Below are 57,671 nucleotides of genomic sequence, written 5' to 3'. Positions count from 1 at the left end.
GCTACCAGCTTGCCCATGACCCCGATGTGCTGGGGCGTATCGAGGCGGCAGAGGCCCTGGCGAAGCACGGAGATGAGGCCAGTCGCCGCGCGCTAGAGGAGGCGCTCTTTACTGATCCCTTCTGGGGAGTGCGCTGCGCCGCAGCGAAGGCTCTGGGCGAGTTGGGCACCGAGGCCGCACAGCAGATACTGCTGCGCGCCTTGCGCGAACTGGAGGCGCGCCAGTGGTCGCGGGTGCGGGCCGCCGTCGCGCGTGCTTTGGGGCGCTATCAGGTGCCGCAACAAAGTGCCCTGGCCCAGCGCTCGGCGGAGGCTCTGCTCCCGCTGGTCAGCGATGGCGATGTGAGCTATGCTGTCGAGCAAGCAGCGGCGGAGGCGCTCGGCAGAACGCGCGTGGCCGGCGTGCTCGCAGTGCTGCAACAGGCCATTGCGCGCCCGTCGTGGCGGGCTTGCGTACAGCAGGGCATCTTTCGCGGCCTGGCCTGCTGCGGCGACGAACGGGCGATCCCGCTGATCCTGGACTATCTCGATGCCAGCCACCAGCCGCCGCTGTGGCGACTGGCCGCGACATACGGACTGCAGGAGCTGGCCCGTGAGCGCCATCTCTATCCCGAGTCAAGCTGGCAGCAGGCAGTAACCCGGCTCTGTGAGGCCGTTGAGCATGATCCGTGGGAGGCCGTGCGTCAGGGGGCGGCGCTGGCTCTCCAGCTCTTCGGCGAGCGGCGCGCCATTCCCGCCCTGGAGCGAGCCGCCGCCCGCGAACTGGAAACGCGCGCTCTGCGCAGCATGCGTGTGGCGCTGCATGTCCTGCGCGGCGCAGGGCAGGCCGATGAGCAGCTCGCTCAGTTGCGCCAGGACCTGGAGACGCTGCGCGAGGAGAATCGCCGCCTCAAAGAACAACTGGCTTCGCTGGAAACACGCCTCTCCCACGAGCAGGCAGCAAGGTGAAATGCTCTCCCCACCGGCAGCGCTGAGCCGCCCAGACGGGATAAGAGCGTCGGTGCTCCAGCCCTTGGACTGGGCGGCTCTTTTGTCCCTCTCTCCTTATCCAAAAATGCTACCCTTACCTCGTTATATGCACAGACTCCGATATAATAAGCGGCACCTGCAACGTCTGTGGGGGTTCAAGCGTCCTGTATAGTAGAGGGGGAGAGCAGCCAACTGTGACTGTAGTGCATGAATGTGAAAGTGCCGCTGGCTATTTCCAACGATTATCTCTATAGCTCTCGCTTACATGCTGAGAGTATGTTATCTGTGTCTCTCGCTTGGCTTTTCCTGAAAAAAGATGGTGCTCCAACCGGACCACTGCCTTATGTAATTCCTTCAGAAACACTGTTGTCGATCTATCTACAAAGACTGGTGGATTTGTAAACATATGGAGGTAAAAACCTTGCCTGGGGTACGCGCCGCATCCTCTCCGCCACGGCCTCGCCGTGATGATCTCACGACATGGGCCGAAGCTGATCTCTCCGCGCTTGGAGAGCGAGAAAAGCAACGTTATGAACAACGTAAACGGGCTGTAATCGACTATTATACTACTAATAAGCCTCTCGAAGAGATTACACTTGAGTATCGCCTTTCCTGGCAGACGCTCGTCCGGCTCCTTGAAAACTGTCTCAAGCGCCATCCCGATGGGCGGCTCTGGGGTTTCCGGGCCCTCATTCCTGGGGCGATGATCAGCGAGAGTACAGAGGCCGCAACAGCGACCGCGCCTGAGCCAGCGCCCAACGACCGCCAGAGAACGGAGGATAGCCCTGCCGGGACAGAGCCGCGCACCAACGGTCGCGATCACGAGGAGACCGGAGCACCTGCAGAGGAAGACGAACCAACAGTCAGACTGGCTGCCATTCAGAGACCCCACTCCCTGGCCGACCCCACTCACCTTCATGCAGCCCCGCCTGCTCCCGGCGAAGGGGTCCCCGAGACGGCCAACCCAAACGGCCACCGGCAAGGCTCTCCCTCCCTCAGCCAGGAAAAGCCTCCAACCACGGGGAAGGCTCATGGCCAGGAGGAAGCCGACAATTGGAAGCATTCCGCTGAAACTGAGAAAGAAAAATATCAATCAGAAAATGTAAAATGTGAAATTGATGATAGAGAAAAAGAAAATGAGCAAAGCACTGTACATACAGATAAGGAAGATGAATCCGAGACTGATGAAGAGCGGGAAGCGACAATACCTCTGGAGCGCGAACAGGCCTCTGAAACGACGCAAACTCTAGAGGACAGGCCCCCCGCGGAGCAGCGCGCGGCCAGCGGGCGGAGCCTGAGCACAGAAGAAAACCAGGAGGAGCCGGCAGCGCGCCAAGAGCAGGCTCAACTGCAAAGAGAGCAAGCGCCGCAGCCTAGCAGCGAAGAAGCAACGCATGAAGAGAAGATCTCGCCCGAGGCTGAGGAGCTACCCACAACCCTGCTCGATGAGCGCATGCTCCCAGCGCCATTGCACGAAGAGGCAGAGATCGACCTCTTCCCTGGCCGCGAACGAGAGCTAGTCGACCTGGCCACAGTACCGACCACAGTACTCCCGCTCGCCAAAGGCCAGATCCAGGGGAGAAGACAAGGGCGTCCAGCGCTGCTTGACCGGCGTCTTGCCCAGCAGCTCCGTCGTATGCGTGGGCGTCGCCGCGGACGCAGCCAGCAGCAGCGCCGGCGTTACCGTTTCCGTACCTATCTCTCTCTCGCCATTCTGCTCGCCCTCATCGTCGGCCTGCTACCGCCAGTAGGGGCCGCTCTGGCCGCTTACAGCGCCTACAGCAACGTCAAGGGGCTGGCCGAAGATGGGGTCAGGCACCTCATGAACGTCAAGGACCTGCTCACGCTGGACAAAAGCAATCCCCTGGCCGCCCTGGAGGCTGACAAGCTCCAGCGTGCCCGCCAGGAATTCCGCCAGGCCGGCGCCGATTTTCTCCAGCTTCAGCAGCTTGTCGAACGCAGCGACGTCCGTGATGCCATTCAGCGCTTTGCCCCTGAGTACGCACCCAGCCTCAACATGGCGCGGCACCTCGTACAGGTAGCGCTCGATGTCTCACGCATGGGAGACGAAATGAGCGGCGTCGGTCTGCTTGCCGCGAGCATCATCCACGGCTCGCCTCTCAGCAGCAACGACAAAAGCAAGCCGCTGCTCACCGCCCAAGACGTGGCCGCTGTTCAGGGATCGCTGGTGCATGCCCTCTACTATATCGGCGACATCGAAGAGCAGATGCGGACCGTTGATCTCAAGCAACTGCCCATGCTCAACGCGCATCAGCGTGAACAGATCGCCAGCATCGTCAAAGCTCTTCCCCAGGCGCAGCAGCAGATTAGCCAGGCGCAGCAGCTCATGCCGCTCATCTCCTGGTTGCTCGGAGTCGATGGACACCGTCGCTATCTCCTGCAGACAATGGATAATGCCGAGCTGCGTCCCGGCGGCGGCTTTACCGGTCAGTATGGCGTTGTTGACGTGCAAAATGGCGTCGTCGGGGCGCTGACCCTGCGCGACGTGGCCAAGCTTGACTACGCTGGCAATGGCTTCCAAATGGGGCGACAGGCTCCGCCGGGCTATAGCTGGATGCACATGGGTAACTTCGGCCTGCGCGACTCCAATGTCTCTGGCGACTATCCCACGACAGCGCGCATCAATATCCAGGTCTTCCAGGACGAAGGTGGTGGACCTGTCGACGGCGACATCGCTTTCACTCCGAATTTCATCGCTCACATCCTTGATGTGACCGGGCCGATTGTCGTCAAAGACTACGGAGAAACTATCACCTCGCAGAACCTGGCCGACCGCCTCCATTACTACCAACAGGACCCCGCCGGCATCGCGCGTCAGGAGCAAATCACCGGCCAGAGCCTGCATGACGCCCGCAAAGCTTTCACCTCGCTGGTAGCCAAGCTCCTGCTTGACAAGGTGCGTCATCTGCCCGTCAGCAAGCTGCTTGAGATTGTCAAAGGCGCGGTCAAGGACATCCAGGCACGCGATCTGGAGCTGTACTTTACCAATCCCGCCGTCGAAGCCTGGCTTGTGCAGCAAGGCCTTTCTGGGGCGATCAATAGCTTCAAGAACATCGATGGTTTCCATGTTGTTCAGGCCAACATCAGCGTTAACAAGGCCAGCCAGTATGTTCATAGTACCTTCCAGGACACGATTACCCTCGATGCCCAGGGAGGCGCCACCCACAACCTGACCATTATCCTGGACTATGATCAACGCGGCCCCGTCTACGGCTTCGACGCCTACACCGACTACATCCGCGTCTATGCCCCAGCAGGCTCCCAATTCATCGATGGCAGCGGCTTTGACTCCGGCCAGCCTGTCTGTAGCGCCGGTGGCAGCCCACAATCACCTCCTAGGACCTCGTCTACCCCTACTCCTTCAAAGCCAATTGCCGGCAGCAAGTGCGACAGCTATAACTACATCCCGCCCGACGGTTCGCGCTATTGCCCAAGTGGCAACTATGCCCTGGGGCCGCGTTACCAGAACCCTCCCGTTGATAGCGTAGGGCCACCCACAGCTCTGCAGAGCGACCTGCCCGGACGCGCTATGTGGGGAGGCCTGACCGTCACCCCCAAAAACTGCATCTCCTACATCCACCTTTCGTGGTATGTGCCACATGCCCATATCAACCTGAAAGATCCGTCCAACATCTATAGTGTCCTTGTGGGCAAGCAGGGCGGCATGGTGCCCACCGTTGACATTACCATTGACGCCACAGCCCTGCACCTGAAGGGCGTGAGCACCCTGCACTATCACAGCGACATCCATAAGGATCAGGTGATCACGCTCAAAGGGCCACAGCCACAGCCCACCCCCAAAGCTACCCCTCAAGCTCCAGCAGGCACTGACGCCCAGACCGGCCCTGCGCCGGCGGCTCGCCTTGCCAACCTTTCCCTGCTAGCGCAGACTGGGGCCGCCTCCACGCCGGTAGAGGCCATCTGGCGACGCCGCTAGACCTGCGCAGCGTGCTGCCGTCCTCCGTCGCCCTCGGCCAGGCCAACAGAGCGGCTGCCGGCGATACCACCATAAACAAGGGCCGGCCCTCCCCTTCTCGCGAAAGAAGGGGAAGGCCGGCAAAGCTTTCCTCACTTTCCTCCTGGCCTGGCATCGCTCGGGCCTACGCTCCCGCCGCCTGAGCGGGAACATCGCACCTCACTTCGTAAAAATGCTCGTTGGCAAGAAGGCCCCGACGACCCAGTGAGGCGCATCCACCACCTCACAGATCTTCAGATCGACAGCAACGCTGCAGAGCATATAAGCGTCGCTACGCGACAGCCCATAATTGCGCTGCAGATAATCGATCATATGGCGAATCGCGTTGCGCGTGGCCTCCATCAGATCGGGGCCGATGCCGTCGGTCACATAGTAGGGGGCCGTGTTGGTGCGCTGGATCAGCGGGCCGCCCGTCAAATACTGCGGCTCTGGTACCGGGCGATCCTTGTGCACCGTCAGGCGAACCACTGCATGCATTGGCGTCTCAATCGCGGTGCCGCAGACCTCGCCATCGCCCTGGGCGGCATGCCCATCGCCCATCGAGAAGAGTGCTCCAGGCACCTCTACCGGCAGATAGAGGCGCGTTCCCTTTGTCAGGTGGCGGGTATCCATATTACCGCCGTGGCGGTAAGGAGGGATCGTCGAAAGCGCCCCTGGCTGACCCGGCGCCACACCGATCTCTCCACAGAAAGGCGCCAGCGGAATACGGATACCAGGCGCGAACTCGGCCCAGCCATCGGCGCCGCCCTCCAGATGCCAGATCTTCAGAGCAGGCTCGGGGAACTCATCGGCCAGCAAACCGAAACCCGGAATCACGCCTGTCCAACCCCACTCGGCTGGCTGCAAATCCAGAAACTCCACTTCTAACGTATCCCCCGGCTCGGCCCCCTCCACATAGATCGGTCCGTGAACCTGATCCACGCGCGAGAAATCGAGCGAGCGGATGGCGTCGACCGTGCTATTGGCCTGAATCTGACCACAGGAGGCCTCTAGCATATCAAACTCTACCACCTCGCCCGAGCTAATACGCGCGATGGGAGGAATACTATGATCCCAGGCCAAATGCCACTGATCGCGCCGGATGTGAATCGTACGCCCTGTCTTTGGAACATCTGTCGTCATGGCTGGTAGAAAGCTCCTTTCTTTAGCCGTATACCTTCGGCCAGGCTTTTGCATGAAGACTCAAGCAAGGCTATGTGTGCACCCATCGACCGGCAGCGGCCCAAGCGAACCGAGGCGCCTACACCGGACAACCCAAACCCAACGGACCAAACTCTTGCCCTGGCCCTGGCTCCCGGATTCTCTGCCCTATTTTCCTCCCTCGCGACCTGTTCAGACACAGCCGATGGCGCGGCTCTGCTCAGAGAGTGGCTGCTCCGTACTCCTCGCCTCCAGTCTCTCTCCCTCTCACCTCAGTCAGACTCTCTGAGCGCTGTCTTTTGCACATCCGCACCCACCTCAGCGGTCTCGGCATACAGCCCCTCGCTCTCCTCCAGGTGCAGACCGATACGCTGCGCCAGGGAGGGGCTGGCGATGATGCAAACCAGCCCGAGCAAGAGCCAGGTCAAGGCAACATACGGAAAAATATTGTAAGGAGGCGCCGGAACCGGGTAAATATTGCTGTAGAGCGTGTAGCCCAAGAAGACGATGGCCAGCAGAGGGATCAGCCACTGCCAGCTCCACAGACGCCGGCGCAGGAAGAAGAACCAGATCGCCCCCACGTTCGTAAGGATATAAGCCACCAGAATCAGAAAGACGCCGATCGTCCCCAGATAGCCGAAAAGCGTTGCTCCACTTATGCCCGGAACCAGGCCCCAGATGCTCACCACCACGAAATCGAGAAGCATAATCACGGCCACCGCCAGAGCTGGCGAGCCAGTGCGTCGGCTAGTTGTACCCAGCCGCTCCGTAATGAACCCGTCGCGCCCCATCGCAAAAAGGATGCGCGCCCCAGCGTTGGCCGTGCCCAGAGCGCTGGCAAAAGCACTAATCGTCGCTCCAAAGTCGAGCAGCACCGCCATCAAACGACCGACGTAGTGACGCGCCAAATCGTCGAGAGGAGCCACTGAGTGCGCAAAACTGGCGATACCCGTCTGACTCAAACCGAAGCCTAATGTCTGAGCATAGGTCACCACAACATAAAAGAGGCCGGTCCCGAAGACCGCCGCCAGAATGGCCAAGGGGATATTGCGACGCGGATTGCGGGTCTCCTCACCGAGCGTAGCCGCCCCCTCGAAGCCGGCGAAGGAGAGGAAACCGAAGACCGCCGCCAGCGCCACAGCATTGAGAGGCTCGGAGGCAGGCATAAAAGGCCGCCAAGAGAGCTGCCCGAGGCTGCCCAGGCGAACCAGAATCACCGCCACCAGAACCACGATCAGCAGCACCGAAATCCCCTCCATTGCCAGCGTCAAACGCGTCGAAATCGTGATGCGGCTGTAGGCAAAAAACCAAATCAGTAAACCCGCCAGCAATGCGAGCGGGAGCCAGCCCACGTTCAGACCCAGACCCGCAAAGAACGCCTGGGCAAAATTGCCCACCTCAGCCGTCGAAGCGCAGGTAAAAGCAAGATAGGTACCCAGCAAGGCCCAGCCAGAAAAAAAGCCAACGCGTGGTCCGAGAGCGATCCCATTAAAGGCATAGACCGATCCGCTGTGAGCTAGATAACGGCTGAACTGGATAAACGCGAAGCTGGCCAGACCAACGGCTAGCGTAGCGAGCAAGAAGGCCAGTGGCACGGTGCTACCGGTGATCCCTGCGGCCAGTGAGCCATTGAGCGCCATCGCCGCAGTGGGCGCCATAATACCAATGGAGAGCGCAATGCTCTCCAAAAACGACAATTCACGGCGAAGACTGCTTGTCTCTGGCTCCAAGTGAGACCTCCTGATAGAAGGAGTAAAGAGGCACCCGACGCGACAGGCTCAGAACCCGGCTCCGGCTCTCGCGTCTCCTTACCAGCCAGCCGGCCTGCCTGCCCGCGTCAGCACTGAGGACAGCCGCGCTGCAACAACACTGCTGCCCGCTTGAAAGGATAATCTATTTCGCCTTAGAAGGCAACCTCCAAGCGGGCAGCAATGGAGCAAGCATCAAGCAAGCAAACAAGGCCAGGCTGGAAGAGGGAACAAGTGTGGCTCCTCTCAGAGCAGACAAAGGGGAGAAAATGAGCAGAGCAAGCGCACCCATCAATGTGATCTCTGGACTCAGCCAGACACCTGCTCAGCCGGCACCGAGGCTGTTGGCGAGTCTACCTCTTCGATCTTCGCTGTCAGCCAGAGCATCAGCACTAAGGAAGCCAGCAACGCCGGACTTCCCATTCTCAGCGTCGCGCACCAAGGCTGCAGCGTGACCACAAGCCGGAGCAGCGCGACAGGGCAGGAGCACTAGCGGCGCTGGGCAGCGATGAACGAGGCATACCAACGACCGCTATCCTTAATAATGCGCCGCTGGGTAGCGTAATCGACATAGACCAGACCGAAGCGCTTGCTGTAGCCGAAAGCCCATTCAAAATTGTCGAGCAGGGACCAGACCATGTAGCCCTTGAGCGGCACCTGCTGAGCGAGCACGCGGCGCAGCGCCTCGACATGCATTTGAAGATAATGGATACGCTGCCAATCGTGAACGCTCTCCCCGCCATGCCAGTGATCCTCGAAGGCCGCCCCATTCTCCGTCACCAGCAAAGCCTTGGGCCGATACTCACGGTGAAGACGCGTCAGAATAACCTCCAGCCCTTCTGGAAAGATCTCCCAGCCCATATCGGTATATGCTGCCCCAGGAATCCGCTCAATCACCTCATACCCAGGGTTTCCTGAAGAAGCGGCGGCAGAGCCGCCTGTGGCGCCCCGCACAAGCATGCGGCTGTAGTAATTGACGCCCAGAAAATCCAGTGGCGTAGCGATCACGGCCAGATCATCCGCATGAATTGGCGGAGGGGCCACCCCTAACACACTGAACAGCGCTTCCGGGTACTCGGCGCGAAATAACGGATCGAGAAACCAGCGATTGCGAAAAGTATCCGCCTGCTCCACCGCCTGCAGCGTTTCAGGCCGCTCATCCGCCGCATAGACTGGATAGAAATCCAGGGCGATGCCGATCTGGGCCTCAGACGGCAAGAGAGAGCGCAAGCGCTGCACGGCCAGACCGTGGGAGAGCAGAATATGATGACCAACGATGACCGCGAGCTGCTTATCATGCATACCGGGGGCGTGGACGCCCAGAGCATAACCTAAATAAGAACTGCACCACGGCTCATTCTGCGTAATCCACCAGCGGACACGATCACCTAAGCGGCGGGCCACCACCTCGGCATACTCGGCAAAAGCCTGAGCAGTATCGCGAACCAGCCAGCCGCCGCGGTCCTCAAGCGCGGCTGGCAAATCCCAGTGATAGAGCGTAACCAACGGCTCAATACCACGAGCGAGCAAGGTATCCACCAGACGCTCGTAGAAAGCAAGGCCCCGCTCGTTCACGGGGCCGGTTCCCTGGGGCAGGACCCGGGGCCAGGCGATCGAGAAGCGGTAAGCGCGCAAATTGAGGCGAGCCATCAGCGCCACATCTTCCTCCATATGGTGATAGTGGTCAGCGGCCACATCACCAGTCTGGCCCTGAAAGATCGCCCCGGGCCGGATCACGAAGCGATCCCAGATAGAAGGTGCCCGACCATCCTCGCGCACCGCGCCCTCAATCTGATAAGCCGATGTGGCGGCTCCCCAAAGAAAGCCAGGCGGGAAGCCGCCAGCCAGGTCACTGCCCCCTGCCAGCGAGGCGGGGAAACTACGATGGTCCTGTGGACGACCGGTAATGCTCATTGATCCTCCTTCAATAGCGGCAGCAGTCGGCGGGAGCTGTGCCTATCTCCCGCGTGGCCTGCCACCTGAATCTATCTGCTTCCGTCCCTGGATGAATGGCTGCATCCATTCAGCAGGCCTGAATGAACAGTCAGTGAATGAGTAGCGGGCGAACCAGAATCGTTTTCCCAATCAGACAAGAGCGCACTAACAGTACAAAGAGGCAGCTTTTGGCTGTGAGCGGCGAGACGATCAAGCAATCACAGCTCTGGCCTTAAGCAGCTTGCGTAGCTTACGTGGCATAGCCTGACGCAGGCTGGGATTAGCCAGCTCATCAATACCAAAGTTCACCAGCGTCAGCGCTCCACAAACCAGAGCAACACAAAGGCCAGCGGGCACGAACAGCCACCATTGACCGGTAATCAACGCCCCGTTCAGCTGAGCCCAGAAGAGAATCGAGCCCCAGCTTGCACGCGAAACATCGCCCAGGCCAAGAAACTCCAAAGCCACCTCCGCGCCGAGGGCATAGACAAAAGTACCGACATAAGTGGAGGCGACCAAAGCGATTTCATTGGGCAGAATCTCCAAGAAAATCATGCGCCAGGTCACCTCTCCCATCGAGCGCGCCGCCGTCACAAACTCACGCTCCTTTAGCGAAAGCGTCTGCGAGCGTAGCACCCGCGCCCCATAGGCCCAGGACGTGAAGAGCAGCACCATTGCGATCACAAACTCATTCTTCCCGGCTCCACTGGCACTGGCCAGGGACGCCAGCACAATGGCCAGCGGCAAACCAGGCAGCACCAAGAAAATATTGATCAGCAGTGAAAGCACCTCATCAATCAGGCCGCCGAAGTAGGCGGAGCTAAGCCCGAAAATCACCTGCAGCGCCGTTGAGCCGGTAGCGGCCACAAAGCCAATCAGCAGCGAGACCCGGGCCCCATAGACGATCTGCGAAAACATATCCTGCCCCAGGCTGCTCGTCCCCAGGATATGTTCGCGACTGGGCGGCTGAGCGCCGTGGGCCACCTGACTGCTAGGACCATCCGGCGGGTAGGGCGTCAACAGAGGAGCGGCCAAGGCTATCAGCACAAAGAACAGCAAGATAGCCAGACCAGCCGCGATCTTCGGATTGCGATACAGCAGACGCAGAGCGCTCAACAACGGCCCGCGCTGGCGTCGATCAGCCTGCTCTACCAAAGCCGCCGTCTCAATAGGGGTCTCCCCAAGGTTGCTTACTTGCATCGTTAAGCCCTCCCGTGTCGAATGCGCGGATCAAGCACACTATAGACCAGCTCAGCCAGGAAATTGGCCGCCAGCACCGTCAAAGCCAACACCAGAAAACCGCCTTCGATCAGCGCATAATCGCTTTCCGAGGCGCCGCGGAACAGATGATAACCGATGCCGGGGTAGTTAAAGACAATCTCCGTCAGCAAAGAGCCGCTGACCACCAGGCCCAGCGAAATCGAGAAACTCGTGATACTGGGTAGCACCGCGTTGCGTGCTGCATAGGCAAAGACCACCCGCAGAGGAGGGAGACCCTTCGCCTGGGCCATCAGCAGATAATCCTCCGAGAGCGTGGTCACCATCGCATTACGCATCGTCAGCACCCACTGGGCCAGCGAACCGATAATCAGCGTCACCACCGGCAGGGCCGCATGCTGCACCAGACTGCCAATGAAATCAAAGCTCCACTCCGGTCCATTAGGGAAATTGCTCAGATCATAAGCATCGCTGGTTGGGAACCAGCCCAGCATCATGCCGAAGACGTAAAGCAACGCCAGGGCCATCCAGAAGTAGGGGACAGCGGAGAGAAAGGTCAGAGCTGGCGGCAGCGTCGTATCGTACCACGAGCCACGGCGCCAGGCGAACAGAACGCCGAGCAGGGTGCCGATAATAAAGCTCAGGACCACAGCCGACCCCACCAGGCCAATCGTCCAGGGCAAACTTTGCCCGAGAATCTGAGCTACAGGCGTGGGGAACTCCGAAGTTGAGGTACCAAGCTGACCATGTAACAGGGCATTCAAGTAATCCAGGTATTGATGCCACAGCGGCACCGAAGGATCAGCGCCAAACTCTTTGCGCAGGGCCATGATCGTCGACTGACTCATCCCCTGGTTCCGCAACTTAGCGATATAGTTTTGCAGCGGATCGCCAGGCATCAGGCGCGGAATAATAAAGTTAAAGGTCACAGCGGCCCAGAGGGCGATCAGATAGAAACCTGCGCGCCTCAGCAGGTAGCGCATACATCACTCCTTTGACCGAAAGTCAGGATAGGATAGAAACGCTGCATCCCTCCAGAGTGAGGAGACGGTGGGCTGACCAACTGAGCAGGGAAGGAGAGTACCCGAGCAGTGGCCAGAAGAGCAGAGAGCGCAGAGAGCACCGTCCTTCCACTCCCCATAAGGAGAGTGGAAGGACGTCCTGGAAGAACGCACTACGAAAGGACAGGCCAGAAGCAACGCTACGATCAGGAGGCTGGCTTCAGATGCAGGATGACGTTTGCTGCATCAGGCAACTGGTACGGCGGACCAACATCATACGGATTGCTATCATCAGGCCAGCCGACCCAGTGCTTGGTTGTGTACTCGTCCCAGTCCACATTGACCGTCAGCGGGATCGCCGGCAACTGCTCCACCATGATCTTTTCAATGCCCTGAATGGCCTGCTTCTGAGTATTGATATCGGTTGAGGACCTGTACTGATTGAGCAGCTGATCAACCTGGGTCGCCAGCGAACCGGCAGTGTGCGTATCCCAGCGCTCGAAGTTCGAGCCGGAGACCGACTTGCCGATCGGGCCAGAGTTGCTGCTGCTGAGCATATCGCGATACGGATAGTAGGGCGTGGGACCCTTGTCCGTCCAGCTGATGGCCGCCTCGTAGTTGCCACCATAGATGGCGCTGAAGTAGGTATTCGCGTCGGCCACGCCGTTCATCGTGGCTTTGATCCCCGCCTTGTTGAGATCGTTGACGATGAACTGCACATCCTGCGCCCAGTCAGACCAGCTGCTAGGCACGATGATGGAGAAGCCGAGGACCTTGCCGCTGGAGTCGTAGAAGTAGCCATCGCTGTGCTGGGTGTAGCCGGCCTGCTTGAGGTAGGCCTGGGCCTGCGAGACGCTGTATTGGAAAGTGGCGTTCTGATACTCCGGCGCTATCCAATCCTTGCGGGCCGGGATGATCCCAGTCGGATGAGCCGGCTTGGCATAGACCGCCACCCCCTGGGGGAGGTTGTCGCGATTGATAGCGGCGCTGATGGCCTTGCGCACGAGGACGTTGTTGAAGGGGGCCTTGTAGAGGTTGAGATAGAGCATCACGGTATTGCTGGGGAAGAACCAGGTTTTGTTATGCTGGCGGTCCTTGGACTTGAATTGATCGTCAAACTGTGGCGTCCAGCCCGTACCCATCCAGTCATACTTACCCTGGATCATGTTGGTGACGGCCGTGGTATTGTCCTTGGCGGAGTAGACGTAGACGTGCTTGACGGCGGGTTGGCCGCCCCAGTAGGAGGGGTTGACGTCGTAGATGATCAGATCGGCGGAGAAGCTGCGCAGCTTGTAGGGACCGGTGCCGACGGGGTTCTTGTCGTTGGTGAACTTGGCGGGGTCGCCGCTGATGGTGGACCAGACGTGCTGAGGCACGATGTAGGTCTGGCCGAGGTAGAAGAGGGCCGTACTGTTGGGGCCAGTCAGCGTAAAGGTCACCGTCTGGTCATCGGGTGTCGAAACATCCTTGACCAGCGGCAGCACACCGCCCTGATCGAGCGCGGGATGAGCCTTCAACAGGTCGAAGGTGAACTTGACATCGGCGCTGGTGAAGGACTGGCCATCGTTCCACTTGACGTTCGGGCGCAGGTGGAACGTCAACTGAGTGCCGTCGCTGGAGAAATCATAGCTCGTTGCCAGCCACGGTTCATAGTTGCCTGTATACAGATTGGTGCGATACAGGCCCTCGTAGAGCAAGCCTTGAGAACCCCAGGCGGCAGGGGTGTTGTAGTTAAAGAACGGGTTAAAGTTGTCAACGTTAGGACCATTGGGCGCCGGAAGCACATTGAGCGTGTCGGTCTTAGGCTGCGAGGTGGTGCCTGCTCCGCCACCGCCGCAGGCGGTCAACACGAGACCGAGCAGGAGCAGCAGCGACACCAGCCCGAAGGCGAAGCGATGCCGACGTGGTGACGATGCCAGATACGAACGCATAGAACCTCCTGAAACCAAGAGTAGAAATCAGGCGATCGTTTGGACCATTTTCCCTACAGGCTTACAGCATTCGGGTGCTAGAAAGGGACAAAATGCCAACCAGACAACAGATCGACCGGTTTACAGGACAGCAAGCCGGCAATCGCTGTTGCTCCCAGACATATTCGAGTCGGATAAATACTGTCCAGGCAAACACTGTTGCTGGAACCAATTGTGCAGGTACGCTTCCCTGCTGATCTGCTTGCAGGCTCTGCTCTGGCTGAGATGCGGCAGGAAAGCAGCGCAGGGACACGCCCTTTCCGCCGAAACCGGAGCCGAAAAGACGCGGCTCAGCTCAGCGAGAGCGATCACCACCTCCTTGCTCAGATGGGGGATGAAGATGACGTGAGGCCCCACAGGAGGCGCGGATGATCAGGCTGGCGGGCATCTTGACCCGCAGCGGCAGATCAAAGACCGTGGCCGCCGAGGAAGAGCCAGCGAACTGACCATTCTGGCTCGGGTGCACCATACGGGGAGCCTCAACAAAGGCCAGGAGCATTTCCGCAGCGCGGCGTCCCATCTCGTAGAAGGGCTGACGCACCGTCGTCAGCGGCGGCTCCATGTGAGCGGAAGACGGGTTATCATCGAAACCAACGATGGCCACATCGTCCGGCACACGCAGGCCGCGCTGCTCTGCGGCAGCAATGGCTCCGTAGGCCATATAATCGCTACCGGCGAAAATAGCCGTTGGCCGCCTCTCAGGAGGGAGATCGAAGAAGGCGTTGGCGCAGGCCCGCCCCGTCTGCGGCATAAAGTCGCCTTCGAGCACCAGCGCCGGATCAAGGGGAATGCCCGCCTCCTCCAGTGCGTCGCAGTAGCCCCGATAACGATCATGCGACACCTGGTACTTGAGCGGTCCCTGAATGTGCGCAATGCGTCGGTGCCCAAGTCGGATGAGGTGACGGGTGGCCTCGTAGGCCCCTACGCGGTTGTCTACGCCGATCCAGGGTGTGTTCTCTGGCGGAATGCCCTGATCGTCGATGAGCAGCACAGGGAAAGAACGTGAGTGGAGCGCCGCCAGATACTTGGCCGAAGGACCGGGAAAGACTGCCAGCAATCCACTCACCAGCCGCGTGCGCACAATGCGGCTGATGATCTCGCTGCGATCCTTCTCGTGATTGACATCGTTGATGCTGTAGAGGATCAGCTCGTAGGGGGTCGCCCCGACCACCTCTCCAACGCCTCTCATCAGCTCTGGGATGAGCGGCCAGGTGAGAGAAGGAATGAGGGCGCCCAGTAGCCGATTGCGCCCACCTGCCAGGCCGGAAGCGGCGATGTTGGGCACAAAGCCTTGCTCCTCCATGACGCGCAGAATGCGCTCACGGGTCGCAGGGTCCACATCCGGCTTCTGATTGAGTACTCGCGAGACTGTCGCCTTGGAAACTCCCGCCAGGCGGGCAATATCCCGAATCGTCAGCTTCTCGGCCATAGCAATCCTTCTCACGCTCACGCGCAGGCCCTCCATCCTCTGAGGGCCTCCCCGAAATAGGTTGTAACCGTTCACGAGAGCGATCCCGTAAACGATTACGAAAATTGTAACCGAAGAACCCCACCTTGTCAATAGGTGATGCGCGCGATATGGAACGCCAATAAAGCTTGGATTTCTCTCTGCCGCGGTGGGCCTAAATCGCCAGAGATCCTTCTCTGTGCTTTTCTTTTCCGGGGAGTCTTACCAGGCCCTCCATGCCGGGCTTGCTCTGGAGACATTACCTGACCCTCTCCTGCCTCCTCAACCACACCCAACCGAATAGTATGATAAGTCTTACCTGCCTCATAAATCTATCCCCTTTTTTTCCTAGCCCCACCCACCTTCACCGAAGGAGGAGCGCGCTACTGGCGCCGGCCATGCCTCAAGGCCGCGCGGCACCCAGCGGCAGACATCGAGATAGAGCAAAAACGGGCCAGGCTCGTTGGTCTGGCGAACTGGCAAAGCAGCCAGCCAGCACCAGAGCGAGCCTGACCCGCGTAAAACCGGCCTGGTCTGGGGGCGGCGTGGCCAGTCAGAGCGGGACCCCAACCGGGTAGCCGGCGATCAGGTGGCCGGCTTCAGGTGCAGAATCACACTGACCGCATCAGGCACCTGATAGGTCGGAACGACAATATTAGGGTTACTGTCATCGGGCCAGCCGCTCCAATACTTAGTGGTATGCTCGTCCCAGTCCACATTGACCGTCAGCGGGATTGCCGGCAACTGCTCCACCATGATCTTTTCAATGCCCCAGATGGCTTGCTTCTGGACATTGATATCGGTGGTGGTTCTGTACTGATTGAGTAGCTGATCAACCTGGGTTGCCAGCGAACCGGCAGTGTGCGTATCCCAACGACCGAAGTTGGTCCCAGAGACCGACTTGCCAGGAGGAGCTGAGTTCTTGCTGCTGAGCATATCGCGATACGGATAGTAGGGAGTGGGACCCTTGTCCGTCCAGCCGATGGCCGCCTCGTAGTTGCCGCCATAGATGGCGCTGAAGTAGGTATTCGCATCGGCCATGCCGTTCATCGTGGCTTTGATCCCTGCCTTGTTGAGATCGTTGACGATGAACTGCACATCCTGCGCCCAGTCAGACCAGCTGCTAGGCACGATGATGGAGAAGCCGAGGACCTTGCCGCTGGAGTCGTAGAAGTAGCCATCGCTGTGCTGGGTGTAGCCGGCCTGCTTGAGGTAGGCCTGGGCCTGCGAAACGCTGTACTGGAAGGTGGCGTTCTGATACTCCGGCGCTATCCATTCCTTACGTGGGGGAATAATACCGGTCGGGTGGGCTGGCTTCGCATAGTAGGCCACCCCCTGGGGGAGGTTGTCGCGATTGATAGCGGCGCTGATGGCCTTGCGCACGAGGACGTTGTTGAAGGGGGCCTTGTAGAGGTTGAGATAGAGCATCACGGTATTGCTGGGGAAGAACCAGGTTTTGTTATGCTGGGGGTCTTTGGACTTGAATTGCTGGTCAAACTGTGGCGTCCAGGCGCTTCCAAGCCAGTCATACTTACCCTGGATCATGTTGGTGATGGCCGTGGTATTGTCCTTGGCGGAGTAGACATAGATATGCTTGACGGCGGGTTGGCCGCCCCAGTAGGAGGGGTTGACGTCGTAGATGATCAGGTCGGCGGAGAAGCTGCGCAGCTTGTAGGGACCGGTGCCGACGGGGTTCTTGTCGTTGGTGAACTTGGCGGGGTCGCCGCTGATGGTGGACCAGACGTGCTGAGGCACGATGTAGGTCTGGCCGAGGTAGAAGAGGGCCGTACTGTTGGGGCCAGTCAGCGTAAAGGTCACCGTCTGGTCATCGGGTGTCGTAATGTCGCGAATAAGGGCCGTCACCCCGCCCTGATCGAGCGCGGGATGGGCTTTCATCAAGTCGAAGGTGAACTTGACGTCGGCGCTGGTGAAGGGCTGGCCGTCGTTCCACTTGACATTTGGACGGAGGTGAAAGGTGAGCTGGGTGTTGTCGCTAGAGAAATTGTAGCTGGTTGCCAGCCAGGGATGATACTCTCCTGTGGAGAGGTCGGTAGAATAGAGCACCTCATAGAGCAGACCCTGCGCGCCCCAGGCGGCAGGGGTGTTGTAGTTAAAGAATGGATTAAAAAGGTCGGCGTTAGGACCGTTTGGGGCCGGCAGTACCCTGAGCGTCTCCGTCTTGGATGCCGTAGAGGGAGTCGACTTTCCGCAGGCGGTCAGGAGCAGGGCCCCTACGAGGAGCAAGCCAAGCATTGGGCTAAATATGCCCCAGCGAGGGCCTGCTGAACGCGGCGTCAGGCGCGTAATGTCGTCGTACATAGAGCCTCCCGATCTGCTGATGTAGTAGTGTATCCGCTGGAATAGGGCAAAACTGGCATGGCCTGCGACCAGGAGCACGGTCTGCCGCGAGCCGTGGATTGGTAGGCGCGCAGCTTCCTGCCTGTCTTCCTGGTTGGGCGCGCTCGCTCTGGTAGCGGCAGCGCCGGCCAGCGCCGCCAGCCTGGATCGACAAATACCCGGCATCTGCGGTCGCCCTCATGCTGTAGTGGCTTACCTGGTCCGCTTCCTTGCCAGTGTGCTCGCATTCTCGTGGGCTAACTCGCCGCATCAGATCCCCCTCGGCTCTCCACCTGCGCGAAGGCCTTGTCATCGTTTCCGTAATCGATACCGTAATCGATTACATAAATTGTAATCGTCAGCGTTTTCTCTGTCAATTAGCTGCTCAAGCCGCAAGCTCTGCAATAGAGGGAGACACTCAGCAATAACCGGAGGCGGGTCAGAGTGGGGAACAGACGCGCCCATCTTTTCATTCAAGAATTTTTAGAACATATCATGTCAAGTCGCTTTTGCAGTTATCCATTGACGTAGCCCCGTTGCTGATCACCTCTTTTTCCTATCGTGGTGGGAGGCACTGCAGACTGTCGGGGACTCGGCGGCGCCTGGCAACGGCTTTGATCCGCTGGAAGGCCAGGATGGAAGAGGCGACCGGCGCCTTGACAAAGGGCGCTCTGGCGGGTATAGTTACTTTCGTAAACGTTTACGGTATCGTTTACGATACCGTTTACGAAGCTGTGGTAGAACCGGAACCACGGGCAATCGACCACGGTGCGCGCCGGGCGCAGTGCTATCTCTGTCGCAGGGAAGCGCGACCCCGGTGAGCAAGGAAGCTACTTCTTTTGTACTAGAAGGGGGGGAATTATGGCCTCACCATCCGCGTGTCGCTGGCCTCGACTGAGGTACGCGGTGCTCTCTCTCCTACTTGTTCTGGCCTCCTTCTCCCTGGCCACCTATCTGGGGGTCAGATCGCATGCCTTACGTGCCCACGCAGCGCCTTCTGTCACGGGCCTGCATGTTTCTGGAAACCAGCTACTCAACGGGCAGAACCAGGTCATCCGACCGCTTGGGGTTGACCGTTCCGGCTCCGAGTACATGTGTCGTAGCAGCACGGCCACCACTGTTTTCGACGGGCCGGTCGACACCAACGCCATCAACGCCATGCTAAGCTGGGACATCAACGCCGTGCGCATTCCTCTCAACGAGGACTGTTGGCTTGGCATCAATGGCTACCCGGCTGCCCAATACTCCGCCGCCACCTATCAGCAGCAGATCATCAACTTCGTCAATACATTGACATCTGACAATCTCATTGTCATTCTCGACCTGCACTGGAACGCGCCGGGCACCCAGCAAGCCAACGGGCAGCAGCCGATGCCTGACCTCGATCACGCACCGGCCTTCTGGACCTCAGTCGCCAATGCCTTCAAAAACAACAGCGCGGTCATCTTCGACCTCTACAACGAGCCGTATACCAGCAGCTGGGCCTGCTGGCGCGATGGCAGCACAGCGGCCAACGCCAGCCCCTGCAGCGATGTAGGGTTCGCCGTCGCTGGCATGCAGACGCTGGTCAACACGGTGCGGGCTACTGGGGCCACAAATGTGATCATGCTGGGAGGTCTGGCCTACTCTAACAACCTCTCACAATGGCTGCAGTACAAACCCACTGATCCGCTCAACAATCTGGTAGCCTCCTTCCACCTGTACAACTTCAACGCTTGCAGCAGCACAAGCTGCTGGGACTCCCAGGTCGCTCCCGTTGCGGCTCAAGTGCCGGTCATTGCTGGCGAAATCGGCGAGAACGACTGTGCGCATGGGTTCATCGACACGGCGATGGCCTGGTTTGACCAGCATGGCATCGGCTATCTTGGCTGGGCCTGGGACACCTATGACTGCAGCTCGTTCCCATCACTGATTAGCAATTACAACGGCACGCCTACGCCTTACGGGCAGGGCCTGCACGATCACCTGATTGCTCTGGCCAGCAGCGGTGGTGGTAGCACCCCGACGCCGACGGCTACACCGACGCCATCTCCCACGCCGACCACTGCGCCGACCGTAACGCCGACGCCGACGCCGCGACCGACCGTAACGCCGACGGCTACGCCGACGCCGTCCCCCACGCCGAGCGCGGGCGCCACATGTCAAGTACACTATAGCGTTGTCAGCCAATGGCCGGGTGGCTTCCAGGCCAGCATCAGCATCACCAACACGGGCAGCAGTCCTATCAACGGCTGGACTCTACGTTTCAGCTTTACGGCTGGTCAGCAGATCACCCAGTTGTGGAACGGCAGCTACACCCAGCAGGGGGCCCAGGTGACCATTACCAATGCCTCCTACAACGCCCAGATCCCTGCGGGCGGCTCGCTCAGCTCGCCACCGGGTTTCCTGGCCACCTGGAACGGTAGCAATCCAGCTCCGACGAGTTTCACTCTCAATGGAGTCAGCTGCAGCGTCGTCTGACCTGGCAGCCTTGATACCAGCAGCAGGTCAGGGATGGCCAACATCGCACGGACGCGCCTGCTGGTATGTCCATAGATTTTAGCTCTCCTGGGGTGAGGCTGGACGAGCACCGAAGCGCTGCGCTGGAGTGAGGCGACAGGAGGACAGACGGGGGAAAGAGGCAGCTCGTCTGAGTAGGCCTCTTTCTCCCACTGGACTGGAGGCCTCACGCCGCTGGTCCGGTCCGCCCGCGCGCATAGCCAGCCAGCCTCACCTCACCTCGCCTCTCCTTTGCATTGCCAGAGGAGTGTACAGGCTCTCGATGCAACAAGGAGGCAGTGGGCATGAAGCCATCCTTCTTCTCGCGTGCGCGTATGCGACCCCTGCAAGGACGCTGGTGGGTCGGGGCGCTTCTGCTTGTGGTGCTGCTCCTCAGCTCGCTAGGGGTGGTCGTTGGCACGACGCGCATTAGTCATGCGCAGTCTGCCCCTTCCGGGCTGGTGCTGGAGTATGCCGATGCCAATACCAGTGCCACAACAAATACGCCTCGTCCTCACTTTGAAATCGTCAATAATACCAGCTCCAGCGTGGCCCTCAGTAGCCTGACGATCCGCTATTGGTATACTGAGGACGGCAGCCAATCCCAGCAATTTTGGTGCGACTATGCCGCTGTCGGCTGTAACAATCTGAGCGGCACCTTTGTGGCGCTGAGCACGCCGACAGCAACCGCTGACACCTATCTCCAGATCAGCTTTAGCAGTGCGGCGGGCACCATTCTGCCTGGTGGCAATAGCGGCGAGATCCAGGTACGCTTCAATAAGAGCGACTGGAGCAACTATAACCAGGCAAATGACTATTCATGGAGCGCGACGCAGACGAGCTATGCGCCGTGGACGCAGGTAACGCTCTACCTTAACGGCCAACTGGTGTGGGGTACGGAGCCTGGCGGAGCCAGTCCAACGCCGACACCTTCGCCCACGCCGACCAGCGCGCCGACACTAACCCCCACGGCGGGCGCCGGTGGAGGAAGTAGCACAGGCGGCGGGTGGACAACCAGCGGGACGAAGATCCTGGCGCCCAATGGCAGCCAGTTCGTGATCAGTGGCATCAACTGGTATGGTTTTGAGACCCCCGACTATGTGGCGCACGGCCTCTGGTCGTACGATATCTCGACGATTCTCAATCTGGTCAAAAGCTATGGGTATAATACCCTGCGTATTCCCTTCTCAAACCAGATGTGGGAGTCCGACCCGGTGCCGCAGAACGACGTTGGCTGTCCCTCGTGCGTTGGGCTACATGCGCGCGATATCCTGGCCAAGATCATCAACTATGCCGGCTCCATTGGCCTGCATGTGATCCTTGACAATCACCGGTCGGAGGCGGGTGAGTCTGCGGAGCAAAGCGGGCTCTGGTACACCTCGGCCTATCCCGAGAGTAGCTGGATCAACGACTGGGTGAGTGTGCAGCGCTGGGTACACGGCATTCCTCAGACGATGGGAGCGACGGATACCGTCACAGTGAATTATCTGGCCTCCGATGGCTGGCCGATCGTCTTGGGCTATGACCTGCGCAATGAGCCGCATGTGGAGGGAACCTATCCCAATCAGTATGCCAGCGGCGCTCAGTGGGGTTCTGGCGATGGCATCGATCCAGCAAGCAACCCAAATCCGAATCCGTTCGCGCCGGCCTGCGTGGCGACCTCGACCTGCCACGATTGGCGCCTGGCCGCAGAGCGCGCCGCCGATACCTTGCTTGGTGATGCGCGCGCACACGGCTGGAGCTATCCTTTGATCTTTGTGGAGGGGGTCTCGGCCTATCCGACGCCTTCAGGCACGCATGCTAACGGCCCCTACTCCAGCACCTGGTGGGGTGGTAGCCTGCAGGGAGTCAATGGCAATAGCAATAATCCCGGCGCGCCAATCGTGCTCAACGCTGGCGGCAATGCCAGCAGCCTGGGGCCGGCGGTCAGCAATCAGGTGGTCTACTCGGCCCACGACTATGGTCCGACGCTCTATCCTCAGAGCTGGTTCAATAGCAGTACCTGCTACAAGAGCGGCTGCTCCAGTTCGAGCCTGGTCGATGTCTGGACGAGCAATTGGGCCTATATTGCAACGCCGAACGGGGTCAATCCGACCTGGCCGGGTCATAGCAGCTATCCCTGGGGCAATACCGGGGCTCAGCCCTACAGCTCGGCGCCTGTCTGGATTGGTGAGTTTGGCACTGGCAATAGTGCCAGCGATCTGGTCTCCAGCGGCGCCGGTTCGCAGGGTCAGTGGTTCACAGACCTGGTGAACTTTATTAAGAGCAGCTATGGATCAGGAGGCTCTGGGGTGGCCGTGAGTAATCTGAACTGGACCTACTGGGCCCTCAATGGCGAGGATAGCTATGGCTTGCTGAATGGGCAATACAATGGCCTGGCCAATGCCAGCAAAGAGTATAGCTTCCTCTGCTTTATCGAGACCGGCCCGCTGGCGGTCCCTTCAGGCACTGGTAGCGGTCAGTGTGGCTCGACAGGCCCTCTGCCAGCTCCACAATGAGAAGGAGCCTGCCCAGCCGGCAACGTTCAGCAGCTCTTGGAGAGCGAGCAGACACTATCTAAGCGCCCCTGCTGGATACGAACGAGCACGAGCACCCACCCTGGAAGAAGGGCGAGGCTGCGGAGAGAGCACCTGCTCCGTCGGCCTCGCCCTTGCTCTCTTGAGCGCTATTCCGCTCCCGACGGTCGCTCTCACTGGTCCTGTTCGCGCCCGGAGCGGAGCGCGGCCGGGAGATCCTGAAAGACGGCTGGCGCGTCGCTGGTGCCCTTGACAGGCAGCCTGCCGCTTCCCTATACTTACCAGTAGTTATTGAGAAAGATTTGCAATTGCACTTGACAGGCAGCTATGGCTGGTGGCTGGCGAGAATCGAGGCTTGGGCGAGCCGCCAGGCTGACCGGCCTGCTTGTTCCTACGCTATAGCACCTGGCGTCTGCGATCTTCCTCTCACTTGGGCAGTGGTCTCTTTTCTGAGCGGGCTACGGAGGTTCCTGCCATGCACATACCCGACGGCTATCTCTCGCCTGTCTTCTCCCTCGGCTCCGGTGTAGTGACGGTTCCTGCCTGGGCGCTAGCCACACATAAGGTACGCGATGTACTGAACCGGCGTACGGTGCCGCTGATGGCCATCTTTTCGGCGCTCTCCTTCACTATCATGATGTTCAATGTGCCGGTGCCCGGCGGCACAACGGCCCACGGAGTTGGCGGTACCTTGATCGCCATCGTGCTAGGTCCCTGGGCGGCTACGCTCTGCGTGAGCGTGGCCCTGATTATTCAGGCGCTCTTCTTTGGCGATGGGGGCATTCTCGCTATTTTTATCAATTGTCTGAACATGGGGGTAATTTTACCGTTTGTCGGTTATTATGCCTATCGACTCATCGCCGGGCGCTCACCGGTGCTGTCGACGCGGCGCGTCTGGGCGGCGGCCATTGGGGCCTATTTGGGGATCACTGCGGCGGCTCTAGCGGTCGGCATTGAGCTAGGTCTACAGCCGCTGCTCTTTGAGCAGAACGGGCATGCCCTCTATAGTCCCTATCCTCTCGCTGTAGCCGTGCCGGCGATGCTCCTCTCGCACGCCTTTGGGGCCTCGTTAGTCGAAGCCTTGATTACGGCCCTCGGCTTTGCCTACATCCAGAAGCATCACCCGACCTTTCTCACGACGTTGCGCGAGGCGGTAAGTGGCGGCGACGTGCCGACCGGCGAAGTGCAGACATTGCCGCTCTGGCGCATCTTTGCGCTGGCGATCCCGCTAGTGCTGGTCCTGCTCTTTGTCGCTGGCCTGATCACTGGGGGAGGACGCCTTGACCATCTCTTTGGCGCGGACTGGTCGCAGGTGAGCTGGTCGGATGTGGGCATCATGCTCCTGATCGTGCTAGGCATCGCCGTAGTGCTCCTGCCCCTGACCTGGCTGGTCTTGCCGGCGCGCTTGAAACGGGTAGGAACCTTCTTCATGGCGCTGGCCATTTTCGCGCCGCTGGGCCTGATTGCGCCAGGCTTTGCCTTCGGGGAGGGCAGTCCCGAGGATGTGCAGAAGGCTTTTGGCTATATTCCCCAGGGACTGCGCGATCTCAATGGCCTCTGGAACGCGCCCTTGAGTGGCTACAATATCAACGCTGACTTCTTTACGGCCCCAAATGCGCCGCTGTGGCATGCCGCACTGGGCTACGAGATCAGTGGTATCATCGGCATTCTCTTGCTGGTGCTGGTGGTCTCTGGCCTGATGCTGCTAATACGCCGCCTGACTGGCCACGCTGGAGATGAGGCAGGGGCAAGTGAAAGGCAAGCGCAGCCGCGCGAGGAGGCTCTATGAGCGTGGGAGCGGGCGACCAGCTAAGGGAGCAGACCGAGGCCAGCGAGGGACCTGGGCGTCTGATGCGAGAGCGCCAGACGCGGCGGCAAGTGCGTCGTCAGCTTGGCTGGGTCGAACAGACGCTAGCGGGAGTGACGGAGGCCATTGAGCGCGCCGTCTTTACAGAGGAGCATGCGCGCCGTCCAGGTTGGCTGCAGGGCCTTGATCCGCGCGTCAAGCTGGGCATGTTCGTGGTGACGGTGCTGGCTGCCAGCCTTTCTCACTCGCTGCTAGCCTTGCTACTGCTGTACGGAGTCCTTTTGCTGGCGGCGCGTCTCAGTCTGCTTCCCTTTGATTTTTTTGTGCGCCGGGTCTGGCTGGGCATCCCCTTTTTCGCGGGCATCGTTATTCTGCCATCGATCTTTTTCACGAGCGGCGGGCCGCGCCTCTTTGAGCTAGTCATCGGGCCGCTGCACCTGGGGCCGACTCTGGCCAGCCTACTGGGAGCGGCTATCTTTGTGATGCGAGTGGGCGATGCTGTCTCTCTGGCTGTCCTGTTGATTCTCACGACGCGCTGGGCCGATCTGCTCAAGAGTCTGCAGGTCCTGCGTGTGCCGCAGATCTTTATTTTACTGCTCTCGATGACCTACCGCTATATTTTCCTCTTTTTGCATACCGTCAATGGGTTCTTTGAGGCGCGCAAGAGTCGCACGGTAGGGTTGACGAGCGGTGGTGAGCAGCGGGCCTGGATCGTGACCGCTCTGGTGACCTTGATGAATCGCTCCTTCCAGATGAGCAACGAGGTCTATACGGCTATGTGTGCGCGTGGCTTCACAGGCACCATTCGCACCTATAGCGATTATCGCCTGCGGGCTGGGGATGTGCTGGCATTGCTGGGCGCAGCTCTGCTGGCGGTCGGCCTCTTTTTCCTGGGGAGGATCAGCATATGAGCTTGATGCAGGTCTCGGCGCTGCAGCCGGGGCAGGTGATCTATCAGTTGCGTGGGGTGCGCTATCGCTATCACGGTCGGCATTTGGCGCTTGACGGCATCGATCTGGAGATTACTCATGGCGAGCAAATTGCGCTGCTGGGTGCCAATGGGAGCGGCAAATCGACCCTGCTGAAGCTGCTCGATGGTTTGCTGGCGCCGGAAGAGGGCTATATGCGGGCGCTGGGCCGCGAGATTCAGGCGGTCGCGGCTGGTCAGGAAACATTTACGTTTCATCGTCAGGTCGGGCTGGTCTTTCAAGATCCTGATGTGCAGCTCTTCAGCGCCACAGTCTTCGATGACGTCGCCTTTGGGCCACTGCAGCTCGGCCTGCCGCGCGAGGAGGTCAAGCGGCGCTGTCAGGAGGCGCTAGAGCTGATGGAGATCAGCCATCTGGCCGATCGTGCGCCTTTTGAGCTGTCGGGAGGCGAGAAAAAGCGGGCAGCCATTGCCTCAGTGCTCTCGCTGCAGCCAGAGGTCATTCTGCTGGACGAGCCGACAGCCTCACTTGATCCGCGCACCAAGTGGGTGCTGGTCAATCTGATCCGGCGTCTGGGGGAGCAGGGCCGGACCATTGTGACGGCCACGCATGAACTGGAGATTGTGCCCTTGATTGCGCGTCGTGTGCTAGTGCTTGGTGAAGAGCGGCGCATTTTGGCCGATGGGCAGCCGGAGGAGATCTTGCGCGATCGCGCCCTACTGATCCGCGCCAATCTCATCCATCCACAGCTGCACCGTAGCTGGTTCCTGACTCTGGAAAAAGAGATAGAGCCGCAGGCTCCAAGCGATGCCCCAGCCTCCTCCCTCTAGCTTTAAGCGATTGGGCACGGCGGGCGCTCAGCGAGGGTCGCCCGGCTGAACCCTGCTCGCCTGAGCTTGACAGGCGCGGCCAGGACGGCCTAAGCTGTCTTAGCAAGTGCTTGTCGTTCGCCGGCCTTGAGCAGAGATCAGCCAGATCCGCTCTCGCAGGCAAGAGCGGGCTGGGCTTTGCGATGAGAAAGTGAGGAGAGGCCGCCTTGTTCATCGTGCAGGCGCTCAGCAGCGCCTTCAATATGTTCTGGGAGATTCTCTGGCCGCTCGTCCTCGGCTTCGGGCTCTCGGCGCTGGTACAGGCTCTGGTCCCGCGGAGAACGCTGGCGCGCCTGCTCGGCGGCGAGGCCCCCCGTCATCTAGCGCTGGCCACTCTCTTTGGCATCGCCTCTAGCTCTTGCTCCTATGCGGCGGTCGCTCTGGCGCGCGCGCTCTTCCGTAAGGGAGCCAGCTTCACTGCGGCGATGGTCTTTGAGCTAGCCTCCACCAATCTGGTCATTGAGCTGGGCCTCATCTTACTGGTCCTGCTCGGCTGGCCCTTCCTGCTGGCGCAATACCTTGGTGGCCTCCTCATGGTCATCCTTCTAGCGCTCATCTTCCGGCTCACGCTCACGCGCAAGCTGGTAGCGCAGGCTCAGGAGCAAGCGCAGCGCGGCCTCAGCGGAAGAATGGAAGGCCATGCGGCTATGGATATGAGTCTGGAGGGAAACGGTCCTTTCTGGCGGCGTCTCTGGAGCGGGCGCGCTTTCACAGCCATCAGCCACTATTTTGTCATGGACTGGGCGGCGGTCTGGACCGATGTCCTGCTGGGCCTCCTCATCGCTGGGGCCCTGGCGGCCTGGGTACCCGCCAACTTCTGGCGCGCCTTCTTCCTGAGCGATAACCCTACGCTGGCGACGATCGAAGGGCCGCTAGTAGGTCCACTGATAGCCATCATCAGCTTTGTCTGCTCTGTGGGCAATGTCCCCTTAGCGGCGGTCCTCTGGCGTGGCGGTATCAGCTTCGGCGGTCTTGTCAGCTTTATTTTTGCCGACCTGATTGTGTTGCCTATTCTGGACATCTATCGCAAGTATTACGGCTGGCGCGTGGCAGGCTATTTGCTCCTGACCTTCTACATCACAATGGCGCTGGCCGGTTACCTGGTGGATCTTCTCTTTAGCCTTCTGGGCCTTATCCCGGCTCAGCGGACGGTTGCCGCCATCAGCGAAGGGCTACACTGGAACTACACCACTGTCCTGAATCTGCTGGCTCTCCTGCTGGCGGCGGCGCTCATCATCCGCTTTCTGCGCACCGGAGGCCCGGCCATGCTGACCATGATGAACCGGCCAGCGCGCGAGCCATCTGAGGTCTCCCATACTCATGAGCACGGCTCTCACGGCTAGCAACACACGACCTCATGAGGAGAGTGGCCAGCCAGGCCCTCTCACTCATGAGGTTCACATGGCCAGCTAAGAAGAGAGGAAAGAGCCGCCCGGTGCTGGCTGCCAGAGCCTGAGCTGTTCAGGCTGGCTGCTCAGGAAGACCGTGGACAAGAATCAAGCGTGAGTGAGAGGCGCGCTGGCGAATACCGCGAATCGCGCTGTACTCGGGAGAATTGTACCAGGCCCAGGCCTGTTCAGCCGTCGGGAACTCCAGCAGGGCGATACGGCCAGGCTTCCAATCGCCCTCGATCGTCTCAATCTGGCTTCCCCGAGCCAGATATCTGCCTCCGTATTGGGCCACGGTGGCGCCGGCCTGACGAGCATACTCTTGATACTCTTCGGGATCGGTGATGTCAATACTGGCGATGATATAGACAGCCATTGCTCTCCTCCTGTTCTAGCGATTGCATCCGTTCTGGCATTGTCGCCTGGCCCGCTGGCTTTCTCTGCCTTTTGCTCCAGAGCCACATTCACAGGACAAAAACACTATAGCACATTGAGCACGACCTCCGCCCCCTGCTGCTCACTGCGGTGGACGCGAACGTGGTGGCCAGGGGACAAAGGGAGAGACGCGTCGCCGATACTCGGTGTAGAGAGCAGGGTACTTTGCCGACAGGTGACGCTCCATCATCGGGATACTGACCCCGAGAAAGAGTATCAGAATAGCCAGCGGCCCGATCAGTGTCCACCAGAAAGCCGGGTGGGCTACCAGAACAAACAGAAAGAGGCCCCACCAGAACAGCACTTCGCCGAAGTAGTTGGGATGGCGCGGCCAGGACCAGAGGCCCGGCGGCAAAGGTCCGCGCTCGGCGGCAGGCCGGGCCCGGAAGCTCTCCATTTGCTGATCGGCCAGGGCCTCGATCGCGATCGCCGCCAGCGTCACCACAGCCGCCAGCCCATCAGCGGGCCTGAGTGGCGTGCCACGATCGCTCAGGTTAGGCCACAGGCTCAAGCAGCCCAAAAAGACCAGCGCCGTTGGCATCAAGTGGATGCCAAGCAGGCTCACTGGCCAGTACCAGCGACCAGTACTCTTGCGAATATCCACATAGCGCCAGTCCTCATGCTCCAGACCATGCCAGCGCCGGGCCCAGTTCCAGGTGAGGCGCAGCGCCCAGAGACAGAGCAAACCAAAGATCAGCACATGGCGCGCATTGGCCAGGCCATCCGAAGAGGGCTGGAATAACCAGAAAAGCGCGATCGGGACCGGGGCCACGCTCCAATAAGGATCGTAGAGGCTCGAATTATCTGTCAGCACGCTGAAGACAAAGACCACCACAGTCGCCAGCCCGTCGGCCACAGCCAAAGCCGCCAGAGGCGGCCAGTCCTGTAAGGGCCAAAGAATCGCCCAGGCGGCAGCCAGCGCCAGCCCATAGGCCAGGATAACCAGCGCAAAAGCACGCTTCATCCTCTGGCTCCTTCCCCCGCCACAGCTGCCCTGGTCAGCAGTGCCGGGCGGCTAAAGGGATGCTCGCGCAGTCCCATACGGAATAGAATCAGCAGCGGGAAAATGATCCACGAAGCGTTAGCGGCAAACACTACCCCTAGCTGGGGAGAGCGATAGACACCGAAAGCTTCCTCGCTCAGAATCATCACCACACCCTCGATCATGGCCACCGCGTAGATGATGCTCGGCAGACGAATCCACTCGCGCCCCTTCGCGTAAGCATAGATCGCCACCAGATAGAAGGGACCGTAAACCAAATCGTCCAGCCAGATCGTCACCTTAAAGAAGACCGGACGGGCCATCAGCAGCGGATCAAAATGTTGGCCCCACCAGTGGATCAGATCGACCACCGGGCGAGGCGGCCAGAGCGGATAGCTGAAGTGCAGGGGGTCAGGAATAATAATCTGTTCGATATCGATCAAATAAGTCACGAACAGCAGATTGATAGCGAAGAAAGCGATCAATAACCAGTCGATGTGGCGTTGAGAGAGAGGGACAGGCTCCAAAGTCGTCACGACAACAGCCTCCTTGAAGGAGATTGCAACCTGGCCCAGCGGACAAGACCAGGATCGCTGTAAGGTAAAGAAAGGAAGGAAGGAAGGTCAGCCCCTGGCGTCGGCCAACGCAGGCCGCGTCAAGCCAGGACCGACAAACAGGCGGCCCCAGCCCTGGAAAGCTCTCAGCGCGCTGGCCATCTGACTTACTCGCGGTAAGAGATCAAGGCCGTCGAGGCCAGTAGTCGTTCGACAAGGGCCGGCGCCCAGCGGTTCAGCCAGACCAGCGTTTTGCCCGAAAGCGTCAGCACCTGCTCGCGACGGCGGCGGGCGGCCTGGCGCAGAATCAGACTGGCGCAGCGGGCGGGATCGAGAGCAGGCACCTTATTGGCCTGTTCGCCCATGACCTCCTGCAGACGTGGCGTGCGGACAGCGCTCAAATAGGTGATCGAGACACTGACCCCGCTACCGTGCAGCTCTGTGCGCAGCGTATTCAAAAAGCCACGCATGGCATGCTTTGAGGCATTATAGCCGGCGGTACCTGGGAGACCGAGCAGGCCGCCAAAGCTGTTAACCCCGACAATGCGCCCCCGACTGCGCTTCAAATAGGGCAGGGCGTAATAGGTGCAGTAGACCGTTCCCAAATAGTTCAGTTCGATCTCATGGCGGATCGTTGAGAGATCGTCGAGGGCCTCGAAACGGCGCGGGAAGCCCATGCCGGCGTTGTTGATCAGCATATCCAGGCGACCGTACTCATGGACCGTGCGCTCAACCAGGCGCCGACATTGAGCCTCATCGCGCAGATCGGTCGGGATCGCCAGAGCGCGGGCACCGCGGGCCCGACAGCTAGAGGCGACAGCCTCTAAGGCCTCGCTGCTGCGCGCGGCCAGGGCCAGCCAGGCACCCTGAGCCGCCAATTGATAGGCGAGCTGCTCACCAATGCCGCGCGAGGCACCCGTAATGATGACCACATGCTCGCGAAACGGCGTATCCGCCATTCAGAAGCCTCCTCTACTGCTTGGCAGAAAGAGTAGCAATAGCCAGGCAATGACCATCCTTCTGGATTCGCCGCAGGCGGCTTGCCTGTTGCTACTAGATTACCACATCAGGTGCGGGCGCCGCTCCCAGGCTCAAGCCGCGCGCCATGTTTGACCGCGGTAAAAATCTTAATCAGTTTTTTATGCCCTTGTATTGCACTTTGCGGACGCCTATGGTACTATTGCTACAGCCCCAATATGTCACCTGAGTAGGCTGGGTGTTTCGACGTTTTATCAGGAGACGATCCTGAGAGAGCAGCACGGGGGAGTCGAAGCGACAGCTCTACCAGCGCCGCCTTTAGGATGAAGGCAGCGCAGGGGGTCATCCGATACATACAGACTGTTGTATGTGGGCGGATTGAAGGAAGGTAGTAGTGTGGAAGCAGAGAGAGGGAGACACTATGAGCAAACTCGTCATGGTGATAGATGATTCGCTGACCGTGCGCAAGATCATCGAGACCAGCCTGAGACGTGAGGGCTTTGATTATGTCAGCTATCCTGATGGGATTCAGGCGCTAGAAGCTCTCACGAAGCATAAACATCGCGTTCCAGATTTGGTGATCCTCGATATCGGTTTGCCAAAGATGGATGGCTACGAAATTGCGCGCATTCTGCGCACAAAGCCCCAATTTGGCAACACGGTCATCGTGATGCTCTCGGGTCGAGATGGGGTGATTGATCGTCTCAAGGGACGGCTGGCCGGAGCCAAGGATTACCTCACTAAGCCATTCCGAACGCAGGATGTCATTTCGGTAGTGCATGCCCATCTGGGCAGCCCAACACCAACCTATAGCTAGCTTGAGCCTGCCGGGCGAGCGATTGATTGAGCGAGAGCTGTCCAATCGCTGTGCTCACCCGATCGATCGGTCGCTTGGGCAAGCGCGTGGCAGGCAGACGGATAGAGAGAGTTATTCATCCGTTCGCTCAGTTCCCATCACCACCCAATGCACAAACGAGTAGCACGAGGGTAGTGCTGCCCGCGGCGGCGCGAGCGAAGAGAAGATGGTTGTACCACGTGCGGGAGGGTTTCTCTCCAGGTCGCTGGAGGCCTTGAGCGATGAGGAGTTCTGGAACTATGCGCGTGAGCTGGCTCGCATGGTTCCGGCAGCGACTCATCCCGAGGAGTATCTAGAATGCAGCCTGTCGCTAGGACAGGGCTGCTGTTTTGTTTCACTGAGGGCACTCTGTGAGGTAGTGCCTCCCCCCCATCGCTTTGCCGCTTTGCCCGCTTCCCCGGCCTGGTTGCTTGGCCTGGTCGCCTGGCGCGGTGAGGTCATTGCCGCCGTTGACCTGCCTGGCTTCCTCTGTGGGGCCCCCACGACGCCCGCTGATGAGGGCATGCTCCTGGTCGCCGATTATCCCGAGCAGCCCATTGGCCTGCTTGTCCCCGCCATCGGCTCGATCCTCTCCCTGGAATATACGCCTCTGGAGCAGTGCGAGGCGCTGCCTGTGCGCCGTGAGCTGCTGCGCGGCCTGCATGGCACTGATCCCGTCTTAGATGTGCCAGCTTTGCTGACTGAGATTGTGCGCGAGATAGAGAGGGCAGGATTCTATGGCTGAGCCGCGGAACGATCGACCGGAAGTGCCTGAACCTGAAGAGGAATCGCAGCTAACGCCCGAGGATCTGGCGATTATCGAGGCCTTCCGCCAGATGGAGGATTTAGAGCCACCGGAGGGAGCTAGCGAGTCCGAGGTGGTCAGCGCGGCGGCGACTGAGGCCAACGACGGCTTGACAGACAGGGCCACGGCTGCGAACGCCCAAGGAGGCGAGCCAGCGACCGGCTCGCCCTCATCTGAGGGCGGCCTCGACGACATGCTTGCGCTGTTTGCCGCCGAGGCCGATGAGGATATCGCTGCGATGCGTCAGGCCCTGGCTCAGCTTGAACAAGAGGATCAGCTTGATGAGGGCCGTTTAGAGGCATTGCGCCGCTGTGCCCATAAATTGAAAGGGACCGCCGGCGCCGTCGGCTGCCCATCGATGTCGACGATTGCCTACTATATCGAAATGCTCGTCGGCTCGCTGCGCGATGGCTCAGTACCGATGATGATCGGTCTCATGGCCCTGGTACAAGCGGTCCGCGCCCTGGAGGCGACCCTGCAGAGCATCGTTGAGACAGGGCAAGAGAGTAGTGCGCCGCTCACCGAGCTGGAGGCCGACTATGAGGCCCTGAATGAGTTTGGCAGCGTGCGCCGTACGCCCTCGGAAAGCCTGATCGCTCTCACCGCTGCTGATGAGGCGGCGCTGTTGGAGGAGGAAGAGCTAGCGCCCCGCTCGCCGCTGCGCGAAGAGATCGCCCGCTTTCATCTCCGCACGCGGACGCCACGTGAGTCCGGCTCGCCGTTGCCTTCTGTGTTGGTCGATGCGGAGCGTCTCAAACGGCTCGTGCTTAACAGCGAGCATCTGGCCGAGCAACGGGAGCCATTGGAGAGCGCTCGTCGCGAGCTGGAGTCTGCCCTGCAGGAGCTGTATGCCGCTCAGGCGCGCCTGCAGTATCTGGAGACGCTGCTTTCGCTTAACCCCCTCTCCCTCAGTGAGCTGGGGCAGATCCCACAGACTTCCCATCGCGCTCCCCCCCAGCAGCCTCTGTCTTCGCTGGTGGCCCGTATTTTAGAGGAGGCGGAGCAGTATGGCCGCCACACTCAGGCCCATGCTCAACCGCGCCAGCGGTTGAGTGCTCTGGCGCTTAAGGCGCGCGAGGCGACGTCCTGGGATGAGATGGAGGTTGATCGCTATACTGAGAGCGATGTACTACTGCGAGCCTTCTCCGAGGCGATTGCTGATGTCAGTACAGCCTCGGCTCAGGTTCGCGCGGCCTTCACTCGCCTTGATCGCGTGCTGCGTCGCCATATGGATCTTGCCAATCGGGTGCGGGGTGAGACGCTCTTGTTACGCTCAGCTCCGCTGGCTGTCTTGCTGCCGCGCATTCGGCGCGCCATCAGGATGAGTGCTGACGCCCAGCGCCAACGGGTCTACTTTGAAACCCGCGGCGAGACAACAGAAGTTGATCAGGATATTCTGGAGGCCTTGGCTCGCCCGCTGCTGCAATTGGTACGCTATGGTATGATCACAAGTTTGAGCAGTGCACATGCCGAAGATGGTGGAGAGGAGCAGCAAGAGCGGCGGGTCTGGCTCTATGCTCACGCGGTCGGCAATGAGGTATCGCTGGAGCTGGGCTTTTCAACGCCGGTGCGAGCGGGGGCGCTGGAGCTGGTTCAGGGACCCATTCAGCAGCTACAAGGGACCGTGGCCGCTCAGCGTAATGGCCTGGGGGGTGTGACTTTCTATCTGACCTTGCCTCGTCTGCATGGGGCCATGCACGGCCTGCTAGTACGCACCGCGGGCCAGCGTCTGATCTTGCCTTTCTCTCAGGTGCGCCGCATTATGGCGGGACGAATTCCTCTAGAGCAGACAAGCCAGGTCTCGGCTCAGGCCCCGCCGTTGCCGGCCTCTGCCGTGCCACTCTACCGTTTGCTGAATCTGCCGGGCAAGGCGCAGGATGAGGCCGCTCCCACGTTAGCGGCTGAAGCACGTCCCTGGCTTCTCTTGCAGGACGGTCTGCCGTGTGGGGCGGTTGAGGTCGATGAGGTTCTGGGGGGGATGGAGCTGGTGGTACGGCCCCTGGCCCCCTATCTGCGGCGCCCGGGCATCATGGGGGCGGCCATTGACGGCCAGGGCAATGTTTTGCTGGTTGTCGATCTGACGCGTCTCTCTCCCCCGGCGGAGGCAGCCCAGGCGCCGCCGGCAAAGGCTCCGCCAGAACCGTTCTCCAGCCGCCGTGAGCCGCTGGCTGCCAGCACCGGACGGACGGTTATGATCGCTGACGATTCGGTCTATATCCGCCAGTCCTTGCAGCAGACGCTCCAGCGAGCCGGCTATCGGGTAATTCAGGCGCGCGATGGGATGGAGGCCTGGGAACTGTTGCTAGAGCAGCCGCCAGATGTTTTGCTACTTGACATTGAGATGCCTCACTTAAACGGCTATGAGCTGCTGAGCATGATTCGGGCCAGCCCACGCTTTGAGTCGCTCAAGATCATCATGCTCACAGCTCGCTCGTCGGAGAAGCATCGGCGCTCAGCCCAGGACCTCGGGGCCCAGGCGTATCTGATCAAGCCGTCTCCTCCCGAGCTGCTTCTAGAAACCATTGGAGCTGTGCTAAACGAGCAGTCGGCTGCAACGTAGGTCCAGTGTGCTGCCCGTTCGCTCATCAGCGATAGCGACCCGTTAAGGTGTAGGCTGTGACCAAAGCAGAGAAGGAGGAGGCTCCCGCTCCATTCGCTCTGGCAAGGGGAGCCTTCCTCCTGCTTTCCTGGCCTGGTGGCCTTAGCGCAGTAAGCTCTGAGGGCCAAAGGCCAATCACTCTGCAAGATCCTGCAGAGAGGCAGACCGCTCGCTAGCGGCTCTGGTCAGCTCTCTCCTCTATTCGCGATAGTAGCTAGCTGCGGCTTTAATCGAGCCGGTCTCGATCATGATCTGGCGCAGCTGCTGGGCGTCGAGCGTCTCGTAGAGGCGCAGAGCCTGAGCGATGCGATCCAGCGTGACGCGGTGTTCGCGCAGCAAGTTCAGGGCGCGATTATAGGCGGCTTTCACGATGCGATCGACCTCCTTATCAATCAGGGAGGCCGTCTTCTCGCTATAGTCACGGCGCCCGAAAGCGGCGCGCTCTAAGGGATCTTCGCGCTCCTGGAAGAAGAGCGGGCCAATGCGCTCGCTCATGCCCCAGTTAGTGACCATGTGACGTGCGATCTGCGTCACCTGTTGCAGGTCATTCTCTGCGCCGGTTGTAATGCGCCCGATAGCTACCTCCTCGGCGGCACGGCCCCCGAGGGCCGTCACCAGGCGCGCCTCAAGATACTCGCGAGAGTAATTGTGGCGATCATCGAGTGGCAGATAGCGAGTCACACCGAGAGCCTGCCCGCGCGGCACGATCGTCACTTTGCCGACCGGGTCGACATGCTCGGTCAAGAGAGCGGTCAAGGCATGGCCGCCCTCATGGTAGGCCACCACCCTCAGATCCTCTTCGCTCAGCACCAGCGGACGTTCAGCGCCCAGAACGATCTTATCCAGCGCCTCCAGGAAGCAATTCTGATTGACGCTGTCCAGATTGCGGCGAGCCGCCAGCAGAGCGGCCTCATTGACCAGGTTGGCCAGATCGGCGCCGACCATGCCCGGCGTGGCCCGCGCGATCGCCTCCAGGTCCACATCCGGGGCCAAAGGCACCTTGCGCGTATGGATCTGCAGGATCGCCAGGCGACCTTTCCAGTCGGGGCGGTCCACCGTCACACGGCGATCAAAGCGACCGGGGCGCAGCAGGGCTTTATCCAGTCCTTCGGGCCGGTTGGTCGCCGCCAGCACGACTACCGCCTGCCGCACATCAAAGCCATCCATCTCGACCAGCAACTGATTGAGCGTCTGCTCACGCTCGTCGTTGCTATTGATGCTGGCTCCACGCTGGCGCCCGACGGCGTCGATCTCGTCGATAAAGATGATGCTGGGCGCGGCCTTTTTGGCCTGATCGAAGAGATCGCGCACGCGGCTGGCCCCGACGCCAACGAGCACCTCGACGAACTCGGAGCCGGACATCGAGAAGAAGGGGACCCCAGCCTCGCCGGCAACGGCGCGCGCCAGCAGGGTTTTGCCGGTGCCTGGTGGCCCAACCAGGAGCACGCCACGCGGGATCTTGCCGCCCAGGCGCTGGAACTTTTGAGGCGTTTTCAAGAACTCGACGATCTCGATGAGATCGTTCTTAGCCTCATCAACGCCGGCAACATCGGCGAAGGTCGTGCTGGGCCGATCCTCCATGATCACGCGCGCCCGACTCTTGCCGAAGCTAAAGATATTCTGCTGACCCTGGGTGGCGCGTCTGATAATAAAGAGGAAAAGCACTCCCAGAAAGACCCAGGGCAGCGCGTTAAAGAGGATGTTCAGCCACAGGCTGCCATCGTTGGCCGGCTTAGCGGAGACCGAGACATTGTGCTGTAGCAAGAGCTGGATCAGCTTGGGGTCTCCGCTTGCTAGCTGCGTAAAGTGATAATATTTCGACGTCTTGCCGGGGTTATTGGGATCGGCCACCGGCGTCTTAAACTCGCCGGTCACATCCTGTCCCTGGAAAACCGCCGTCTTGACGTTGCCTTTTTCGACTTCTGCGTAGAAAGAGCTGTAAGGGATCTCGATTGCGTTTTGGTTACTGCTGCCGTTCCCACCCTGCAAGAAGGACTGCAAGGCCCACCAGCCAAGCAGCAGAATGCCCACAATCACCAGGGAGCGCAGCAGCAACGAAGTCAAGCTTTCATTGTTATTATTGTTGTTGTTGCCGCTGCCGTTGGGATTGGGGGGAGTATTCAAGCGCGGAGGCCTGCTCTGTGGAGGGCCGTCGGGGCCGCGCTCGTAGGTATGTAAAGCCTGAGCTTCCATCTTGTTCAGACCTGCTTTCTGCTCGACGAGACCGCCCCAGCGGCAGACTGGTCCGCTGGCCAGGAATAGCCGGCCAGCTCTAGCCGCCAGGCGATCAGGCGCGGTCGCTGCTTCTGTATTTTATACGGTAATACGGATGAGCGAAGCTAGTGGGTTGGAATAATTCCTATACTATGATATCCCATCCGAGGGAAAGAGCGCTAGCCTGGTGCACCGAGTTAAAGGCCGCCTTGAAAGGCGAGGAAGGGATCGGGTTGAAGGAGGGAGCAAATGGCAGGGCCGATGACCAGGAGCATAGAGGAGGCACCGCGCAGGCCCTTTCTCCGCTGAGGCAAGGCCTGCGCGGTGCCTCAAGGCTCAACTTGTGGCAGAGTTACCGGCTCACTTGCTAAGCTAACCTGTCGGCTTAGCAGGCGAACCTGAACCAAGCTCCTGCGCATCCAACTCCTGCTTGAGCAGATCGACCTCCTGTTTCAGCGTATTCACCTGCTGCTGAAGAGTGGCCACTTGCTGCTGAAGCGTGAAGATGCGCGGGTCCTGGCCGGGGCCACGGTCGAGGTGCATCAAGTAGGCCGGGCCGGAGCCGGGAGGATTATCCACCTGATGGCCGGGGTCCCAGCAAACGACTCCTCGCTCGAAGCGTTGCAAGACCACGCCCTTGTAGCCAGTGACAGGCGTCTCATTGGAGAGGGGCAGCCCGAGGTAGGTCAGGCCGTAGAGGGCATCGCCTCCATAGCGGCGGTAGAAATCCAGGATGCCATGACCGACGACGTAGCCCGTCTTGGTACAGCGCCAGACATTATTCCCCAGATCAGTGAAGTAGCCACGAGTGGCCTGGATATCCAGCATAAACCCTCCTTGCTCAAGAAACGCCCACAACTCATTCCAGGGATAGTTCCCCGGGCAGCGCGCGCGCGAAATGGGGTCAAGTTCAAAATGCCCGATGATTCCACCGTTGGCATCACCATGCCGCCGGGGAATCCCGTGGCGCTCACAGATGTCCGCAATCAGGCGGAAGGAAGCGCGTTTCTGGGCATCGGTGAGCGGTGTCGAGTTATCCGTCGCGGGGTCGACATGCTCGATGCTAATCGTGAAGAGGTTCAGATTGACCCCCTCGGGCAAAAAGGCCGCATGCCCCGGTTCCAGACAGCAGTTCCCGCCGGCGCCATCCTGCTCGCGCACGCACTGGACGACCGTTCCATCTTGTCCGACGACATAATGGGTACTGGTCATCTCCGCATTCGTGGCGAAGTAATTGGCCACCTCCTGCGCTGTATGAAAGCCCGCGGTCTTATGGATGACGATCCACTTGGGCTGGTTGGCGTCGATGAAGACCCGCGAGCGATCCACATACATCGGAATGGCTCCCGCGTAGTCGGTCATCGCTGAGACACCTCCTCTAACCGCTGCTGGCACTCTCGCGCAGGCAAGATCACTGAGGTCATACTGCTCCTTTCCAGGTTCAAGCAAAGCCACAGGCTGCCAGGCTACAGATCTGCCCCATCTGCTATCATCGCTGCTCTTGCTCAATAATCAAGCAAGCAGCAATGATAGTGAACTCTATGCTGTTTTACAGCGAAACATGGCCATTGTAGCCTGTGATGCTTTCTATCTAAAAGTATACTCGGCTAAGCAAATATTTTTTATTAGCCCAGAATAGTGATTGATAGGAAAGGGAATGGAGAGCGCGTGGCCCGAGCCAGGGCTTGCCTCCCGGGATCTGCTAGGGGCTATCGGCCTCGTTGAAAGGGGCATCGGTCTATTGGAACCAGAGAATCTGCCCATCGCTGCGTTTATCGAAGTAGAAGAGAGTGTCGCTGCGCTTACTTCACGGTAGCAGTAGCAGTTCTGCGGTGGTCCCACCATGTTTATAGGCTATCAGGTCTCTATTTTATTGCTTTCAAGGCCTCGATTGAGGGGGAAGGTGAGCTAGTATGCAGCAGTGTCCTTATTGTGGCGCCAGTGTGCCGGCTGACTCTCATTTCTGTGGAAGTTGCGGTCGACCACTCTATGGCGCAGCGCCGCACGAGCCAACAGCTCGGGCCAGCATCAATGAGGGTCAGTCAGGCTCTCCGCTTGAACCAACGCGCTTAGCCGGAGCGACCCATGCGCCGGCTGACCCTTATCAGCTCACAGTACCAGCGGCTGGCGCTGAGCCATATGGAGCAACGCAGTATGGTGTCCCCCCTTATGGAGCAGGACCTGGGACGGAGCTGGCGGGGGGAAGTGTCTTCACACCCCCCCCGCCGCCGGGGATACCGGAATATCCGCCGCTCTATACCATTCCAACTGGGACCGGAGGGAAGCGCCCGCAGCCTCCCCGCAGGCTCTTGCTCATTGGGGGCGTGGTTCTGGCTATAGTCGTGGTCCTGGCCGGGTCCCTGGTGACCTTCAACCTGCTTGGTCCGGGCCAGCGCCATCCCCAGCTACGGATAAGTAGCAGCTATCACGTTGGATCTCTGCCCGCGGGCGCTACAGGGACCAGCTTGCAGGTAAGTGGGGAGCAGTTTGCGTCGGACTCGCAGGTGACCTTTTATCTGGATGGGCGGCCTCTTTCGGGAGTGAATGCTAAAACCGATAGCAATGGCTTGGTGCGTGTGAATCTGAATGTAACGAGCGATTGGAAGGTGGGCCAGCATACGCTGACGGCGGCAGATGCCAACAACAACCGCGTGCAGCAAGGGGTGACGGTGGTGATTGTGCCGCAGGGCCAGGCTCATACACCTGGTCCCAATGGGGCCCCGCCGGATGATGCCAGCTTCAAGGTGAACTTCACTGCGACAAGCGGATCGCAAACGGCGAACGGCACCTTCACGGTTACGGGCCATCCTGATCCTGCTGGCGGAACAGTCTGCGCCAGCTATGCGAACGGCATGCAGGATGATGGGCAGCCGCATACGATGAGCGGGGTAACCTCTAATAATATCCGCTATCAGGAGACAATGGTAGCAACCTGCCGGGGGACGTATCGCGGCGGCAAGATTACCTATGAAGAGGCCGTGAGCCAGGATACGGTTGTCTTTGAAACGCTCACAGGGCCGGTGACCTGTAATGCCGCCCCTCACTCCATCACAGCAGAGGGCAGCTTTGTGGATGCGCGCAATCTGAAGGGCACCGTGAAGTCCCCTTCATATTCCGTCACCTGCGATAATGGGAACTCAACGTCGGTCCAGGCCGGCTCAGGTACCTGGACAGGCCAGCTTGTCTCGTAGGCGCCGACCTTGCGCGCTCGCCTGACCTTCCAGCCGGCTTGCCGCTTGCTTGTCTGCCACTCATGACAGCTCTGGCTCTCCAGCCGGCAAGGACTATAGCCTCTCCAGGCGTCCTTGCAGGGCAGATCATGGGGCCGCAAGCCGTTGTCCTCGGCAAGGGGCAACTGGAGCGCTGTGCTGGCCTCCTGATGGTAGGCCACTGACACAGCCTTGACCTGAGCAACCAGCGGTCAACTAGATCACCTGTCAGCTCGCACTGACTGGATGGACTGAGCTCGCGTAGCAGTCGGTGCGGGCTGAGTCTCTCTGGCGCTCTGCCTGCCTCTGTGAGCAGCAGCTACCCCATTGTGCCATAAAGGGGCGGCAAACCTGCAAATTGCCTGTCTCTTGGGTAGACTACCGTGTAAGCGGGAAGACAGGGACTGCTGTCCCTGCGCGACGAGACAGCAGGCCCGCTTTGTGATCCCCATGTTCAGGTACACTGGCATTGTAATCATCCTGCTGCTTTGGGGGTGAGGGCACCCAGCGATGTGCCTGCCAGTGTTGATGAATCTGCTGCTCTGAATGGAGGTTTGCGCGATGACCATCACGCACAGGGACCAGAGCACCGCCATTTCTCTGGAACAGCTCCTGACCGATTGGGAGGAGCAGGGTATTCGTACTGTGCTCTTTGAGCTGCCCGATATGCATGGTGTAGCCCGCTCAAAGCTGATCCCTCTAAATAAGGTGCGTGGCTACGCCGAGAAGGGCCTGAATATGTACGGCGGCACCGTGGCCCTCGATAGCCGCTCGTTTGTCGTGCCAGGCACCAAATATAACGAGGAGAAGCATTACGCCGACCAGGTCCTTATTCCCGATCTGTCGACAGCCGCCGTGGTCCCCTGGTTGAGCGGTACGGCGCGCCTGATCTGTGATGCCTACTGGCAGGACGGTACTCCGCTCCATGCGGCCCCGCGCCATGTCTTGCGCCGCGTGCTGGCGGAGCTGGATCAGCTCGGCTACGAGGCAGTCATCGGCCTTGAATATGAGTTCTATTTGCTTGATCCGATGACGATGACGCCTGTTTTCAATGGCCTGCATATCTTCAATACGTCGCGCAATCTGGCGGTGCCCGTCACTGAGCGCATCGTCGAGCTGATGCCACAGATCGGCATCGATATCATCACGGCTAACTGCGAGTACGGCCCCGGCCAGTTTGAGATCAATTATGGCGCTCATCCGGCTCTGCGGGCCGCTGATCTGGGCTTCACTTTCAAAAACGGGGTGAAGATGATCGCGCGCCAGCTCGGCTATCATGCGACCTTTATGACCAAGCCTTTCAGCGATCAGTCGGCCAGTGGCGCTCATACCCATGTGAGTCTGGTCTCTAAGGAGACGGGCCAGAATGCTTTTCTCGATCCTAATGATGAGCATGGGCTTTCGCGTACAGCGTACTATTTTACGCAGGGAATGCTGAAGCACGCTAATGCGGCGATGGCTCTGATGGCTCCGACGCCGAACTGCTATCACCGCTTTGTCCCTCACCACTTCGCTCCCTCTAACATCAGTTGGGGCCCAGAGGATCGCTCCGCCATGATCCGCGCGAAAAATAGCCGCGATGAGCGCACCCATCTGGAGAACCGTCTGCCAACTGCATTGAGTAATCCCTATCTTTCGATCGCGGCGGTGGTGGCGGCGGGCGTACTGGGGCTGCGCGATCAGGAGCTGCCACCGGCGGCGGTAGCGGGTCTAGCTGAGGAGCATAGTGAGTTTCCGCCTCTGCCAACAACGCTCGATGAGGCGCTGGATGCTTTGGAGCGCGATGAAGAGTTTCGCCAGTTGCTGGGCGATGAGTTCGTGGAGGTCTTTACGCGCGCCAAGCGCAGTGAGCTGGCCCGCTTCAAGGCCCATGTGACTGACTGGGAGCGCGAGGAGTATCTAGAGATTTACTAGCTTCTCTCTCGGGCAGGAGACACAAACTGTGCTCCGTTGCTCTGCTATACACGCTTCCTTCTGAACTCTCTGGCCGGTGGGGTGCATGGGTCGACTTTGGTGTCGACCCATGCACCTCTGTTTTGGGAAACTCCTCTGTCGTCTTCACCTTGGTGCCGTCGTGCGCAATTGCGAGTGTAAAAAGGGCTGTCTGCTTGGGAAGTTCTGGGGAGGTCTGGGTGTTTCTTATAGTGTAACTATTAACCTGGCCTGGCCAGGTTATGGCGCGCTTCTTCGGGCCTGCTGCGCTGTGCTACTCGGTGTAGGGACCTGGACCAGGAGTTAGGCCGGCTGGCGCTCCGGCGCCTCGATGCAGCTATGGGAGATAGATGAGGAAGAAGCTGCAAGAGTACGGAAGGGAGTAGACGCAATGCAATTGCACGGTATTCACCATGTGACGGCGGTGACGGGTAACGCTTCGCTGAATGTGGCCTTTTATACCCAGGTGCTGGGGATGCGCCTGGTCAAGAAGACGGTCAATCAAGACGATGTCTCGGCCTATCACCTGTTCTATGGCGACGAGTTGGGGCATCCCGGCACAGAGCTGACGTTTTTCGACTGGCCCGAGTTGGAGCGCCATCGCCACGGAGCGGGCACGATTTCAACCATTATGCTGGGAGTCAACGGTGAGGAGGCCCTGCGCTGGTGGCAGGAGCGCTTTGAGCGCTTGCACGTTGAGCATGATGAGCTACGTCGCCGGGGACCGGACGGGACGCTCAGTCTGCCGTTCCGCGATCCCGAGGGCCAGCGCCTGGAGCTGGTCGACGACGGTGGGCGGCTGCAGGGCCGGCCCTGGCGCCGGAGTCCTGTGCCGGCTGAGTATGCGATTCGCGGCTTCTACGGCGTGCAGCTAACGCTACGGACCCTGGCGCCATCGGCGCGCTTCCTGACCGAAGTGCTGGGCTTCCGCCAGGTGGGAAGCTACCAGCAAGAGCAGGGATACGAGGTCGTGGCTTTCGAGGTCGGCCCGGGCGGCCCCGGGACGCTGGTCCACGTCGAGATTCAACCCGACGCTCCGTTCCATCGCTTTGTCGGGATCGGGGGCGTCCATCATGTAGCTTTCCGGGTGCCTACCGATGAGGAGCATCGGGCCTGGCGCGAGCGCGTGGCAGCGGTCAATCGCACGGTAACGCCAATTATCGACCGCTTCTACTTTCATTCGATCTACTTCCGCGAGCCGGGTGGGGTGTTGTTCGAGTTGGCGACAGATCTGCCGGGTTTTGCTGTGGATGAGGACCCCGAGCACCTGGGCGAGCGACTCTCTTTGCCGCCCTTCCTGGAGCCGTACCGCGCCCGCATCGAAGCTGGATTGAAGCCGATCGAACCTCTGGATCTGCTGGCGCAGGTCTGAGGTGCCCTCTGGCGAGCCACGGACCAATAGTCTGAGGCGCGATGTTTCGCCGAAGCTGACGGACTGAAGCAGAGGTAGCTAGCAGCGACTAGCGGCGACCAGGCGACGGTGAAACTGCCGATAATAAGACTGATTGTCGCCTGGTCGCTGATTGTGTATGCTTAGCTCAGCAAAACGGCATCGAGGGGTATCTTTCGATGGCCAGCCTGTAGGAAAGGAGCGTGCGCCGTGGCTCGCAACCTCTATCGCAGTTATCTCTATGTAGTCCTGCTGACTCTGCTTGCCCTCGCCATCTACGCCCTCACTGTTCTACTCAATCCGCTATGGCGTCTGACCCCGCTGCGTCCCAGCTACGAGGCGGTGCCTGATCGCGCTGCTGTGGTGCAGGCGTTCGCCTTTGCTGTAACGGTGTTCTTCTTCGTGACTATCGTGGGGGGCCTCCATTACTGGTTACTGCGTCGTGATCTGCGTCAAGACCCGGCTGCCGGTAGGGGGGCCGTGCGCGCCTTTTTTTTAAATATCAGTGAATTGGTGCTGGCTCCGATCGCTATCTTCTCGCTCGGTCAGGTGCTGACGCAGTTTGACAGTGGCTATGCGGCCACTGGCCTGGCGACGCTCCTGGGGCTGCTGGCGCTGGAGTGGGAGCGGCGGCGGCTGGCGCCTGGCTCCGGGCTGGCCTGGTTTTTTCAGCGCCTTCATGTCTATAGTGTTCAGCTCATCCTTGTTTTCCCACTCGTGAGCGCCACTAGTTATTTCCTCTCTCTGGCCCTTGATACCTTTGTGCTCGGAGGGGGACATATCGCACCGCCCGCCGTTGTCGCTGGCCATGCCGATCTGCGCGGTCCATTGGCGACGGCGCTATGGTTCCTGCTGGCCTGGTTCGCATATGCCTACTTTAATCGTCAAGACTCTGGCTCATGGCTACGGCGTCTGCTCTACGCCGGCCTTCTGGTCTATGGCTGCTTCTTGACGCTGAACTCAGCCGCGGCCCTTCTGGACCTGTTGCTACGCTTCCTGACGGGGGAGAAGATCCAGGCGACGGCTCTGCTGACCCCGCCGGGGACGCTGCTTTTCTCGCTGCCTTCCGGGATGGTCCTGGTCGGCTTGTTGGTGGCCGGCTTCGCCTGGTTCTGGCTGCAGAGCGAGGCGAAGCAGCTGTCAGATCCACAGCAGGCGCGAGCTGTGCTGCGCTACAGCCTGGTAGCTATTGCTGCGGCCCTGCTGGCGCTGCTGTTCTGGGTTGGCGTTGGGCGCCTACTCCTGACCCTGCTTTTCAGCCTATTCCCGACGGGACCTCTGCCGCAGCCTGGCGACTGGATCGATGGGGTGGCACCGCTGCTGGTTGGTCTGGGCGCACTGCCTCTAAATCTGCTCTTGCTGCGGCGCTATCGACAGGAGCCAGAGCGTGCTTTGCTCCCGTGCCAGGGCTTTATTTTGGCGGTCCTGATCGGCGGCGTGTTGGCGACCACCATCGGCGGGGCGGTACTTCTTTTTGCCGGGAGCACTGCTTTGCTCGGCTCTCCTGTAGAGAACTGGCCGCGCCTGGCACAGGAGAGTGTAGTCGCCTTGCTGGTTGGGCTGGTCGTGCTGGGCATCTATCTGTGGCAGGAACAGCGCAGCAAAGTGCTCACCGCCTTGGGGGTCTCTCTACCGGCGCCATTGCAGTCTGCTGGCCCTGGCTCTGGGATAGGGCAGCCAGAAAGGCAAGCGACTGCTGGTCAGGTTGCCGGGGAAGAGGCGCCGACGCTAGAGGACATTCTGAGGCGCGTGCAGGATCGCCAAATCTCGTTAGAGGAAGCCGCCTCCCAGATTCGGGCTTTGTTTGGCCCGGGCCAGGGAGCCTGAACAGGGCTGAGGTCCAATCTCGCCTGGTCTGATTGCCTCGCTCGGAAACTGCGCTGAAAAGTCTCCCAAAAGCAAAATTATGTAGCGAAGTCTGTGACGTTCAATCCATTGAAATGAAGCAAACAGGATGGTACACTCCCCGGTAGCAGGTGTCTTTGTTCTCATAGTGGGCAAAGGAGGCGTAAGATGAGCCAGGCCTACTAGTGGGGGAGATACGGGAACTATCCGCCTGGAAAGTACAATTTGCCTCATATGGGGGAGGTGCTGAGCGACTATCGGCGACGGCGCGGCTACAGTCGAGCGGAAGTAGCGCAAGCGCTAGGAGTAGAGAAGCAGACGGTAAGCTACTGGGAGGCGACGATGTACCTGGCAGATCCGGAGCGACGCATCTTGCTGGCGAGGTTGTTGCAGGTGCCGCCGGCGTTGTTGGGGCTGGCCTGGGAGCAGGTATTTATGGTAGGGAAGGGAGGAGAACCGGGCAGCAGCTACGAACGGCTGGCCGAGGTGGTCAGCCTGGAGAGCTACTATCACTTTGAAGATCTGTTAGTGCTCGCGAGTCGGCTCCTGTATGCAGGTCAATTCCGCATACTGGCCGAGCGGCTGCCGCGCTGGCTGAGGAAACTGCGCCAGAAGGTGAAGGAGGCGCCGGCCAGCGAGCGGGAAGCCTGGCTCTGGCTGCTGGGCCTGTACCTGCTGCGGGCCAGCTCCATCGCCAGGCACTCACGGGGGGATCACCAGAGCAACGTGGCCTTGAGCCTGGCCAGCGAACTGCTCCGGCTCGGTCAGGAGCAGGAGGAGCCGACGCTCATCGGCCTGGCCTTCTATCGCCTGATGGATCTCTATCACCAGATGGGCACCGCTGAGCAGGCCAGGGATGCGGCGCAGGAGGGCTTGCGCTGGGTGAAGCGGGTAGGGCCGGCGTTAGGAGGCAACCTGTACCTGCGGGCGGCGACGGTGCTGGCGGCGGTGGGGGAGGGGGACGAGCGGCAGTGGAGGAGCTGGCAAAAGGAGGCGCTCACGTTGGCGGAGCGGGTTGAAGGGGGAGAAGAAGACGCCTCGCTGCTGAAGCTGAACCGGGCGGCCGTGCATCACGAGGGGGCGAAGCTGCTGCTGACGCTGGCGCAGCGACAGGGGGAGCGCAAGGGGCTGGAAGCGGCGTATCGGGAGCTGGCGCAGGCGCGGTCGGGTCTGGAGAGCGAGGTCGGCGCCTGGCGGATGTACCTGGATGTGACGGAGGCGAAACTGTTGCTGGCGTGGGGAGAGGTGGAGCAGAGCGCCTGGCTGGGGATGCGGGCCTGGAGAACAGCGCAAGAGATGGGATCGGTGAAAGTGGTGCCGGAGTTAAGGGCACTCTATGCCCGCCTGAGCGCGCAGGCGCCGGGCCATGCCAGCGTCCAAGGGCTCGGCCTGGCCTTGGGCATCTACTAGCTTAGGAGCGGGAGGCGGACATGGGACCGCAGTATACCTCCCAAAATACGCGCCCCGGCCTGTCCTATCGGTGTCCTCGGAAAGGGGCTTATATCTGGGGTCGCAACATCGACCCAGGTGAGCTTTGGGGGTGCGTGTAGCGGCAACCGTCTCTGAAAAGGTAACCTTGCCTCTGGTGTACAGGAGCTGTTCTCTCACCAGAGGCAACTGACCCTACCTGAAGCCTGGAAAGAGCCTGTCACATCCAGCAGCAGGTGGCTATAATCTCCCTGACTGAAAAGAAGGAGGACGGCTCGCCAGGCGAGCCGTCCTCTGTGTTGTCATCAGCGTAGCCTTCTCTCGTCCCTGCCTGTCTGCCTGCCAGATTAAGGCAGGCGCAGCGCCCGACTAGTGGCCGAGCGCCGTCAGCACGCCCTGAGCCGAAGCGAAAAGCATCGACGCCGCTGGCAGCGCCCAATTCAGCACCACCTGCGCCACCACAATCAACACCAGCAAAGCTGCCGTTGCCAGCACAATTGACGAACTCAAGCCCAACGGCGTCGACAGGCGGTCCTCCCTGGGAGGCGCATCGAAGTACATCGCCTTCACAATGCGCCCATAGTAGACCAGCGACACCACACTATTAAGCAAAGCAATAATCACCAGCCACTGCAGCCAGGGCTGATTCATCTCCACCCCCTGGCTCCAGGCCGCACTGAACAGAAACACCTTACTCCAGAAACCGGCCACCGGAGGAATCCCCGCCAGCGACAGCAGACAAAGCGCCGTGCCCAAACTCACCAGCGGCTCGCGCCGCGCCAGGCCGCGAAAATCCTCGATCTGCTCCCCGCCTGTTGCATTGGCCAGGGCAATAATCCCCGCGAAAGCCCCCAGATTGGTCAACACATACACCAGGATAAAGAAGAGCACAGCCGCATTGCCCTCCGGGCGGCCAGTTGCCAGACTTGCACAGAAGCCCACCAACAAATAGCCCGCCTGAGCAATGCTCGAATAGGCCATCATCCGCTTGACATTGGCCTGCACCGCCGCCACCACATTGCCCAGCGTCATCGTCAAAATGGCCATAATCGCCACCACCACCACCAACTGAGGAAGATCACGCAGATTCAGCCCGCCGTAGAAGAAAATGCGCAGCAAGCCAGCGAAGCCAGCCGCCTTCGAGCCGACCGAAAAGAAAGCCGTAGCCGGCGTGGGCGCCCCCTCATAAATATCGGGGGCCCACATATGGAAGGGCACCGCCGAAATCTTAAAGCCGAAGCCCGCCAGGATCAGAATATCGGCCACAATCACCAACAGATTGCCATCTTGCAGGCCCCGGGCGAACGTCCCAGCGATGCTCAGCAGATCCGTCGTGCCCGTCAGCCCATAGAGCAGCGCCAGCCCATAGAGCAGAATCGCCGACGACATCGCCCCCAGCAGCACATACTTCACCGCCGCCTCAGCCGAACGCTGATCAGTACGCAGCAGCCCGGCCATCACATACAGCGGAAAGCTCGTCAGCTCCAGCGAGATATAGAGAGAGATCAGCTCGCCGGTGCTCGCCATCAACATCATGCCGGTCGTCGAAAAGAGCAGCAGCGTATAGAACTCGCCGGCGCCCCGCACGTACTTCGTCACGTACGAGTACGAAGACAAGATCATCACCGCCGCGATCAGCAGGAAGACCACCTTAAAGAACAGAGCATAGTTATCGACCACCAGCATATTAAAGAAAGCGCGGCGAGCCGTACCAGTATTCGTCAAAATGAGCGAAATCGTCAGAAAAGCCGGCACCAGCAAGCCCACCAGCGCCACCGTCGCCGTAATCGCGCGGCGCTTTACAAACAGATCCACCGCCATCACCACCAGCGCCAACAGCGTCAGGCTCAGCTCCGGCGAGAGCAAGTAGAGATCAGCAACCTTAAAACCCGTAGCCATAGCACGCGCCTCCTAGCGACCCAGCGCCGTTGTAGCTACCGGCAGCAGATGATGCAGCGCCGGAACGATCACATCCAACAAGAAACCGGGATAGATCCCCACCAGCACGATGAACGCCGCCAGTGTCACCAGCGGAATGGCCTCACGCCAGGTAGCATCGGGCAACCAATTCCAGCGCAGATTGAAAGGACCGAACAAGACCCGCTTCAACATCCACAGCAAGTAAGCCGCCGTCAAAATCATCGTAAAGACCGCGATCGCCGTCGGCACCGGCCAGATGCGGTAGCTACTCGTAAAGACCATATACTCGGCCACGAAGCCCGCCAGACCCGGCAAACCGAGCGACGCCAGGCCAGCGAACGTAAAGAGCGTCGCCCACAGCGGCATACGCTTCGCCACCCCACCGAAGATCTCGATCTCGCGCGTATGGGCCCGGTCATAGATCACACCCACGCAGAAGAAGAGCAGACTTGTAATCAGCCCGTGGCTAATCATCTGCACTGTTGCCCCCATCAAAGCCGCCGTCCCGAAGCGCGCCACATCGGGATTGCTCGTATGCACCGCCATCGCCGCCGCCGCCACGCCCAGCAAAATCACCCCCATATGGCTCACGCTCGAATAAGCTACCAGGCGCTTCATATCCTTCTGCACCAGGCAGATGGCCGCCCCGTACAGAATATTGATCACCGCCAGCACCACCAGCAGCGGAGCAAACTGCTGCAACCCATCCGGGAAGAGGCCCAGGCAGATACGAATCAGCCCATAGGCGCCCATCTTCAGCAGCACACCGGCCAGGATGACACTCACCTCAGTCGGAGCATCCGTATGCGCATCCGGCAGCCAGGTATGCAGCGGGAACATCGGGATCTTGACGGCAAAGGCCACAAAGACCAGCAAGAAAGCCAGCAACTGCGAGCCCATCGTCACCCCGAGCAGCGGGATCGTCACCCCCGTACTGGCGGGCAACAGATGCTGCATCAGCACCGGCAGACTGGCCGTATTCTGGCCGGCCTGGAAATAGACCAGCAAGATCCCAGCCAGCATAAAGATACTGCCGAAGAAGGTATACAGCAAGAACTTCCAGGCCGAATAGATGCGGCCCGGCATCCCATGTTTCTCCGTCTCGCTGCCCCAAATCCCGATCAATAAGAACATCGGCGCCAGCTCCACCTCCCAGAACAGGAAGAAGAGCAGCAAATCCAGCGCCATAAAGACCCCCATCACCCCCGCCTCCAACAGCAGCAAGAGGGCCATATACTCTTTCACCCGCGGCTTCTCCCAGCCACCGATCACCGCCAGCAGTGTCAACAGAGCATTCAAGATGACCAGCGGCAGGCTCAACCCATCCACACCCAAGTAGTAATCGATGCGGAACGGCACCGACCCGAGCTGGAACTGAATCCAGGGGAGCTGTACCACATCGATCGAAGCCGGATCGGCCTTCAGGTCCGTCACCGACCCGAAATGGTAGCCAGTAGCCAGAGCAATACGCAAGAAGATCCAGAGCGAAAGCGCCAGCGTCGCCGCACTAAAGACCAGCGCCACCCAGCGCGAGAGGCGCACCGGGGTCACCATCGCCAGCACTCCGCCCAGCGTTGGCAGCAAGAGAATCCAGGTGAGATCGTAGGCAAAGATCACAGCGCTCCCTCCCCTCTATCTCAGCGTAGCCAGCACAAAGACAACCACGGCGAAGACGGCGATCCCACCGAAAAAGACCGTCATATAGGCCTGGACCTTGCCGGTCTCCGCGCGCCGCAAACCGCTGCCCAGCTCCAGCACCAGACCGGCCACCCCATTGACGAGGCCATCGACCACGAAGCGATCGAAAGCCGCCGCCACATGGCAGAGGCCCAGCACCACATAGCGCACGATCCAGTTATAGAGCGTATCGACATAATAGCGGTGCAGCAGCAAACGATGGAAGAAGCGCAAGACCGCATTGGCCTCGACCACCTTATGCACGCGCTCCCACCCCACAGCACAATAGAGCACATAAGCCCAGGCGATTCCCAACAGCGAAAGGGCCACGCCCAGCCAGGTCAGGCCATCGCTAAAGATCTTGCCCAGATCCAGCAGCGGCGCATGAGGGTCCAGATACTGGAAGAAGCCGACCCAGTAGCCGGCGAAGATCGAGAAAACCGCCAGAATCACCAGCGGCAACGTCATAGTCAGCGGCGACTCATGCGGTCTACCCTCACCCCGATACGGGCCGCCCCAGATCCCACCGAGCGCGCCGCCCTTGCCGCCAAAGGCCAGGAAGAAAGCGCGGAACATATAGAACGCCGTTAGCCCGGCAGTCACCAGCGTAATCGCCCAAAGGGCGTAGTCGCCGTGTTCAAAGGCCAGCGAAATCAGCGTCTCCTTGCTATAGAAGCCGGACAGGAAGGGGAAGCCAGAGATCGACAGGCCCGCGATCAGCCAGGTTGCTGCCGTAACGGGCATGAAGCGCGCCAGGCCGCCCATCAAGCGCATATCCTGGACCTCACGATGCATAGCGTGATGGAGAGCATGCAACACGCTTCCGGCGCCCAGGAAGAGCAACGCCTTAAAGAAAGCGTGCGTAAACAGATGGAACATACCGGCGCCCGGACCGATCTCCGTCCCGGCCACACCGAGGCCCACGAACATATAGCCGAGCTGGCTAATCGTCGAGAAGGCCAGCACCCGCTTAAAGTCCGTCTGCGTCAGGCCAATGGTTGCCGCAAAGATGGCTGTAATCCCACCGATCCAGGCCACCACCCCGAAGGCCTGCGGGCCGGCGGCGGAGAAGAGCGCGAACGTTCGCGCCACCATATAGACACCGGCAGCCACCATCGTCGCCGCATGGATCAGGGCGCTCACCGGAGTCGGACCCTCCATTGCCGAGGGCAGCCAGGTATGCAGCGGCACCTGCGCCGACTTACCGATCGCGCCGCAGAAGACCAGGATCATCGCCAGCGTCAGCAGAGCCTGATTGCCAGCGAAAGCCTGAGCCACTCCGTGGGGGCCGTTACCGGCCAGCGTTGCAAAATCAAAGGTCCCCGTCGTCGCGAACAGGATCATAATGCCGAGAATGAAGCCCACATCACCGATGCGGTTCATGACGAAGGCTTGCAGCGCAGCGCTGGCAGGAGCAGGGCGCTCCTCATCGGGCTTGGCCCGCTTATTGATCCAGAAGCCGATCAGCAAGTAGGAACTCAAGCCGACCAGTTCCCAGCCGACGAAAATCACCAGGAAATTCGCCGCGAAAACGATGGTCAGCATCGAGAAAGCGAAGAGAGACAAGTAAGCGAAGAAGCGGGCGTAGCCGGCGGAGGTCGCCATATAGCCCTGAGAATAAAACTGGACCAGCAGGGAGACGGTCGTAACCACCACCGTCATCGCCAGGGCCAGATTATCCAGATGGAAAGCGATCGTATAGGGCTGGAAGGCGGGATCACTGCCCCAGGTATAGGAGAAGAGCGTCAGACCGCCCTCGGGCAAGCGTGGCGTACCGGGGAGCAGACCGAGCGAAGCGAAGAGCAACAGCCAGGAATAGAGGCAGGCAAAGAGCATCAGCGCGATGGCCACATAGCCGCTGAGCTTTGCCCAGGGAGTCAAATACGGCACCGTCGGATCATCATCGTAGGGATCGCCGTGGTGTCCCGCATCTCCCGCGCCCTCAGCGTGCGCCTCCCCATGATGAGCGGCATGGGTAGGAGCGCTGGCAGCCGCATGGCCATTGGCCCCATGCCCACCGCTACCGGAGCCGACAGACGCCTCCCAGGCAGCAAAGGCCGGGTCCGCCTCGCGCAGGTAGGCCGCGTAGTCCTGCGCCGTCTGCCCATGATGGCGGCTCCACAGATCGGCCATGCGCGTCCCGAAGACGATCACCACGAACGATATCAGCGGAGCGGCCAGAATGAGCCAGGCGTACTCATACAGACCATACATAGCAAATCACCACTTCAGCATATCGATTTCGCCAACATCCACCGTCTGGCGCTTGCGGTAGATCGCGATAATCATTGCCAGCGCAAGCGCCGCCTCCGCCGCAGCGATAGTGATGATGAAGATGGCGAAAATCTGTCCTGTCAGCAGATTCGAATAGGGCTTGACGTGGTTAAAGGCAGAGAAAGCGATCAACGTGATATTGACGGCATTGAGCATAATCTCAATGCTCATCAAAATAGCGATCGCATTGCGCTTCGTCAGCGCGCCGTAGAGGCCGATGCAGAAAAGGACCGTGCCAAGCACCACAAAATGAGTCAGAGTCAGGCCCATAGCAGCTTACTCCTCCTCTTGGCGACTGATCACGATCGCGCCCACGATAGCCACCAGCAGCACCACCGTCGCGATTTCGAACGGCAGCACATAGCTATAGCAGGAAGGACTATAGAGGAGCTGGCCGATCGCAATCACATTATTGGAGGGGAGAGAACAGACCGTTCCCTGAAGCAACTGAGCGGCGGGAGCTGACTGAGCGAACTGACTGACTGTGGCGGCGAAAATGATCCCCAGGCCGACCAGGGCTGAGACCACCAGCGCCACCGCCATCGCCAACGGGCGGGCGTTCGGATTGGTCACACGCTGCCCGGCGATGCGTGTCAGCATCAGCGCGAACAGGATCAAGATCGTCACCGCGCCGGCGTAGATGAGGATCTGGACAATCGCAATGAACTCCGCATTGAGCAAGAGGAAGATGCCGGAGGCCATTGCAAAGACCACCACCAGCGCCAGCGCGCTATGCACAATATTTCGCTGGCCCACGACGACCAGCGCCGCAGCAACCAGCACAACGGCGATGATCCAAAAGATCAGGCTCGCTAAATCCATAAAAAAAATATCCTCCATCGAGCGAGCGGGCACTGAGAGCACCGTCCAAGGCAAGCCTTGTTGCCTGCCCTGACCAGGCCTGCTAGCAGGCTGGCCAGCGTGTGGGAGAGAGGCGAAGCGGAGACAGCACGATGCTCGACGCGAAGGCATCTATCTATCAGGTCAAGAGCAGGTTCGTCTGAAACGAGCCAGTGTAGTCTCTATCGCCCTGCATACTCCCTCCCTCCCATTGTAGCAGAGTAGACCGGCATTGAAGCGGTGGATCTATCTGCCCTGTTCTTGTCTCGTTTCTTGCGTGCGTGCGTACGTGCGACGTGAGCAACTCCTCGCTGTTTCCCGTCAGATTCTAACAAAAGCCTGACGAGGTGACAAGGGCAAGAACCTTCCTGGCCCAGCTTCCTCTGAAGCGGCCCTGTTCCACACTGAGTTATCCTAGAACTAGAAGAGGCACAGAGAAGCAGCGGGCCAGCGCATGCTTTCCACTGGGTTCTGACGGAGAAGGGACCGATTCGGCTACGCATCGCCGATTCGCTATGCTATAATCTTTTGGTGATCATTTCTCTCGCGAGCAATAATCTGCGCAATAACACACGGCAAGGCACCTGTCCATGAGCATGACACAGACGACCAGCAGGCGGGATTCTCCCGACACACAGCGCTGTCCCCAGTGTAACGCCGTCTTGCCGCCCTACGCGGCTTTCTGTGGCACCTGCGGGAAGCGGATCGAGGGAGCTGCCTCACCCCGCCCGGCGGAGGCCGAGGCCGAGTTTCGCCAACGCTATCGCATTACCTCGCTGGTGCGCCGCCGTCCCTACATCAGCCTATTCTTGGCTACCGATACCGCTACACAGCAGACGGTGGTCATCAGCGATGTCGATATTAGTATGCTGGATGACGAGGCCCGCCAGCGCGCGGCGCAGCTTGTCAGGCGCGAGTACGACCTGCTGCGTCGTCATGCTATCCCTCATCTGACGCCTATTCTGCGGCAGGAATATGATCAAGGGCATGTCTATGTGATTGCCGGCAATCCCTTCACGCACAAGCAGGAGGCTGGCAGTCACGCAGCCGCCGAGGCTCAGAGCGAGGGCTATCAGGCCAGCGCTGAGGGAGAAGGACGGCTCTACACCCTGGAGAACGTTCTCCAGAGCGGGATCGGGCTGCCGGATGAACAGGTGGCTGTGCAGTGGATTCAGGAGCTGTGTGAGACCGTAGATCGTCTCCACGGCCACCAGATTGTGATCGGCGAACTGGACCCGCAGGCTCTGGTCCTGGGCAGCCTGGATTACCGCGGTCATCCGGCCTTATTGCTCTGCTGGCTCCCGCTGTATATACGTACTCTGCTGCCGGTCTTGACCGGAACAACCCGTCCCTTTAAGCCTGGCCCCTTTACGGCGCCGGAGGTCGAGCAGGGCAAGGTCGAAGCCCGCTCCGATGTCTATAGTCTGGGCGCCCTGCTTTACCTGTTGCTCACTGGTAGGCCGCCCTCTGCCCCGGCGCCTCACCTACGCTCACCGCGCGAGCTGAATCCGCGTGTGAAGCCGGAAATTGAGGCGGTAGTGATGCGGGCGCTGGCTTTCGAACGATCCGAGCGCTTCCAGAGCGCCGCTTCCCTGGCCGAATCGCTCGCCAATCCTTACATCAGTACCCAGGTCGTGCGCTACCCGCGTCCGACAGCGACCGGGGGGCTGGGCGAGCAGGCGCCTGGTCCAGATCTGCAGAATGGTGCCGCGGAGCGTGGCAGAAAACGCAGCGGACGGCGTTCCGCTCGTAGCGGACCAATGGCCGACGCCGGCCAGCAGTCTGCTGGCACCGGCCCGGCTTCCGTCTCCACCTCCGAGGAGGCCGAGGCGAGCAAGCACGAGGTGTCAAGCGTGAGTCCTACATGGGGGCAGGGTGGACCAGGACCAGCCGCATCGACAGCTCAACAGCCGGCGGATGAGATTGCTGCGCTACCTACCTATATCCTGGAGCGCCGCCGCTCCGAGCTGGAGGAGATTGGGGAGCTGGCACGGCGTCTGACGCAGCAATTGCAGAAGCGCATTACTGGCCTGCTGCCGACGCTACAGAGCAAACTCCTCCCACATGGGAAGTCGGAGAGCACCGCTCTCGTGAAGGCCTCGCCCAGCGAGGGCACGCAAGAGCGTTCGCTCCTGCGCCAGATTCAGCGCTTCATTGTTGGCGAGCAGCAGCGTGGCACGGCTGCTGCTGCCATTATCGAAACACCGTTGCGCCTCCAACCCGGCCAGCGCTTTGCCATCCGAGTGCGCCTCATGGGGAGGGATCGAGCTCTCCCCCCGCCCGGCTCGCGTGCAGGCAGCCGACCTGTAGGCTTGAGCGCCCTCACACATGGCGAGCGCGTCCATATCGAGGTCCGCTCGGCCATCTACCAGCGCTACGCCTTCGTTGTGCAGCGAGCGGTGATCACGGTGCCGGCTCGAGGGTACATGGCCGAAGTCACTATCCCCATGCCGCCACCGCTCAAAGGGCGTGGGGGACGCCGTGAGCGGCTGCACATCGTCTTTACCGATGAGCACCGGCGCCCGCTCTACGAGAAACCCTTCGCCATCGAAATTCTGGTATCGCCGCTGGTGCGTCCGGGTCAGGAGGGTCATCAGGCGTTGCCCATTCCCTACTAATGAAGAAGCGTAGCACAGCGCGACAGCGCCGTCGCCGCGGAGAAATGTCTGCAGGAACCGACCCTGTGGACCCGGTCGGCTGAAGCCTGAGATTGCCCACCTGGCCGTCACCCTCAATTCCACCCCACGACGAGGAGCGCCGGCGCTCCTCGTTGGTGCTCCTGACCTTGCTCCTCGCCCACCGGCCTCGTGCCGCTCTGCATCAAACTCAGGCGCCGAAGAGAAAGACCGTCCCTCCCATGATCGCATAGAGGAGGATCAGGAGCAGCCCTTCTAGCCAGACCAACTCACCATCGTGCGTAATCTCGCTAAAGAGGAAGGCCCCCAGCGCCAAAACTGCAATCTCAACAATGCTGAAGACCAGATCAAGACGCTGAGGCGCAAGCAAGCTGCCTAGCACCAGGATCGGAGCCACCAGCAGCGCAATCTGAATCGATGAGCCAGCAGAGGCGGCCAGCACCATTCCCATGCGCTTATCCAGCGCCATATTAATGGTATTGAAATACTCCGGCAAACCGCCGATGAGAGGAAGAAAGACCAGACCAACAAAGGCTGGGTTCCAGCCAAGGAGCTGGGTAAACGGTTCAATAGAGGCGACCAGAATATCCGAAACCACAGCCACGCCGGCGGTAGCGGCGGCCAGCAAGAGCAAAGCTAGCCAGAGATTAGGCTTTCTCTCGCCTGTCTCTTTCGCTGCTGACGCTTGTGGAAGCGGAGGTCTCACCTGCTGTGCTTCGGAGGTCTGTTCGGCGAGCGAGGCTCTCTCCGGCTGCACACGCTCGCTGGCTACTCCGCTCGCGCTTGGGGACGCGGAACCTCCCTGACCAGGGGGGGAGCTGGCAGGCGCCGGCGCCGATTCTGTCCGCTCCGGGACTACCATAGCCTGCAAGGTGCGGTCCAGCTCGCGCAGCACGCCGCTCTTGTTCGGCAGATTGCTATGAGCCAGGCGTTGGCGGTAAGCCAGCAGACGCAGTAAGGCGGCCTCAGAGCGAGCCCCCAGCACCGGTTCAAAGCTCTCTTCTGTCGTCCCCTCGCCCTCAGCGGGATGGTCACGAAAGCGAAAGACACTGAAGAGGATCGAGGCGGCGTAGCCAAGCAGCAGCAAGATGGCAATAAAGTCGGAAAGCTGAATGCCACGCTCAACGATATGGCTCTGGCCAGCGCGCGAGGCCAGCAACTCGGCCACCGCTGGCAGCAGCAAGCCAGCGATACAGAGCGCCAGCAATGAAGCATACTGGCTGGCCGGACGTGTCTCAAAGCGCAGCCGCCCATGCTTCAGACAGCCAACCGTCGTAGCCACTCCCAGCACTAGCAAGATATTGCCAAGAATAGAGCCGATAATTGAGGCGCGCACCACATCCACCAGCCCCTCGCTCAGAGCGAAGAGG

General features: G+C 60.1%; 38 protein-coding genes (2 of these 38 only partly in view). 18 read left to right on the top strand and 20 right to left on the bottom strand.

Features of this window, described 5'->3' with window-relative positions; genetic code table 11:
* The 3 genes from AC6H1L_RS08995 to AC6H1L_RS08985 form a co-directional block, all read left to right on the top strand.
* Positions 1-947: the end of a M1 family aminopeptidase gene (locus AC6H1L_RS08995; protein ID WP_497601157.1), read on the top strand. 1,708 nt of this gene lie to the left of the window's left edge; only the last 947 of its 2,655 coding nucleotides appear in the window; its start codon lies off the left edge, out of view; its stop codon occupies positions 945-947.
* Between the two features lie 228 nt (positions 948-1,175).
* Positions 1,176-1,370 (top strand): hypothetical protein, encoded by a 195-nt coding sequence (locus AC6H1L_RS08990; RefSeq protein ID WP_497601156.1) that lies wholly within the window; start codon positions 1,176-1,178, stop codon positions 1,368-1,370.
* A gap of 4 nt (positions 1,371-1,374) precedes the next feature.
* Positions 1,375-4,926 carry a DUF4012 domain-containing protein gene (locus AC6H1L_RS08985; RefSeq protein ID WP_497601155.1) on the top strand — a complete coding sequence of 1,184 codons (3,552 nt, stop codon included), beginning with the start codon at positions 1,375-1,377 and terminating at the stop codon, positions 4,924-4,926.
* A gap of 198 nt (positions 4,927-5,124) precedes the next feature.
* On the opposite strand, the gene AC6H1L_RS08980 is transcribed toward AC6H1L_RS08985, so the two are convergent.
* From AC6H1L_RS08980 to AC6H1L_RS08945, 8 genes are all read right to left on the bottom strand, one after another.
* Positions 5,125-6,087, bottom strand: coding sequence for an acetamidase/formamidase family protein (locus AC6H1L_RS08980; protein WP_497601154.1), 963 nt, complete (start codon positions 6,085-6,087; stop codon positions 5,125-5,127).
* A gap of 290 nt (positions 6,088-6,377) precedes the next feature.
* The gene (locus AC6H1L_RS08975; protein WP_497601153.1) at positions 6,378-7,835 is read right to left on the bottom strand and encodes an APC family permease; all 1,458 of its coding nucleotides are present in this window, start codon (positions 7,833-7,835) and stop codon (positions 6,378-6,380) included.
* A gap of 507 nt (positions 7,836-8,342) precedes the next feature.
* On the bottom strand, positions 8,343-9,767 hold the full coding sequence (locus AC6H1L_RS08970) for a GH1 family beta-glucosidase (RefSeq protein ID WP_497601152.1): 1,425 nt from the start codon (positions 9,765-9,767) through the stop codon (positions 8,343-8,345).
* A 231-nt stretch (positions 9,768-9,998) separates the two neighbouring features.
* Positions 9,999-10,988: an ABC transporter permease gene (locus tag AC6H1L_RS08965; protein ID WP_497601151.1), complete on the bottom strand. Its 990-nt coding sequence runs from the start codon at positions 10,986-10,988 to the stop codon at positions 9,999-10,001.
* Positions 10,989-10,990: 2 nt separating this feature from the next.
* Positions 10,991-11,989, bottom strand: a complete 999-nt coding sequence (locus AC6H1L_RS08960) for an ABC transporter permease (RefSeq protein ID WP_497601150.1) — start codon at positions 11,987-11,989, stop codon at positions 10,991-10,993.
* Between the two features lie 224 nt (positions 11,990-12,213).
* Positions 12,214-13,938, bottom strand: coding sequence for an ABC transporter substrate-binding protein (locus AC6H1L_RS08955; protein WP_497601149.1), 1,725 nt, complete (start codon positions 13,936-13,938; stop codon positions 12,214-12,216).
* 334 nt (positions 13,939-14,272) lie between these two features.
* Positions 14,273-15,406 (bottom strand): LacI family DNA-binding transcriptional regulator, encoded by a 1,134-nt coding sequence (locus tag AC6H1L_RS08950; protein WP_497601148.1) that lies wholly within the window; start codon positions 15,404-15,406, stop codon positions 14,273-14,275.
* Positions 15,407-16,009: 603 nt separating this feature from the next.
* Entirely contained in the window at positions 16,010-17,743 is a 1,734-nt protein-coding gene (locus AC6H1L_RS08945; RefSeq protein WP_497601147.1) for an ABC transporter substrate-binding protein, read from the bottom strand.
* Between the two features lie 879 nt (positions 17,744-18,622).
* Between AC6H1L_RS08945 and AC6H1L_RS08940 the strand changes: the two genes are divergently transcribed.
* The 6 genes from AC6H1L_RS08940 (at position 18,623) to AC6H1L_RS08915 (ending at position 27,703) form a co-directional block, all read left to right on the top strand.
* Complete coding sequence (locus AC6H1L_RS08940) at positions 18,623-20,221, top strand: cellulase family glycosylhydrolase (protein WP_497601146.1); 1,599 nt, start codon at positions 18,623-18,625, stop codon at positions 20,219-20,221.
* A gap of 323 nt (positions 20,222-20,544) precedes the next feature.
* A complete protein-coding gene (locus AC6H1L_RS08935; RefSeq protein WP_497601145.1) occupies positions 20,545-22,737 on the top strand; it encodes a cellulose binding domain-containing protein in 2,193 nt (730 codons plus the stop codon).
* Positions 22,738-23,230: 493 nt separating this feature from the next.
* Positions 23,231-24,544, top strand: a complete 1,314-nt coding sequence (cbiM, locus tag AC6H1L_RS08930) for a cobalt transporter CbiM (protein ID WP_497601144.1) — start codon at positions 23,231-23,233, stop codon at positions 24,542-24,544.
* Positions 24,541-25,473 carry a cobalt ECF transporter T component CbiQ gene (cbiQ, locus tag AC6H1L_RS08925; RefSeq protein ID WP_497601143.1) on the top strand — a complete coding sequence of 311 codons (933 nt, stop codon included), beginning with the start codon at positions 24,541-24,543 and terminating at the stop codon, positions 25,471-25,473. Before cbiM ends, cbiQ begins: the two co-directional genes overlap by 4 nt.
* Positions 25,470-26,321 carry an energy-coupling factor ABC transporter ATP-binding protein gene (locus AC6H1L_RS08920; RefSeq protein ID WP_497601142.1) on the top strand — a complete coding sequence of 284 codons (852 nt, stop codon included), beginning with the start codon at positions 25,470-25,472 and terminating at the stop codon, positions 26,319-26,321. Before cbiQ ends, AC6H1L_RS08920 begins: the two co-directional genes overlap by 4 nt.
* A 242-nt stretch (positions 26,322-26,563) precedes the next feature.
* The gene (locus tag AC6H1L_RS08915; RefSeq protein ID WP_497601530.1) at positions 26,564-27,703 is read left to right on the top strand and encodes a permease; all 1,140 of its coding nucleotides are present in this window, start codon (positions 26,564-26,566) and stop codon (positions 27,701-27,703) included.
* 118 nt (positions 27,704-27,821) lie between these two features.
* Here AC6H1L_RS08915 and AC6H1L_RS08910 read toward each other — a convergent pair whose 3' ends face one another.
* The 4 genes from AC6H1L_RS08910 to AC6H1L_RS08895 all read right to left on the bottom strand — a co-directional run bounded on the left by AC6H1L_RS08910 (position 27,822) and on the right by AC6H1L_RS08895 (position 30,678).
* Entirely contained in the window at positions 27,822-28,124 is a 303-nt protein-coding gene (locus AC6H1L_RS08910; protein WP_497601141.1) for a DUF1330 domain-containing protein, read from the bottom strand.
* 141 nt (positions 28,125-28,265) lie between these two features.
* Entirely contained in the window at positions 28,266-29,147 is an 882-nt protein-coding gene (locus AC6H1L_RS08905; RefSeq protein ID WP_497601140.1) for a DUF1295 domain-containing protein, read from the bottom strand.
* Positions 29,144-29,701, bottom strand: a complete 558-nt coding sequence (locus AC6H1L_RS08900; protein ID WP_497601139.1) for an EXPERA domain-containing protein — start codon at positions 29,699-29,701, stop codon at positions 29,144-29,146. The genes AC6H1L_RS08905 and AC6H1L_RS08900 overlap by 4 nt, the downstream gene beginning before the upstream one ends.
* Positions 29,702-29,886: 185 nt before the next feature.
* Positions 29,887-30,678, bottom strand: coding sequence for an SDR family oxidoreductase (locus AC6H1L_RS08895; RefSeq protein ID WP_497601138.1), 792 nt, complete (start codon positions 30,676-30,678; stop codon positions 29,887-29,889).
* 440 nt (positions 30,679-31,118) lie between these two features.
* Between AC6H1L_RS08895 and AC6H1L_RS08890 the strand changes: the two genes are divergently transcribed.
* The 3 genes from AC6H1L_RS08890 to AC6H1L_RS08880 all read left to right on the top strand — a co-directional run bounded on the left by AC6H1L_RS08890 (position 31,119) and on the right by AC6H1L_RS08880 (position 34,897).
* Positions 31,119-31,514, top strand: coding sequence for a response regulator (locus AC6H1L_RS08890; RefSeq protein WP_297164626.1), 396 nt, complete (start codon positions 31,119-31,121; stop codon positions 31,512-31,514).
* 205 nt (positions 31,515-31,719) lie between these two features.
* The gene (locus AC6H1L_RS08885) at positions 31,720-32,277 is read left to right on the top strand and encodes a chemotaxis protein CheW (protein ID WP_497601137.1); all 558 of its coding nucleotides are present in this window, start codon (positions 31,720-31,722) and stop codon (positions 32,275-32,277) included.
* On the top strand, positions 32,270-34,897 hold the full coding sequence (locus tag AC6H1L_RS08880) for an ATP-binding response regulator (RefSeq protein WP_497601136.1): 2,628 nt from the start codon (positions 32,270-32,272) through the stop codon (positions 34,895-34,897). Before AC6H1L_RS08885 ends, AC6H1L_RS08880 begins: the two co-directional genes overlap by 8 nt.
* Positions 34,898-35,134: 237 nt before the next feature.
* Here AC6H1L_RS08880 and ftsH read toward each other — a convergent pair whose 3' ends face one another.
* Positions 35,135-37,129 (bottom strand): ATP-dependent zinc metalloprotease FtsH, encoded by a 1,995-nt coding sequence (gene ftsH / locus AC6H1L_RS08875; RefSeq protein ID WP_497601135.1) that lies wholly within the window; start codon positions 37,127-37,129, stop codon positions 35,135-35,137.
* A gap of 393 nt (positions 37,130-37,522) precedes the next feature.
* On the bottom strand, positions 37,523-38,512 hold the full coding sequence (locus AC6H1L_RS08870; protein ID WP_497601134.1) for an N-acetylmuramoyl-L-alanine amidase: 990 nt from the start codon (positions 38,510-38,512) through the stop codon (positions 37,523-37,525).
* A gap of 551 nt (positions 38,513-39,063) precedes the next feature.
* Here AC6H1L_RS08870 and AC6H1L_RS08865 point away from each other — a divergent pair.
* From AC6H1L_RS08865 to AC6H1L_RS08845, 5 genes are all read left to right on the top strand, one after another.
* Complete coding sequence (locus AC6H1L_RS08865; protein ID WP_497601133.1) at positions 39,064-40,341, top strand: zinc ribbon domain-containing protein; 1,278 nt, start codon at positions 39,064-39,066, stop codon at positions 40,339-40,341.
* Between the two features lie 579 nt (positions 40,342-40,920).
* A complete protein-coding gene (locus AC6H1L_RS08860; RefSeq protein ID WP_497601132.1) occupies positions 40,921-42,273 on the top strand; it encodes a glutamine synthetase family protein in 1,353 nt (450 codons plus the stop codon).
* A 409-nt stretch (positions 42,274-42,682) separates the two neighbouring features.
* A complete protein-coding gene (locus tag AC6H1L_RS08855) occupies positions 42,683-43,663 on the top strand; it encodes a ring-cleaving dioxygenase (RefSeq protein WP_497601131.1) in 981 nt (326 codons plus the stop codon).
* Between the two features lie 228 nt (positions 43,664-43,891).
* Positions 43,892-45,508, top strand: coding sequence for a hypothetical protein (locus tag AC6H1L_RS08850; protein ID WP_497601130.1), 1,617 nt, complete (start codon positions 43,892-43,894; stop codon positions 45,506-45,508).
* Positions 45,509-45,760: 252 nt separating this feature from the next.
* Positions 45,761-46,936, top strand: a complete 1,176-nt coding sequence (locus AC6H1L_RS08845) for a helix-turn-helix transcriptional regulator (protein ID WP_497601129.1) — start codon at positions 45,761-45,763, stop codon at positions 46,934-46,936.
* Positions 46,937-47,323: 387 nt separating this feature from the next.
* On the opposite strand, the gene AC6H1L_RS08840 is transcribed toward AC6H1L_RS08845, so the two are convergent.
* From AC6H1L_RS08840 to AC6H1L_RS08820, 5 genes are read right to left on the bottom strand one after another with little or no spacing between them, the layout of a single operon-like run.
* A complete protein-coding gene (locus tag AC6H1L_RS08840; protein ID WP_497601128.1) occupies positions 47,324-48,853 on the bottom strand; it encodes an NADH-quinone oxidoreductase subunit N in 1,530 nt (509 codons plus the stop codon).
* Between the two features lie 12 nt (positions 48,854-48,865).
* A complete protein-coding gene (locus AC6H1L_RS08835) occupies positions 48,866-50,491 on the bottom strand; it encodes a complex I subunit 4 family protein (RefSeq protein ID WP_497601127.1) in 1,626 nt (541 codons plus the stop codon).
* A gap of 15 nt (positions 50,492-50,506) precedes the next feature.
* A complete protein-coding gene (gene nuoL, locus AC6H1L_RS08830; protein WP_497601126.1) occupies positions 50,507-52,765 on the bottom strand; it encodes an NADH-quinone oxidoreductase subunit L in 2,259 nt (752 codons plus the stop codon).
* A gap of 6 nt (positions 52,766-52,771) precedes the next feature.
* A complete protein-coding gene (nuoK, locus tag AC6H1L_RS08825) occupies positions 52,772-53,089 on the bottom strand; it encodes an NADH-quinone oxidoreductase subunit NuoK (RefSeq protein WP_416224260.1) in 318 nt (105 codons plus the stop codon).
* A gap of 12 nt (positions 53,090-53,101) precedes the next feature.
* Entirely contained in the window at positions 53,102-53,647 is a 546-nt protein-coding gene (locus tag AC6H1L_RS08820) for an NADH-quinone oxidoreductase subunit J (RefSeq protein WP_497601125.1), read from the bottom strand.
* A 608-nt stretch (positions 53,648-54,255) separates the two neighbouring features.
* Here AC6H1L_RS08820 and AC6H1L_RS08815 point away from each other — a divergent pair.
* Positions 54,256-56,283, top strand: a complete 2,028-nt coding sequence (locus AC6H1L_RS08815) for a hypothetical protein (protein WP_497601124.1) — start codon at positions 54,256-54,258, stop codon at positions 56,281-56,283.
* Between the two features lie 208 nt (positions 56,284-56,491).
* On the opposite strand, the gene AC6H1L_RS08810 is transcribed toward AC6H1L_RS08815, so the two are convergent.
* Positions 56,492-57,671, bottom strand: the 3' portion of a protein-coding gene (locus AC6H1L_RS08810; RefSeq protein WP_497601123.1) for a calcium:cation antiporter family protein. It continues 230 nt past the right edge of the window; only the last 1,180 of its 1,410 coding nucleotides appear in the window; its start codon lies beyond the right edge, outside the window; its stop codon occupies positions 56,492-56,494.

This window comes from Thermogemmatispora argillosa (genome assembly GCF_059696725.1).
The sequence above is the reverse complement of the archived record's forward strand: the minus strand, read 5'-3'. Positions and strand labels throughout refer to the sequence as shown.

Bases quoted from the DNA above. Each gene is read 5' to 3' on its own strand.
- AC6H1L_RS08905 (WP_497601140.1), bottom strand. From the start codon at position 29,147: ATGAAGCGTGCTTTTGCGCTGGTTATCCTGGCCTATGGGCTGGCGCTG.
- AC6H1L_RS08845 (WP_497601129.1), top strand. From the start codon at position 45,761: ATGGGGGAGGTGCTGAGCGACTATCGGCGACGGCGCGGCTACAGTCGA.
- AC6H1L_RS08940 (WP_497601146.1), top strand. From the start codon at position 18,623: ATGGCCTCACCATCCGCGTGTCGCTGGCCTCGACTGAGGTACGCGGTG.
- AC6H1L_RS08910 (WP_497601141.1), bottom strand. From the start codon at position 28,124: ATGGCTGTCTATATCATCGCCAGTATTGACATCACCGATCCCGAAGAG.
- AC6H1L_RS08890 (WP_297164626.1), top strand. From the start codon at position 31,119: ATGAGCAAACTCGTCATGGTGATAGATGATTCGCTGACCGTGCGCAAG.
- AC6H1L_RS08815 (WP_497601124.1), top strand. From the start codon at position 54,256: ATGAGCATGACACAGACGACCAGCAGGCGGGATTCTCCCGACACACAG.
- AC6H1L_RS08820 (WP_497601125.1), bottom strand. From the start codon at position 53,647: ATGGATTTAGCGAGCCTGATCTTTTGGATCATCGCCGTTGTGCTGGTT.
- AC6H1L_RS08915 (WP_497601530.1), top strand. From the start codon at position 26,564: ATGTTCTGGGAGATTCTCTGGCCGCTCGTCCTCGGCTTCGGGCTCTCG.
- ftsH (WP_497601135.1), bottom strand. From the start codon at position 37,129: ATGGAAGCTCAGGCTTTACATACCTACGAGCGCGGCCCCGACGGCCCT.
- AC6H1L_RS08920 (WP_497601142.1), top strand. From the start codon at position 25,470: ATGAGCTTGATGCAGGTCTCGGCGCTGCAGCCGGGGCAGGTGATCTAT.
- AC6H1L_RS08980 (WP_497601154.1), bottom strand. From the start codon at position 6,087: ATGACGACAGATGTTCCAAAGACAGGGCGTACGATTCACATCCGGCGC.
- AC6H1L_RS08945 (WP_497601147.1), bottom strand. From the start codon at position 17,743: ATGTACGACGACATTACGCGCCTGACGCCGCGTTCAGCAGGCCCTCGC.
- AC6H1L_RS08860 (WP_497601132.1), top strand. From the start codon at position 40,921: ATGACCATCACGCACAGGGACCAGAGCACCGCCATTTCTCTGGAACAG.
- AC6H1L_RS08880 (WP_497601136.1), top strand. From the start codon at position 32,270: ATGGCTGAGCCGCGGAACGATCGACCGGAAGTGCCTGAACCTGAAGAG.
- AC6H1L_RS08955 (WP_497601149.1), bottom strand. From the start codon at position 13,938: ATGCGTTCGTATCTGGCATCGTCACCACGTCGGCATCGCTTCGCCTTC.
- cbiM (WP_497601144.1), top strand. From the start codon at position 23,231: ATGCACATACCCGACGGCTATCTCTCGCCTGTCTTCTCCCTCGGCTCC.
- AC6H1L_RS08870 (WP_497601134.1), bottom strand. From the start codon at position 38,512: ATGACCGACTACGCGGGAGCCATTCCGATGTATGTGGATCGCTCGCGG.
- AC6H1L_RS08985 (WP_497601155.1), top strand. From the start codon at position 1,375: ATGGAGGTAAAAACCTTGCCTGGGGTACGCGCCGCATCCTCTCCGCCA.
- AC6H1L_RS08935 (WP_497601145.1), top strand. From the start codon at position 20,545: ATGAAGCCATCCTTCTTCTCGCGTGCGCGTATGCGACCCCTGCAAGGA.
- AC6H1L_RS08970 (WP_497601152.1), bottom strand. From the start codon at position 9,767: ATGAGCATTACCGGTCGTCCACAGGACCATCGTAGTTTCCCCGCCTCG.
- AC6H1L_RS08895 (WP_497601138.1), bottom strand. From the start codon at position 30,678: ATGGCGGATACGCCGTTTCGCGAGCATGTGGTCATCATTACGGGTGCC.
- AC6H1L_RS08840 (WP_497601128.1), bottom strand. From the start codon at position 48,853: ATGGCTACGGGTTTTAAGGTTGCTGATCTCTACTTGCTCTCGCCGGAG.
- cbiQ (WP_497601143.1), top strand. From the start codon at position 24,541: ATGAGCGTGGGAGCGGGCGACCAGCTAAGGGAGCAGACCGAGGCCAGC.
- AC6H1L_RS08865 (WP_497601133.1), top strand. From the start codon at position 39,064: ATGCAGCAGTGTCCTTATTGTGGCGCCAGTGTGCCGGCTGACTCTCAT.
- AC6H1L_RS08950 (WP_497601148.1), bottom strand. From the start codon at position 15,406: ATGGCCGAGAAGCTGACGATTCGGGATATTGCCCGCCTGGCGGGAGTT.
- AC6H1L_RS08960 (WP_497601150.1), bottom strand. From the start codon at position 11,989: ATGCGCTACCTGCTGAGGCGCGCAGGTTTCTATCTGATCGCCCTCTGG.
- nuoL (WP_497601126.1), bottom strand. From the start codon at position 52,765: ATGTATGGTCTGTATGAGTACGCCTGGCTCATTCTGGCCGCTCCGCTG.
- AC6H1L_RS08965 (WP_497601151.1), bottom strand. From the start codon at position 10,988: ATGCAAGTAAGCAACCTTGGGGAGACCCCTATTGAGACGGCGGCTTTG.
- AC6H1L_RS08990 (WP_497601156.1), top strand. From the start codon at position 1,176: ATGAATGTGAAAGTGCCGCTGGCTATTTCCAACGATTATCTCTATAGC.
- AC6H1L_RS08885 (WP_497601137.1), top strand. From the start codon at position 31,720: ATGGTTGTACCACGTGCGGGAGGGTTTCTCTCCAGGTCGCTGGAGGCC.
- AC6H1L_RS08855 (WP_497601131.1), top strand. From the start codon at position 42,683: ATGCAATTGCACGGTATTCACCATGTGACGGCGGTGACGGGTAACGCT.